The organism is Streptomyces xanthophaeus, assembly GCF_000725805.1.
Taxonomy (GTDB): Bacteria; Actinomycetota; Actinomycetes; order Streptomycetales; family Streptomycetaceae; genus Streptomyces; species Streptomyces xanthophaeus.
This window is the reverse complement of record NZ_KL647134.1, coordinates 226,924-282,140: the sequence shown is the minus strand read 5'-3', so window position 1 is coordinate 282,140 and position 55,217 is coordinate 226,924. Positions and strand designations below refer to the sequence as shown.

Annotated in this window: 57 protein-coding genes, 1 tRNA gene, 1 pseudogene and 1 riboswitch (2 of these 60 only partly in view); of the genes and pseudogenes, 42 read left to right on the top strand and 17 right to left on the bottom strand. The window is 71.5% G+C overall.

Annotation, left to right across the window (positions count from 1 at the left end; genetic code table 11):
- Both IO30_RS47775 and IO30_RS0135815 read left to right on the top strand, forming a co-directional pair.
- A protein-coding gene (locus tag IO30_RS47775) for an RDD family protein (protein WP_167347308.1) crosses the window boundary here: on the top strand, window positions 1-626 show its 3' end. Its footprint begins 1,081 nt before the window's first position; only the last 626 of its 1,707 coding nucleotides appear in the window; its start codon lies off the left edge, out of view; it ends in the stop codon at window positions 624-626.
- A 120-nt stretch (window positions 627-746) separates the two neighbouring features.
- Window positions 747-1,490 (top strand): RDD family protein, encoded by a 744-nt coding sequence (locus IO30_RS0135815; RefSeq protein ID WP_031150167.1) that lies wholly within the window; start codon window positions 747-749, stop codon window positions 1,488-1,490.
- Between the two features lie 121 nt (window positions 1,491-1,611).
- Here IO30_RS0135815 and IO30_RS0135810 read toward each other — a convergent pair whose 3' ends face one another.
- Window positions 1,612-1,887, bottom strand: coding sequence for a hypothetical protein (locus IO30_RS0135810; RefSeq protein ID WP_037896083.1), 276 nt, complete (start codon window positions 1,885-1,887; stop codon window positions 1,612-1,614).
- A gap of 383 nt (window positions 1,888-2,270) precedes the next feature.
- On the opposite strand from IO30_RS0135810, the gene IO30_RS0135805 reads away from it, so the two are divergent.
- On the top strand, window positions 2,271-4,682 hold the full coding sequence (locus IO30_RS0135805) for an immune inhibitor A domain-containing protein (RefSeq protein WP_031150165.1): 2,412 nt from the start codon (window positions 2,271-2,273) through the stop codon (window positions 4,680-4,682).
- Window positions 4,683-4,794: 112 nt separating this feature from the next.
- Window positions 4,795-5,106, top strand: coding sequence for a hypothetical protein (locus IO30_RS0135800; protein ID WP_031150164.1), 312 nt, complete (start codon window positions 4,795-4,797; stop codon window positions 5,104-5,106).
- A 79-nt stretch (window positions 5,107-5,185) separates the two neighbouring features.
- Here the strand turns inward: IO30_RS0135800 and IO30_RS0135795 are convergent, their stop codons facing one another.
- Window positions 5,186-5,779 carry an isochorismatase family protein gene (locus tag IO30_RS0135795; RefSeq protein ID WP_031150162.1) on the bottom strand — a complete coding sequence of 198 codons (594 nt, stop codon included), beginning with the start codon at window positions 5,777-5,779 and terminating at the stop codon, window positions 5,186-5,188.
- 118 nt (window positions 5,780-5,897) lie between these two features.
- On the bottom strand, window positions 5,898-7,226 hold the full coding sequence (locus IO30_RS0135790) for a nicotinate phosphoribosyltransferase (protein WP_031150160.1): 1,329 nt from the start codon (window positions 7,224-7,226) through the stop codon (window positions 5,898-5,900).
- 80 nt (window positions 7,227-7,306) lie between these two features.
- Between IO30_RS0135790 and clpS the strand changes: the two genes are divergently transcribed.
- The 7 genes from clpS to IO30_RS0135755 all read left to right on the top strand — a co-directional run bounded on the left by clpS (window position 7,307) and on the right by IO30_RS0135755 (window position 12,117).
- Window positions 7,307-7,621, top strand: a complete 315-nt coding sequence (gene clpS / locus IO30_RS0135785) for an ATP-dependent Clp protease adapter ClpS (RefSeq protein ID WP_031150158.1) — start codon at window positions 7,307-7,309, stop codon at window positions 7,619-7,621.
- Window positions 7,621-8,223: a DUF2017 domain-containing protein gene (locus IO30_RS0135780; RefSeq protein WP_031150156.1), complete on the top strand. Its 603-nt coding sequence runs from the start codon at window positions 7,621-7,623 to the stop codon at window positions 8,221-8,223. Before clpS ends, IO30_RS0135780 begins: the two co-directional genes overlap by 1 nt.
- 368 nt (window positions 8,224-8,591) lie before the next feature.
- A complete protein-coding gene (locus tag IO30_RS0135775) occupies window positions 8,592-10,025 on the top strand; it encodes an amino acid permease (RefSeq protein ID WP_031150154.1) in 1,434 nt (477 codons plus the stop codon).
- A gap of 145 nt (window positions 10,026-10,170) precedes the next feature.
- A complete protein-coding gene (locus IO30_RS0135770; protein WP_031150152.1) occupies window positions 10,171-10,593 on the top strand; it encodes a M67 family metallopeptidase in 423 nt (140 codons plus the stop codon).
- A 77-nt stretch (window positions 10,594-10,670) separates the two neighbouring features.
- Window positions 10,671-10,778 (top strand): putative leader peptide, encoded by a 108-nt coding sequence (locus IO30_RS47960; protein ID WP_324603773.1) that lies wholly within the window; start codon window positions 10,671-10,673, stop codon window positions 10,776-10,778.
- A 101-nt stretch (window positions 10,779-10,879) separates the two neighbouring features.
- Window positions 10,880-11,167, top strand: coding sequence for a MoaD/ThiS family protein (locus IO30_RS0135760; RefSeq protein ID WP_031150150.1), 288 nt, complete (start codon window positions 10,880-10,882; stop codon window positions 11,165-11,167).
- Window positions 11,167-12,117: a PLP-dependent cysteine synthase family protein gene (locus IO30_RS0135755; protein WP_031150148.1), complete on the top strand. Its 951-nt coding sequence runs from the start codon at window positions 11,167-11,169 to the stop codon at window positions 12,115-12,117. The genes IO30_RS0135760 and IO30_RS0135755 overlap by 1 nt, the downstream gene beginning before the upstream one ends.
- 383 nt (window positions 12,118-12,500) lie before the next feature.
- Here the strand turns inward: IO30_RS0135755 and IO30_RS0135750 are convergent, their stop codons facing one another.
- Entirely contained in the window at window positions 12,501-12,857 is a 357-nt protein-coding gene (locus IO30_RS0135750) for a DUF488 domain-containing protein (RefSeq protein ID WP_031150147.1), read from the bottom strand.
- A 5-nt stretch (window positions 12,858-12,862) separates the two neighbouring features.
- Window positions 12,863-13,285 (bottom strand): hypothetical protein, encoded by a 423-nt coding sequence (locus IO30_RS45740; protein WP_031150145.1) that lies wholly within the window; start codon window positions 13,283-13,285, stop codon window positions 12,863-12,865.
- 195 nt (window positions 13,286-13,480) lie between these two features.
- Here IO30_RS45740 and IO30_RS0135740 point away from each other — a divergent pair, with 195 nt between their 5' ends.
- Window positions 13,481-14,233, top strand: coding sequence for an MBL fold metallo-hydrolase (locus IO30_RS0135740; protein ID WP_031150143.1), 753 nt, complete (start codon window positions 13,481-13,483; stop codon window positions 14,231-14,233).
- A 56-nt stretch (window positions 14,234-14,289) separates the two neighbouring features.
- Window positions 14,290-14,796, top strand: a complete 507-nt coding sequence (locus IO30_RS0135735; protein ID WP_031150141.1) for an isochorismatase family protein — start codon at window positions 14,290-14,292, stop codon at window positions 14,794-14,796.
- Here the strand turns inward: IO30_RS0135735 and IO30_RS0135730 are convergent.
- The 3 genes from IO30_RS0135730 to IO30_RS0135720 all read right to left on the bottom strand — a co-directional run bounded on the left by IO30_RS0135730 (window position 14,769) and on the right by IO30_RS0135720 (window position 18,670).
- The gene (locus tag IO30_RS0135730; RefSeq protein ID WP_051902800.1) at window positions 14,769-15,698 is read right to left on the bottom strand and encodes a DUF7916 family protein; all 930 of its coding nucleotides are present in this window, start codon (window positions 15,696-15,698) and stop codon (window positions 14,769-14,771) included. The genes IO30_RS0135735 and IO30_RS0135730 overlap by 28 nt on opposite strands.
- Before the next feature lie 93 nt (window positions 15,699-15,791).
- Complete coding sequence (locus tag IO30_RS0135725; protein ID WP_031150137.1) at window positions 15,792-17,072, bottom strand: PTS transporter subunit EIIC; 1,281 nt, start codon at window positions 17,070-17,072, stop codon at window positions 15,792-15,794.
- Between the two features lie 296 nt (window positions 17,073-17,368).
- A complete protein-coding gene (locus IO30_RS0135720) occupies window positions 17,369-18,670 on the bottom strand; it encodes a PTS transporter subunit EIIC (protein WP_031150136.1) in 1,302 nt (433 codons plus the stop codon).
- Between the two features lie 224 nt (window positions 18,671-18,894).
- Between IO30_RS0135720 and IO30_RS0135715 the strand changes: the two are divergent.
- The 4 genes and pseudogenes from IO30_RS0135715 to rdgB all read left to right on the top strand — a co-directional run.
- A pseudogene (locus tag IO30_RS0135715) lies at window positions 18,895-19,134 on the top strand (PTS sugar transporter subunit IIB); the annotation flags it as partial.
- A gap of 96 nt (window positions 19,135-19,230) precedes the next feature.
- Window positions 19,231-19,956, top strand: coding sequence for a ribonuclease PH (gene rph, locus IO30_RS0135710; RefSeq protein ID WP_031150135.1), 726 nt, complete (start codon window positions 19,231-19,233; stop codon window positions 19,954-19,956).
- A 103-nt stretch (window positions 19,957-20,059) separates the two neighbouring features.
- Window positions 20,060-20,455 carry a hypothetical protein gene (locus IO30_RS0135705; protein WP_031150134.1) on the top strand — a complete coding sequence of 132 codons (396 nt, stop codon included), beginning with the start codon at window positions 20,060-20,062 and terminating at the stop codon, window positions 20,453-20,455.
- 51 nt (window positions 20,456-20,506) lie between these two features.
- Window positions 20,507-21,121, top strand: coding sequence for an RdgB/HAM1 family non-canonical purine NTP pyrophosphatase (gene rdgB, locus IO30_RS0135700; RefSeq protein ID WP_031150133.1), 615 nt, complete (start codon window positions 20,507-20,509; stop codon window positions 21,119-21,121).
- Between the two features lie 62 nt (window positions 21,122-21,183).
- Here rdgB and IO30_RS0135695 read toward each other — a convergent pair.
- The 3 genes from IO30_RS0135695 to bcp all read right to left on the bottom strand — a co-directional run bounded on the left by IO30_RS0135695 (window position 21,184) and on the right by bcp (window position 22,939).
- A tRNA-Leu gene (locus IO30_RS0135695) sits at window positions 21,184-21,267 on the bottom strand.
- Between the two features lie 43 nt (window positions 21,268-21,310).
- Entirely contained in the window at window positions 21,311-22,321 is a 1,011-nt protein-coding gene (locus tag IO30_RS0135690) for an HNH endonuclease signature motif containing protein (protein WP_031150132.1), read from the bottom strand.
- 150 nt (window positions 22,322-22,471) lie between these two features.
- Window positions 22,472-22,939 carry a thioredoxin-dependent thiol peroxidase gene (gene bcp / locus IO30_RS0135685; protein WP_031150131.1) on the bottom strand — a complete coding sequence of 156 codons (468 nt, stop codon included), beginning with the start codon at window positions 22,937-22,939 and terminating at the stop codon, window positions 22,472-22,474.
- Between the two features lie 103 nt (window positions 22,940-23,042).
- Between bcp and IO30_RS0135680 the strand changes: the two genes are divergently transcribed.
- The 3 genes from IO30_RS0135680 (at window position 23,043) to IO30_RS0135670 (ending at window position 24,256) form a co-directional block, all read left to right on the top strand.
- On the top strand, window positions 23,043-23,360 hold the full coding sequence (locus tag IO30_RS0135680; RefSeq protein WP_031150130.1) for a DUF3618 domain-containing protein: 318 nt from the start codon (window positions 23,043-23,045) through the stop codon (window positions 23,358-23,360).
- A gap of 46 nt (window positions 23,361-23,406) precedes the next feature.
- A complete protein-coding gene (locus IO30_RS0135675) occupies window positions 23,407-23,748 on the top strand; it encodes a GroES family chaperonin (RefSeq protein WP_031150129.1) in 342 nt (113 codons plus the stop codon).
- A 96-nt stretch (window positions 23,749-23,844) separates the two neighbouring features.
- A riboswitch (guanidine-III (ykkC-III) riboswitch) is annotated at window positions 23,845-23,905 on the top strand.
- A gap of 30 nt (window positions 23,906-23,935) precedes the next feature.
- Window positions 23,936-24,256, top strand: coding sequence for a DMT family transporter (locus tag IO30_RS0135670; protein WP_030158619.1), 321 nt, complete (start codon window positions 23,936-23,938; stop codon window positions 24,254-24,256).
- Between the two features lie 23 nt (window positions 24,257-24,279).
- On the opposite strand, the gene IO30_RS0135665 is transcribed toward IO30_RS0135670, so the two are convergent.
- Window positions 24,280-26,673: a transglycosylase domain-containing protein gene (locus IO30_RS0135665; protein ID WP_037896078.1), complete on the bottom strand. Its 2,394-nt coding sequence runs from the start codon at window positions 26,671-26,673 to the stop codon at window positions 24,280-24,282.
- Window positions 26,674-26,941: 268 nt separating this feature from the next.
- Here IO30_RS0135665 and IO30_RS0135660 point away from each other — a divergent pair, with 268 nt between their 5' ends.
- From IO30_RS0135660 to IO30_RS0135640, 5 genes are all read left to right on the top strand, one after another.
- Window positions 26,942-27,733 (top strand): ABC transporter permease, encoded by a 792-nt coding sequence (locus IO30_RS0135660; protein WP_031150127.1) that lies wholly within the window; start codon window positions 26,942-26,944, stop codon window positions 27,731-27,733.
- Complete coding sequence (locus IO30_RS0135655; RefSeq protein WP_051859802.1) at window positions 27,726-28,625, top strand: ABC transporter permease; 900 nt, start codon at window positions 27,726-27,728, stop codon at window positions 28,623-28,625. Before IO30_RS0135660 ends, IO30_RS0135655 begins: the two co-directional genes overlap by 8 nt.
- A gap of 6 nt (window positions 28,626-28,631) precedes the next feature.
- Window positions 28,632-29,600, top strand: coding sequence for an ABC transporter ATP-binding protein (locus tag IO30_RS0135650; protein ID WP_031150125.1), 969 nt, complete (start codon window positions 28,632-28,634; stop codon window positions 29,598-29,600).
- A gap of 99 nt (window positions 29,601-29,699) precedes the next feature.
- Window positions 29,700-30,356, top strand: a complete 657-nt coding sequence (locus IO30_RS0135645) for a DUF1707 SHOCT-like domain-containing protein (protein WP_031150124.1) — start codon at window positions 29,700-29,702, stop codon at window positions 30,354-30,356.
- A 513-nt stretch (window positions 30,357-30,869) separates the two neighbouring features.
- A complete protein-coding gene (locus IO30_RS0135640) occupies window positions 30,870-32,186 on the top strand; it encodes a DUF445 domain-containing protein (RefSeq protein WP_107065221.1) in 1,317 nt (438 codons plus the stop codon).
- Between the two features lie 34 nt (window positions 32,187-32,220).
- Here IO30_RS0135640 and IO30_RS0135635 read toward each other — a convergent pair whose 3' ends face one another.
- A complete protein-coding gene (locus IO30_RS0135635; RefSeq protein ID WP_031150121.1) occupies window positions 32,221-32,520 on the bottom strand; it encodes a hypothetical protein in 300 nt (99 codons plus the stop codon).
- Window positions 32,521-32,565: 45 nt separating this feature from the next.
- Window positions 32,566-32,742, bottom strand: coding sequence for a hypothetical protein (locus IO30_RS47405; protein WP_167347303.1), 177 nt, complete (start codon window positions 32,740-32,742; stop codon window positions 32,566-32,568).
- A gap of 168 nt (window positions 32,743-32,910) precedes the next feature.
- On the opposite strand from IO30_RS47405, the gene IO30_RS47400 reads away from it, so the two are divergent.
- Window positions 32,911-33,447, top strand: coding sequence for a GNAT family N-acetyltransferase (locus IO30_RS47400; protein WP_234321918.1), 537 nt, complete (start codon window positions 32,911-32,913; stop codon window positions 33,445-33,447).
- Window positions 33,448-33,510: 63 nt separating this feature from the next.
- Window positions 33,511-34,560: a hypothetical protein gene (locus tag IO30_RS45735; protein WP_051902799.1), complete on the top strand. Its 1,050-nt coding sequence runs from the start codon at window positions 33,511-33,513 to the stop codon at window positions 34,558-34,560.
- Window positions 34,561-34,582: 22 nt separating this feature from the next.
- Here IO30_RS45735 and IO30_RS0135615 read toward each other — a convergent pair whose 3' ends face one another.
- Window positions 34,583-37,738: a DEAD/DEAH box helicase gene (locus tag IO30_RS0135615; protein WP_031150116.1), complete on the bottom strand. Its 3,156-nt coding sequence runs from the start codon at window positions 37,736-37,738 to the stop codon at window positions 34,583-34,585.
- Window positions 37,739-37,863: 125 nt separating this feature from the next.
- Window positions 37,864-38,865 carry an SEC-C metal-binding domain-containing protein gene (locus IO30_RS0135610; protein WP_031150114.1) on the bottom strand — a complete coding sequence of 334 codons (1,002 nt, stop codon included), beginning with the start codon at window positions 38,863-38,865 and terminating at the stop codon, window positions 37,864-37,866.
- A 47-nt stretch (window positions 38,866-38,912) separates the two neighbouring features.
- On the opposite strand from IO30_RS0135610, the gene IO30_RS0135605 reads away from it, so the two are divergent.
- The 4 genes from IO30_RS0135605 to IO30_RS0135590 all read left to right on the top strand — a co-directional run bounded on the left by IO30_RS0135605 (window position 38,913) and on the right by IO30_RS0135590 (window position 42,021).
- Complete coding sequence (locus IO30_RS0135605) at window positions 38,913-39,737, top strand: class E sortase (protein ID WP_031150113.1); 825 nt, start codon at window positions 38,913-38,915, stop codon at window positions 39,735-39,737.
- 66 nt (window positions 39,738-39,803) lie between these two features.
- A complete protein-coding gene (locus tag IO30_RS0135600; protein ID WP_107065220.1) occupies window positions 39,804-40,142 on the top strand; it encodes a DUF6412 domain-containing protein in 339 nt (112 codons plus the stop codon).
- A gap of 145 nt (window positions 40,143-40,287) precedes the next feature.
- The gene (locus tag IO30_RS0135595; RefSeq protein WP_031150109.1) at window positions 40,288-41,040 is read left to right on the top strand and encodes a YidC/Oxa1 family membrane protein insertase; all 753 of its coding nucleotides are present in this window, start codon (window positions 40,288-40,290) and stop codon (window positions 41,038-41,040) included.
- Window positions 41,041-41,163: 123 nt separating this feature from the next.
- Entirely contained in the window at window positions 41,164-42,021 is an 858-nt protein-coding gene (locus IO30_RS0135590; RefSeq protein WP_031150107.1) for a fumarylacetoacetate hydrolase family protein, read from the top strand.
- Window positions 42,022-42,124: 103 nt separating this feature from the next.
- Here the strand turns inward: IO30_RS0135590 and IO30_RS0135585 are convergent, their stop codons facing one another.
- Window positions 42,125-43,225, bottom strand: a complete 1,101-nt coding sequence (locus IO30_RS0135585) for a Gfo/Idh/MocA family protein (protein ID WP_031150105.1) — start codon at window positions 43,223-43,225, stop codon at window positions 42,125-42,127.
- Window positions 43,226-43,281: 56 nt separating this feature from the next.
- Between IO30_RS0135585 and IO30_RS0135580 the strand changes: the two genes are divergently transcribed.
- From IO30_RS0135580 to IO30_RS0135530, 11 genes are all read left to right on the top strand, one after another.
- The gene (locus IO30_RS0135580) at window positions 43,282-44,487 is read left to right on the top strand and encodes an ROK family transcriptional regulator (protein WP_037896076.1); all 1,206 of its coding nucleotides are present in this window, start codon (window positions 43,282-43,284) and stop codon (window positions 44,485-44,487) included.
- Window positions 44,488-44,737: 250 nt separating this feature from the next.
- Window positions 44,738-45,484: a hypothetical protein gene (locus IO30_RS0135575; protein WP_051902797.1), complete on the top strand. Its 747-nt coding sequence runs from the start codon at window positions 44,738-44,740 to the stop codon at window positions 45,482-45,484.
- A gap of 216 nt (window positions 45,485-45,700) precedes the next feature.
- Window positions 45,701-46,465, top strand: coding sequence for a GntR family transcriptional regulator (locus IO30_RS0135570; RefSeq protein ID WP_031150099.1), 765 nt, complete (start codon window positions 45,701-45,703; stop codon window positions 46,463-46,465).
- A gap of 157 nt (window positions 46,466-46,622) precedes the next feature.
- Entirely contained in the window at window positions 46,623-47,750 is a 1,128-nt protein-coding gene (locus tag IO30_RS0135565) for a TIGR03364 family FAD-dependent oxidoreductase (RefSeq protein ID WP_031150097.1), read from the top strand.
- Between the two features lie 5 nt (window positions 47,751-47,755).
- A complete protein-coding gene (locus IO30_RS0135560) occupies window positions 47,756-48,508 on the top strand; it encodes a phosphonatase-like hydrolase (protein WP_031150096.1) in 753 nt (250 codons plus the stop codon).
- Entirely contained in the window at window positions 48,505-49,554 is a 1,050-nt protein-coding gene (locus IO30_RS0135555) for an ABC transporter ATP-binding protein (RefSeq protein ID WP_031150093.1), read from the top strand. The genes IO30_RS0135560 and IO30_RS0135555 overlap by 4 nt, the downstream gene beginning before the upstream one ends.
- A 505-nt stretch (window positions 49,555-50,059) precedes the next feature.
- A complete protein-coding gene (locus IO30_RS0135550) occupies window positions 50,060-50,902 on the top strand; it encodes a 2-aminoethylphosphonate ABC transporter permease subunit (RefSeq protein WP_031150091.1) in 843 nt (280 codons plus the stop codon).
- On the top strand, window positions 50,889-51,686 hold the full coding sequence (locus tag IO30_RS0135545) for an ABC transporter permease (RefSeq protein ID WP_031150089.1): 798 nt from the start codon (window positions 50,889-50,891) through the stop codon (window positions 51,684-51,686). Before IO30_RS0135550 ends, IO30_RS0135545 begins: the two co-directional genes overlap by 14 nt.
- A 49-nt stretch (window positions 51,687-51,735) precedes the next feature.
- Window positions 51,736-52,809: a 2-aminoethylphosphonate ABC transporter substrate-binding protein gene (locus IO30_RS0135540; protein WP_031150087.1), complete on the top strand. Its 1,074-nt coding sequence runs from the start codon at window positions 51,736-51,738 to the stop codon at window positions 52,807-52,809.
- A 249-nt stretch (window positions 52,810-53,058) separates the two neighbouring features.
- On the top strand, window positions 53,059-54,576 hold the full coding sequence (locus IO30_RS0135535) for an alkaline phosphatase family protein (RefSeq protein ID WP_031150085.1): 1,518 nt from the start codon (window positions 53,059-53,061) through the stop codon (window positions 54,574-54,576).
- 123 nt (window positions 54,577-54,699) lie between these two features.
- Window positions 54,700-55,217, top strand: partial view of an HAD-IIA family hydrolase gene (locus IO30_RS0135530; protein WP_031150083.1) — the 5' portion only. It continues 262 nt past the right edge of the window; only the first 518 of its 780 coding nucleotides appear in the window; its start codon is at window positions 54,700-54,702; its stop codon lies off the right edge, out of view.

Sequence of the window (55,217 nt, the reverse complement as noted above, 5' to 3'; positions counted from 1 at the left end):
CAGCGCCGCGGGCGGAGGTGTGGGCGCCCCGGCCCGCCGGAGTCCGCCCGTCCGTCCCGGCGGCGGCCGCCGCCCCGGCCGCAGAGGCTGCCGAGGCCGCTCCGGCCGCCCGTCCGCAGTCCACCGCCCGCGCCGTGTTCGAGCGGATGGCCGAGCGCGCCGTACGCCCCGCGGGGCTGGTGCGCCGGGGCGTGGCCCGCCTCCTGGACTCCCTGGTGCTGGGCGCGGTCGCGGCGGGGGCCGCCTTGCCCCTCGTGCCCGTCACCACCGCCCACGTCCAGGCCAAGGTGGACGCCGCTCGCGGCAGCGGCCGCGCCACCACCGTCTGGCTGGTGGACGCCACCGTCGCCGGCCACCTCGGCCTGGTCCTCGGCGCGGTCCTGCTCTTCGGGGTCTTCTACGAGGTCCTGCCGACCGCCCGTTGGGGCCGCACCCCGGGCAAGAAGCTGCTCGGCGTCCGGGTGCTGGCCACCGCCACCCTGCGCCCGCCGGCCTTCGGCGCCGCCCTGCGCCGCTGGCTCGTGTACGCCTTCCTGGGCCTCCCGGGCAGCCTGTGGTGCCTCGTGGACCGCCCGCGCCGGCAGGCCTGGCACGACAAGGCGGCGAAGACGTACGTGGCCCGCTGAGCCCCTTCCCGGGGCCCGTTGCCCCCACCCGGGGCCCGCTGCCCCCGCCCGGACCAGCCCGGCCCCCCGAACGGACGCGTTCCCGTTGCGGGGGTCCCGGAGCCGGGTTCGACTCGGGCCATGAGTACCGACCAGCCGCCGCCGGGCCAGCCGCCCGAGGACGACCCGTTCCTCAAGAAGCCCCAGGGACCGACTCCGCCGTCGGGTGGTTCGCCGTACGGCTCACCGCCGCCCGGCGGTGACGGCTACCCGCCCCCGCCTCCCCCCGGCGGGGCGGGCGGCGCGGGCGGCGGCGGGGGATATCCGCCCCCGCCTCCCCCCTACGGCGGCGGCGGGGACCCGTACGGCGGCAGCGGCGGCTACGGCATGCCCGATCCGCTCGCGGGGATGCCCCCGCTCGCCGACTTCGGCAAGCGCCTCGCCGCGCGGATCATCGACGTGCTGATCATCGCCGTGCCCCTGTTCCTCATCCAGCTGGCCTTCGGCACGAAGCGCTACATGGTCGAGACGAACGAGGGCGAGGACATCAGCGAGGTCGTCACCCGGTCCTACAGCGGCAGCGGCCTGATCATGACCCTGATCTCGATCGTCGCCTACGTCGGGTACGACTGGTGGTTCACCAAGAAGAACGGCCAGACCGTCGGCAAGAAGGCGATGGGCCTGCGCGTCGCGATGCTCAACGACGGCAGCGTCCCGCAGTCCAACGCGGCCCTGAGCCGAGCCGCCGTGCTCTGGCTGCCGACGCTGATCTGCTGCTTCTGCCTGTGGCCGATCGCCCTGGTCATCTCGATCCTCGTCGACAAGCCCTACAAGCAGGGTCTGCACGACAAGGTGGCCAAGACCGTGGTGGTCCGGTCGAACTAGGCCACGGCACCAGGCATCCTCCGCGCGGCCCACGCGCGACACGTCACGGCGCGAGATCGGGCAACTCCGGCTGCTTTCGGCCGATTTCGCAGGGTGAGCGCCGAGCGGAGTGACGAACGCCTCAGTGGTGCACCGGGTGTTCGCTGTCCGCCTTCCGGGGTTCGGGCACCCGGGCGTCCGCCGGGGCCGCGGCGGGCCGGGTGCGGACCGCGTGGCGGCCGCGGTGCCGGGGGACCGGCACGGTGACGGCGACGAGCAGACCGAGGGCCAGGGCGGCCGCGGAGATGACCGCGACACCGAGTCCGGTGCTCGTCCGGGACAGCAGCAGCATGGCGATCGTCGAGACGACGACGGTGGCGGACCCGTAGAAGAGCTGTGCGGCAGTCGGACGCGGCATGGCGATATCCGTCCTCAAGGCGGGAGGGGGAGTCGGCTCAACTAGGTCGCGCGTCAAGTGACTCTACGACCAGGGATGCCCGAGCGGAACTACCGGTAAGCGTGACCTAACCCACGGTGCCGGAGCACAGGGGGCGCACGGGGTCATCCCAGAGCACCGTGACGGGGGCCGGGAAGCGCCCTTCGCCCCGTATGGCAGGGGAACGTCCGGATACCGGAACTCGCTGACCGCATAGTGCAGTTGTAAGGACCAAGTCAAGGTCTGTCTTTTCTCGGTTCTCTCCGGTCAAATGTCGTCACTTGAGACGCGCGCCGCGCGGAACCCCCCGCTCCTATGGAGACGTTCCGACCTACGTTGCGGCCGCGGGAGGGGAACGACATCAAGTGACCAGCAACTCCGCCAGAAGGCGCACCCTGCGCGTTGCCGCGATCGGGGTCACCCTGGCCGCGACCGCGGCTTCCGGGGCCTTCTACACCGCTGCCCAGGCCGACGACCAGCGGGGCGCACCCGCCGTAGACCGGCAGGACCCCACGGCTCCGTCGAAGGAGCACGTCAAGCACGACCTCGAAGGTCCGTTCAGCAAGCAGCAGGCGCAGCAGCGCGAGGCCGCCCTTGACCAGGTGCTCTCGGGCAAGAAGGACGTCGAGCAGCGCGGCGCCTCCAAGGTCGTCAAGCTGGACGAGAAGAAGTACGTCGAGCTCGGCCGCGAGAAGACCGACAAGATCTTCACGATCCTCGTCGAGTTCGGCGACCAGGTCGACAACACGACCATGTTCGACCCGGACGGCGCGGAGGGCCCCAAGCCCCCCGTCCCGAAGTACGGCGGCACCCCCGGTCCGCTGCACAACACGATCGCGCAGCCGGACCGTGCCCAGGACAACAGCACCGCCTGGCGCAAGGACTTCAGCCGCGACTACTTCCAGGACCTGTACTTCGCCACGGGCGAGGGCAAGCACTCGCTGAAGACCTACTACGAGAAGACCTCCTCGGGCCGTTACTCGGTCGAGGGCGAGGTCTCCGACTGGGTCAAGGTCCCGTACAACGAGGGTCGTTACGGCTCCAACTACTGCGGCCAGACCAACTGCTCCAACGTGTGGGACACCGTCAAGGACGGCGTCCTCGCGTGGACGGAGGCCCAGAAGAAGGCCGGCAAGACCGACGCCCAGATCAAGGCGCAGCTGGCCCAGTACGACCAGTGGGACCGCTACGACTTCGACGGCGACGGCAACTTCAACGAGCCCGACGGCTACATCGACCACTTCCAGATCGTCCACGCGGGCGAGGACGAGTCGGCCGGCGGCGGCGTGCAGGGCACCACCGCGCTGTGGGCCCACCGCTGGTACGCCTACGGCACCCAGGCGGGCAAGACCGGCCCGGAGAACAACAAGGCCGGCGGTACCCAGATCGGTGACACCGGCATCTGGGTCGGCGACTACACGATGCAGCCCGAGAACGGCGGCCTCGGCGTCTTCGCGCACGAGTACGGCCACGACCTCGGCCTGCCGGACCTCTACGACACCTCCGGTGGCGGCGAGAACGGCGTCGGCTTCTGGTCCCTGATGTCGGCGGGCTCCTGGCTCGGCACCGGCCAGGACTCCATAGGCGACCTCCCGGGCGACATGACCGCCTGGGACAAGCTCCAGCTGGGCTGGCTGAACTACGACCAGGCCAAGGCCGCGACGAAGTCCACCCACAAGCTGGGCGTCTCGGAGTACAACACCAAGGACAAGCAGGCCCTGGTCGTCGACCTGCCGAAGAAGAAGGTCCAGACGGACGTCGTCGCTCCCGCCGAGGGTTCCTCGCAGTGGTGGAGCAACATGGGTGACGACCTCAAGAACACCCTGACCCGCTCGGTGGACCTGACCGGCAAGACCTCCGCCGCCCTGTCGCTCAAGGGCTGGTGGGACATCGAGGCCGAGTACGACTACCTCTACACCGAGGCCTCCACCGACGGCGGCGCCACCTGGACGCCCCTCGCCGGTACCGCCGACGGCGCGGCCCTCCCGGTCGACGCCTCCGGCAGCCCGTCGCTGACCGGTGTCTCGGGTGCCTGGAAGTCGCTGAACTTCCCGCTCGACGCCTACGCGGGCAAGAAGGTCGACCTCCGCTTCCGCTACCAGACGGACGGCGGCGCGGGCGGCAAGGGCTTCACGGCCGATGCCGTCAACATCACCGCGGACGGCGCCACCCTGTTCGCCGACGGCGCCGAGAACGGCGACAACGGCTGGACCGGCAAGGGCTTCTCGCGCATCGGCGCCGGCTTCACCAAGGAGTACGCGCAGTACTACATCGCCGAGAACCGCCGTTACGTCTCGTACGACTCCACCCTCAAGGTGGGCCCGTACAACTTCGGCTTCGGCAACACCCGTCCGGACTGGGTCGAGCACTACCCGTACCAGGACGGTCTGCTGATCTGGCAGTGGGACACCTCCCAGAAGGACAACAACACCAGCCAGCACCCGGGCCAGGGTCTGATCCTTCCGATCGACGCCAACGCCAAGCCCATGAAGTGGGCGGACGGCACGCTGCTGCGCAACAAGATCCAGCCGTACGACGCGACCTTCAGCGCCTACTCGACGGACGCGTTCACGCTGCACAAGAACGGCGAGTCGCTCTTCCTCAAGCCGAAGCCCACGAACCTGGTCTTCGACGACCGCACCCCGGGCAAGTACTACTCCGACGAGAACCCGACCGGATCGGTGAAGGTCACTGACACCAACACCAAGATCAAGATCCTGAAGGAGACCTACGACGGTGAGGTCATGACCGTCGAGGTTGGCCCCTCGAAGAAGTAATTCGGTAAAACCGCAGGTCAAAGCATGATCGGCCGTCGCCCTCTAGCGGGCGGCGGCCGTTCGCGTTTAGATGCGTGGTGCGAGTTTCTTATTGACGGGGGAGATGACAGACATGCCAGGTGGAGGTTTCGTCAGACTGCCGGGCGGCAGTGTGGTGGTCGCGCTCACACTGCCGAGGCCGCTCGCGGACGGCGGCGACAGCGCCAGTGTCCGCGTGCTCGTGCACGCCGCGAACCGGGCCCGCGCCCTGACCAGGCTGCGGAACCTCGGGATGCGGGCGGTGTACCTGCGCGGCAACGCGCAGCCGCCGACGCCGGACGAGGTCACGGCCGTCCTGCACCATCCGGACGGCCTGCTGTGGCGCTGCGCGCCCGATCGCGCGCAGGAGCTCTGGCACCCGATCCGGGCCCTGCTGGGCACCTAGCGCAGCCCGCGGAGCCCCGGGGCTCCCCAGGATGCCCCGGGGCGCCCCGGGGCTCCCGTGCGGCTCCCCGGGTCCCGTTCTAGGCGGCCCGGTCGCCCACGAGGACCACTCCGGCCGCCCGCAGCTCGTCCAGGGCGCGGGCGGTGGTGTGCGGGGCGACGGCGGCCGTCAGGTCCAGCAGCACGCGGGTGGTGAAGCCCTCCCGGGCGGAGTCCAGGGCGGTGGCCCGTACGCAGTGGTCGGTGGCGATCCCGACCACGTCCACCTCGGTGACGTGCCGGTCGCGCAGCCACTGGGCCAGGGTCGCGCCGTTCTCGTCGGTCCCCTCGAAGCCGCTGTACGCGGCCTCGTAGGCACCCTTGTCGAAGACGGCGGCCACGGCCCCCGACGCCACGGCGGGAGCGAAGTTCGGGTGGAAGCCCACGCCCTCCGTCCCGGCGACGCAGTGCACGGGCCAGGAGGTCTCGTAGTCCGGCTCGGCCGGGGGCCGGGCGAAGTGCGCGCCGGGATCGACGTGGTGGTCCCGGGTGGCGACGACGTGCCGGTAGCCGGCCGTGGCCTGGCCGATGAGCTCGGTGACGGCGGCGGCGACATCGGCCCCGCCGGTGACCGCGAGGCTGCCGCCCTCGCAGAAGTCGTTCTGGACGTCGACGACGATCAGTGCGCGGTGCATTTCGCGTGCCCTTCGGTTCGATGGTGTGCGGCGGGCCCTGCGGGGGCTCATCCCCCGCCCCGCCCCTTCCCGAAACCGGCGGCCCTGCCCCCGGTCCCGGGACCGGGGGGCGTCCCGGTCACACGTATTCGGTGGGGATCACGGCCTCGCCCCGTGAGAGCTGCGTCGCGGACAGCGGCAGCCCCGCGAGGGCCGTGCGGTGGCGCTCGCGCACCGCCTCCAGCGGCTCGCGGGCGACGACCTCGCCGCCCTTCACCAGCTCGACCAGCAGCTGCGAGCCCGCCAGGGCCGCCGGGACCGGGCCCGTGCCGATCACCTCCGCCTCGGCCACCCCGTCGGCGTCCGTGCGGCGGGCCGCCCACTTGCGGCCGCCGATCGAGGTCTTGCCGCCGGAGGACTTCTTCGCCACCGGGGCCAGCGCCGCCTTCGGGTCCGCCGAGGTCGCGCGCGCCACCAGCTTGTAGACCATCGAGCACGTCGGGTGCCCGCTGCCCGTCACCAGCTGCGTGCCCACGCCGTACGCGTCCACGGGGGCCGCGGCCAGCGAGGCGATCGCGTACTCGTCGAGGTCCGAGGTGACCACGATCCGCGTCGAGGTGGCGCCGAGCTCGTCCAGCTGCTGGCGCACCCGGTGGGCGACCAGCAGCAGGTCACCGGAGTCGATCCGCACCGCGCCGAGGCCGGTGCCGGCGACCTCCACGGCCGTCTTCACGGCCTCGGCGACGTCGTAGGTGTCCACCAGCAGCGTCGTCCCGCTGCCCAGCGAGGCCACCTGCGCGGTGAACGCGTCCCGCTCGTCGTCGTGGACCAGGGTGAAGGCGTGGGCGCTGGTGCCGACCGTCGGGATCCCGTACCGGAAACCGGCCGCCAGGTCCGAGGTCGAGGCGAAGCCGCCGACGTAGGCGGCGCGCGCCGAGGCCACCGCCGCCAGTTCGTGGGTGCGCCGCGCGCCCATCTCGATCAGCGGCCGGCCGCCCGCCGCCGAGGACATCCGGGAGGCCGCCGCGGCGATCGCAGAATCGTGGTTGAGGATGGAGAGGATCACCGTCTCCAGCAGGACGCACTCGGCGAAGCTGCCCTCGACCCGCAGGAGCGGCGAGCCGGGGAAGTAGACCTCCCCCTCCGGGTAGCCCCAGATGTCGCCGGAGAAGCGGTACGAGGCCAGCCAGTCCAGGGTGCGCATGTCGACGACGGCCCGCTCGCGCAGGAAGTCCAGCACCGCGCCGTCGAAGCGGAAGTTCTCGACCGCGTCGAGCACCCGGCCGGTTCCGGCCACCACGCCGTAGCGCCGCCCCTCGGGCAGCCGGCGGGTGAAGACCTCGAAGACCGAGCGGCGGTCGGCGGTGCCGTTCGCCAGGGCGGCCTGCAGCATCGTGAGCTCGTAATGGTCCGTGAAGAGCGCTGTCGACGGCACGTCCACCGGCAGGCCCAGGTCCGCAGGGTTCATGTCACGGATGCTAGCGCACATTTCGTCAGAGTGACGAGATGTAGGGCCCGTTTGTGCGACGGGCCCGTCACAGTGGCAGCATGGGACGAGTGAGTGTTGCTCCTATTGAGATCGAACGCACCGAATCGGCCGAAGAGACCTTCGCGGTCCCCGAACCCGACGTCCCCTGGGTGACCCTGGTGCACAACGACCCGGTCAACCTCATGAGCTACGTGGCGTACGTGTTCCAGGCGTACTTCGGCTACCCCAAGGACAAGGCGCACAGACTGATGCTCGACGTCCACCACAAGGGGCGCGCCGTCGTCTCCAGTGGCACCCGCGAGGAAATGGAACGCGACGTGCAGGCCATGCACGGCTACGGCCTGTGGGCGACCCTCTCCCAGGACCGCAACTGATGGGCGGCACGTTCCAGTCCCTCGCGGGCGGCGGAGCCGCCATCGCGCTCGACGAGATCGAGGTCTCCATCCTGCGCTCCCTGGCGGTCCAGCTGCTGGAGCTGATCGGTCCCGGCGCCCCGGAACCGGCCGAGGACGCTGACCCGCTGGCCGCACTGTTCGCCGAGGGCCCCTCCGAACCCCCGTCCGACCCCGCCCTCGCCCGTCTCTTCCCCGACGCCTACGGAGCCCCGGACGGCGCCGGGGACGCGGGTGTGGACCCGGCCGAGCTGACGGCCCGGTCGGCCGAGTTCCGCCGCTTCACCGAGAACGACCTGCGCTCCCGCAAGCGCGAGGACGCGCTGGCCGTCGTACGCAGCCTGGACGGGCTCACCCCGGACGGCGACGGGACTGCCGTGCTGGAGCTGACCGGCGAGGAGCCGCTGCGCTGGCTCGGCGCCCTCAACGACCTGCGCCTGACCATCGCGGCCCGGCTCGACATCACCGAGGACGACGAGAGCGCGGTGCTGTTCCGGCTGCCGGACGACGACCCGCGCAAGCCCATGGTGATGGCGTACCTCTGGCTCGGAGGCCTCCAGGAGACGCTCATCGAGACGCTCTGAGGCCCCGGGGTCATGGAGGACCCTCCGGCGACTCCCGGGTAACCCTCAGATGATCCTCAGAGGTGGACACCGTTCGCTCAGCGGACGCTCAAATCCGGATAACGATCAGATCACCGCCATGCGGTGGTCTGATCTGTTTCAGGAGCTATGTCCCGGATTTCCTGTGCTCCACGCCACATTTCGACCCCTCGGTCACCCATAAGCACGTGATAAATCTTCACGACCGCCGAAGGGACGCCACCCATGTCCCGCGGCCGCTTGAACCGGCTGACCGCCGGCGTGCAACTCCATCCGTATCCGGGGGGATCGAGGACCGGGCAGTCGCCAGATCGAAGGCGCTGCCCGGCGTGGAGAAAGGCTCACCAGACATGACCTCTGTGCAGGTCGAGCAGCACGACAGGACGCCCGAGGGCGGCCAGGGCGAGGGCGAGGGTTACCACCGCGCCCTCGGCGCCCGCCAGATCCAGATGATCGCCATCGGCGGAGCCATCGGCACCGGCCTCTTCCTGGGCGCGGGCAAGGCGATCTCCAAGGCCGGCCCGAGCCTGATCCTGGCTTACGCCATCGCGGGCCTGGTCATCTTCTTCATCATGCGGGCCCTGGGCGAGCTGCTCATGTACCGCCCCGTCTCCGGTTCCTTCTCGGACTACGCCCGCGAGTTCCTCGGGCCGTTCTGGGGCTATGTGACCGGCTGGACGTACTGGCTGTTCTGGGTGGTCACCGGCATCACCGAGGTCACCGCGGCCGCGCAGTACATGGCGTACTGGACCCACGACAGCTTCCCGCAATGGGCGTACGCGCTGATCTTCACGGTCATCCTCTACGGCGCCAACCTGATCTCCGTGAAGCTCTTCGGTGAGCTGGAGTTCTGGTTCTCCATGGTCAAGGTCACCGCCATCGTCGGCATGATCCTGATCTGCGCCGGCATCCTCACCATCGGCTTCTCCGACGCGGCCGACACCGCCACCGTCAGCAACCTGTGGAACGACGGCGGCTTCTTCCCCAAGGGCATCGGCGGCACGCTGATGACCCTCCAGATCGTCATGTTCGCCTTCCTCGCGGTCGAGCTGGTCGGCGTCACCGCCGGCGAGTCCAAGGACCCCGAGAAGACCCTGCCCAAGGCCATCAACACCGTGCCGTGGCGCATCGCCGTCTTCTACGTCGGCGCGCTGATCATGATCCTGTCGGTCGTCCCGTGGACGCACTTCCAGCCGGGCGTCTCGCCCTTCGTGGCCGCCTTCGAGCGCATGGGCCTCGGCGTCGGCGCCGCCATCGTCAACTTCGTGGTGCTGACGGCCGCCCTGTCCTCCTGCAACTCGGGCATGTACTCCACCGGCCGCATGCTGCGCGACCTCGCCCTCAACGGCCAGGGCCCGGGCTTCTTCACCAAGCTGACGAAGAACGGCACCCCGCTGATCGGCACCACCTTCTCCGCCGCACTGATGCTGGTGGGCGTCTGGATCAACTACGTCGCCCCGGGCAAGGCCTTCGACTACGTCGTCTCCTTCGCCACCATCTCCGGCATGTGGGCCTGGATCATGATCCTGGTCTGCCAGATCCGCTACCGCGCCAAGGCCGACCGCGGCGAGCTGCCGCAGTCCTCCTTCCGCGCCCCCGGCGCCCCGTGGACCAGCTGGTTCGCCCTGCTGTTCATCGGCATGGTCATCGTGATGATGGGCATCGACAAGGACGCCCGCGTCTCGCTGTACTGCGCCCCGCTGTGGGGTCTGGTCCTGGGCCTGTCCTACCTGGTCCTGAAGTCCCGCAACCCCCGCGGCGCCGCCTTCAACAAGGCCGCCTAGCCGCCACCCGACGCGGGTCCCGGCCGCCTGTCACGGCCGGGAACCGCACCCGCCGGACCAGGTGTCCGGGCCGGGCTGTCCAGCATCCGGGCCCCTGCGTACCACTCCTCGGTACGCAGGGGCCCGTCTGTCTATCCTGTCGCTCATGCTGACCCTCACCCAGGCCCTGTACGACCAGATCGTCGAGCACGCCCGCCAGGACCACCCCGACGAGGCGTGCGGTGTCGTGGCGGGCCCGGCGGGCACCGACCGCCCCGAACGCTTCGTCCCGATGCTCAACGCGGCCCGCTCGCCCACGTTCTACGAGTTCGACTCGAAGGATCTGCTCAAGCTCTACCGCGAACTGGACGACCGGGACGAGGAGCCGGTGATCGTCTACCACTCGCACACCGCGACCGAGGCGTACCCCTCGCGCACGGACGTCACCTACGCGAACGAGCCCGGCGCGCACTACGTGCTGGTCTCCACGGCGGACAAGGACGGCCTCGGGGAGTTCCAGTTCCGCTCCTACCGCATCGTCGACGGCGTGATCACGGAAGAAGAAGTGCAGGTCGTAGAGGCCTACTGACCAGTATGTGAGCCGCTTCCGTCCACGATGCGGGATCACACTCCAAACGGGGGACCGGGAATCGTTAACATGACCGCATGGTTCCCCACGACGTGAGCATCGAGACGCCCGGCAGGCTGCTGCTCGTGGCGCGGCTGCACGTCGACCTGTGCCGCCTCGCCAGCTCCATCTGTCCCGCTGCCTGAGCCCCACAGAGCACCACGCACCACAGCCCCTCTCGCGCGGGGGCGCACAAGAACCGCGCGGTTCACGTTCTCCACGCCCCTTCACGACACTGGAGCCATCCATGGCCATCGAGGTCCGCATCCCGACCATCCTCCGCACCTACACCGACGGCGAGAAGGCCGTGACGGGCGAGGGCGCCACCCTGGACGCGCTCTTCTCGGACCTGGAGACCCGCCACAAGGGCATCCGCGAGCGCATCGTCGACGAGTCCAAGGGCGGCGAGCTGCGCCGCTTCGTGAACGTCTACCTCAACGACGAGGACGTCCGCTTCCTGGAGGGCATCTCCACCGGCCTCAAGGACGGCGACAGCGTCACCATCCTCCCGGCCGTGGCCGGCGGCGCTGTCTGATGCGTTACGACTCCCCACTGGCCGCGGTCGGCAACACGCCGCTGGTCCGGCTGCCCCGGCTGTCGCCCTCGGACGACGTGCGGATCTGGGCCAAGCTGGAGGACCGCAACCCCACCGGCTCGATCAAGGACCGCCCCGCGCTCCACATGGTCGAGCAGGCGGAGAAGGACGGCCGGCTGTACCCGGGCTGCACGATCCTGGAGCCCACCTCGGGCAACACCGGCATCTCGCTGGCGATGGCGGCCAAGCTCAAGGGCTACCGCATCGTGTGTGTGATGCCGGAGAACACCAGCCAGGAACGGCGCGACCTGCTGGCCATGTGGGGAGCCGAGATCATCCCGTCGCCGGCGGCCGGCGGCTCGAACACCGCCGTCCGGGTGGCCAAGGAACTCGCGGCGGAGCACCCGGACTGGGTGATGCTCTACCAGTACGGGAACCCGGACAACGCGGGCGCCCACTACGCGACGACCGGCCCGGAGATCCTCGCCGACCTCCCCTCGGTCACCCACTTCGTCGCGGGCCTGGGCACGACCGGAACCCTGATGGGCGTGGGCCGCTACCTGCGCGAACACGTCGAGGGCATCAAGATCGTCGCGGCCGAGCCGCGCTACGACGACCTGGTCTACGGCCTGCGCAACCTGGACGAGGGCTTCGTCCCGGAGCTGTACGACGCCTCCGTCCTCACGACCCGGTTCTCGGTGGGCTCGGCGGACGCCGTCACCCGCACCCGCGAGCTCCTCCAGCTGGAGGGCATCTTCGCGGGCGTCTCCACCGGAGCCGCCCTGCACGCGGCGATCGGCGTCGGCCGCAAGGCGGTGGCCGCGGGCGAGTCCGCCGACATCGTCTTCGTGGTGGCCGACGGCGGCTGGAAGTACCTCTCGACGGGCGTCTACACGGCGGCCACGACCGAGGAAGCCATCGAGGTCCTCCAGGGCCAGCTCTGGGCATAGGCGCTGCGCGGCCGCCCCGGGCCGACCGGGCGCGACTCCACCGCCGGAGTCGCCGCCCCGCGCGACTCCGCCGCCGGGGTGCTGCCCCGGGCCCCGGGCGGGGCTGAATCCGGCCCCGCCCGGAGGAGCATGCCGCGCGGGGACCGGGCCGGAGCCCCAGGCCCCGACGCCGCCCGGGCCCAGCCCAGGCCCCGCCCAGGCCCCGCCCAGGCTCAGGCCCCGGCTCAGGCTCCGCCCCGGCTCAGGCAGGCTCCGCCCGGCCCAGACTCCGGCCCGGGCTCAGGCTCCGGCCCAGGCTCAGACTCCGGCCCAGGCCCCGCCCGGGTTCAGGCCCGGCCCAGGCCCCGCCCGGGTTCAGGCGGCGGACCGGGCCCCGCCCGGGTTCAGGTTCCGCCCAGCAGCTCTGCCAGGATCGCGGCGTGGCTCGCCCCCGGGTCCTTGACGGCGGTCAGCAGGGTGACGGGGCCCGCGGCCATCAGGCTCCGCAGCCGGTCCAGCTCCGCCACCGCCTCCGGAGCGGCCAGCTCCGCCTCGTAGCGGCGCCGGAACTCGTCGGCCGGACCGCCCGCGTGGAACCACTTGCGCAGCTCCGTCGAGGGAGTGAGCGCCCGCGGCCACCGGTCCACGCGGGCCGCCTCCTTCGCCAGCCCGCGCGGCCAGAGCCGGTCCACCAGGACCCGTACCCCGTCCCCGCCGGCCCCCGGCTCCACCGGGTCGTACACCCGCCGCAGCCGCACCACCGGCTTCACCGCTCACCACCTCCGAGCCCCTTGACCTCGTCCCACACCGCCGGATCCAGCGTGCCCAGCCGCGTCCGGAACTCCCACAGCGACACCTCCGCGGGCCGGTCCGCCTCCAGGAAACCGGCCCGCCCCTGCGCCCCCACCGTCCCCGGGGGCAGCGGGATCACCCCGGCCCGCCGGTCGTCGTACTTCCCGGTGATCCACGCGACCCGCGCCCGGTGGCTCCGCGCCGGCCCCACCGCCAGCACCAGGCACGTCCGGCCGTCCGCCAGACACCACAGCTCACCGGGCCCCGGCCGGGGCGCGGGACCGGTCCCGCGCGCAGCCGGGGACCGCCGGGGCAGACCCAGCCGGCCCCCCGCGACCAGCATCGCCAGCGCCACGGCCACGACCGCGGCCACCGCGGGCCACCAGGACGTGTCCATGTTCCGACCGTAACCGCGCGGGAACGCCCCGGCATGGCAACGCCCGTGCGCACTGTCGCTCCCCCGGGTGACAGCGCAGGTGATTCCCCCCACAACGGCCCGCCGCGGAGGAGCGACCGGACGTTTCGCGCCTTACGCTCGACCCACGCACGGCCCGCATTCCGTCCACGGACCGTCCACGGAGGTTCACGCTCCATGAAGCTCACCGTCGTCGGCTGCTCGGGGTCGTTCCCGTCCGCGGAATCGGCCTGTTCGAGCTACCTCGTCGAGGCCGACGGCTTCCGGCTGCTCCTCGACATGGGCAACGGCGCCCTCGGAGACCTCCAGCGGTACTGCGGTCTCTACGACCTCGACGCGATCTTCCTCAGCCATCTGCACGCCGACCACTGCATCGACATGTGCGGATACTTCGTCGCCCGCTACTACCGCCACGAAGGCGGCCGCTGCGGCACGATCCCCGTCTACGGCCCCGAAGGCACCGAGAAGCGCCTGACCGCGGCCTACGAGGACGTCCCCGACGAGCGGTCCATGAGCGAGGTCTTCGACTTCCGCACCCTGAAGTCCGGCAGCTTCGAGATCGGCCCCTTCCAGGTCCGCACCGAGCGGGTCTGCCACCCGGTCGAGGCGTACGGCATCCGCATCGAGCACGGCGGCCGCGCCCTCACCTACTCCGGGGACACCGGGGTCTGCCCCGAGCTGGGACTGCTCGCCGAGGGCACCGACCTCTTCCTGTGCGAGGCCTCCTTCACGCACGGCAAGGAAGACATCCCCGACCTCCACCTCAACGGCCGCGAAGCGGGCGAGTACGCGAGCAGCGGCAAGGTCGGCCGTCTCGTCCTCACCCACATCCCGCCGTGGACGGACGCCGCCCAGAACATCGCCGACGCCCGCGCGGTCTACGACGGCCCGGTCGACCTGGCCCGCTCGGGCGCCGTCTACGAGCTCTGAGGACGGCCGCCGCGGCCGGGCCCGCAGGCCCCGGCAGGCCTGGCTACCATCCCGGCATGACCTCCGCGCTGATCCTCGTCGACCTGATGCCGCGCATCATCGCCCTGCCCGTCGCACCGCACTCCGGCGAGGAGGTGCTGGAGCGCTGCCGCACGCTGGCCGAGGCCTTCCGGGCCGACGGCCGCCCCGTGGTGCTGGTGCGGGTGGAGCGGCCGGGCGTGGCCGAGCAGCCACCGGGCAGCGGCTTCGCCGAGGACCTGGTCCGCCCCGGCGACGTGCTCCTCGTCAAGCAGACCGTCGGGGCCTTCCACGGCACCGGCCTGGACGAGCGGCTGCGCGCCCTCGGCGTGGACACGCTGGTGCACGCCGGGCTGGTCACGACCATGGGCGTGGAGTCGACCGCGCGGGCCGCCAGTGACCACGGTTACGAGGTGGAGTTCGTCGCCGACGCCATGTCCGGGTTCGACGCGCAGGAGCACGCGTTCGCGGTGGAGCGGATCTTCCCGCGCTTCGGCGCGGTCCGCCGCACCGCGGACTACACCGCGGACGGCACGGAGGCCTGAGCGCTCCGGGCCCGGCGGCCGCCGAGGGCCATCCGGTTCCAGGTGTGCCGCCGGCCCCGGATCGCCACCGAGTACGCGTACATCACCTCCGGGTCGCACATCCCCGGGATGTAGGAGTCCCCGAAGTGGTGGGCGTCGAAGCCCGCCTCCTTGGCGTTCAGCGCGAGCTGGGGCACCACGTTCGCGTGGCTGCCCTCCTGGCTGGTGCCGATGGCGCCCAACACGATCGCGCCCGCGTCCTGCACGGCCGCCACCGCGGCGGCGGCCAGCTCCCGCGTCACCCCCGGCAGGGTGCCGGGCAGCGGCATGACCACCCCGTCCGCGCCCGCGTCGACGAGCGCGGTCAGCCGCGCAGTGGTGACCCGCTCGGGGTGCCCGGCGTGGTGCATCTTCCCCGACCACAGGGCCGCGTCGTCGCCGAGCCCCCGGCGCAGTTCCTCGGTGACCCGCGCCATGGCCTCGTACGAGCCGCCCGTGCCGGGGTTCGCGGTGATGCAGAGCATGGCCGCGCCCATGTCCACCAGCCGCTTGGCGTACTCCGGCTTCGCGCGGCGGATCTCCGGTACGTCGCCGGGCTCCAGGTTCACGGCGACCGGCCGCCCGATCACCCGGGCCAGCTCGGTGAAGGAGGTGAACTCGCCCAGCCCGGGCAGCCGCAGCCGTTCGCCGTCCCAGGCGCGTTCGATCAGGTTCAGTACGACGAGGTCCGCGCCGAAGGAGGCGACGAGCTCGGCGTTGTGCACGCCGCGGCCGTCCGGGTGGGGTGACATCGCGGCACGTTCGGCGAAGACCTCGGCGACCATGGTCCGCCCCTCGGCGGCGGCGACGGCCCGGGTCAGCGCCCGGCCGCGCAGGGCGGCGAGCTGGTCACGGTCGAGGTCGAGGATGCGCGGTTCCGTCATATCTCCACGCTAAGGAACGGGCAAAGGCCGAAGCCCCTGCCTTTCGTAGGGAAAGGCAGGGGCTTCGGTCCTGATGTGAGCGGGTGCTGAGACCTACTTGGCCTCGGCCTTCGCCATCTCGGCGAGCTCCTCGTCGGACTCGCGGCCCGGCGTCGGGAGGTTGAACTTGGTGATCGCGAAGCGGAAGACGAAGTAGTAGACCACCGCGAAGCAGAGGCCGACTCCGGCCAGGCCCCACGGGTTGTTGGCGATGCCCAGGTTCAGCAGGAAGTCGACCGCACCGGCGGAGAAGCCGAATCCGTCGCGCATCCCCAGGGCCCAGGTCAGGGCCAGCGAGACACCGGTCAGCACCGCGTGGATCGCGTAGAGCACCGGGGCGATGAACATGAAGGTGAACTCGATCGGCTCGGTCACACCGGTGACGAACGCGGTGAGCGCGAGGGAGAACATCATGCCGCCGACGACCTTGCGGCGCTCGGGGCGGGCGCAGTGGACGATCGCGAGGCAGGCCGCCGGGAGGGCGAACATCATGATCGGGAAGAAGCCGGTCATGAACTGTCCGGCGGTCGGGTCATGGGCCAGGAAGCGGGCGATGTCACCGTGGACGGCGCCGGTCGGGGTGTCGAAGGAGCCGGCCTGGAACCACGGGAAGGAGTTCAGCAGGTGGTGCATGCCGATCGGGATCAGCGCACGGTTGGCGACACCGAAGATGCCCGCGCCGACCGAGCCGGAACCGACGAGCCACTCACCGAAGTTGTGCAGACCGGTGCCGAGGACCGGCCAGATCAGACCGAAGACGATACCGGTGAGCAGACCCGCGAAGGCGGAGAGGATCGGGACGAGACGACGGCCGCCGAAGAAGCCCGCCCAGTCCGGCAGCTTGGTCCGGTAGAACTTCTGGTAGAGCAGGGCCGTGATGACACCCATCACGACACCGCCGAGGACACCTGCGTTGACCGCGGCGTCCACCATGACGATCTTGTCGCCGACGACCGTGGCCTTCTGCGGCAGGTTGCTGTCGGTGAAGGTGGCGAGCACCTTCTGGAAGACCAGGTAACCCGTGACGGCGGCCAGGGCGGTGGAACCGTCCGACTTCTTCGCGAAGCCGATCGCGATGCCGACGGCGAACAGCAGCGCCATGTTGTCGAGGATGGCGCCACCACCGGCGGCCATGTAGCCGGCGATCTTGAGGACGAAGGTCGGGAAGACGTCCTTGTCACCGAGCATGTCGTCCGCACCCAGGCGGAGCAGGAGCGCACCGGCGGGCAGCACGGCAACGGGGAGCATGAGGCTCCGGCCGATGCGCTGCATGACCGCCATCACGCCTGCGCCCTTCTTCTTCTCGGCTGCCGGGGCAGCGCTAGCCGTCGTCACAACTTCCTCCAGTGGGCAAGGCGCCGCCGGGGCAAGCCGGGGGACGGCGGCGTCTCAGAAATGGGGGTACGGGGGCGCAGACAGGCCCGCGTGGTCTACACCAATATCTGGTGTAGACCAGTTGTAACACGGTGAGGGTTAGATAAGGAACCTTCGATTTCATGTGGTCTACACCACACGCAGCCCCGAGCCGCACAACCCCCGGCCGGCCGGACCTCCGGACATGACCAAAGCCCCCGGATCCGAAGATCCGAGGGCCCGGGAAAGGGGTCCAACGGCCGGGCGCGGCCGCCGCGCTACGCCCTGGTGTTGTCCTTCTGCATCTCCTCGATCTCCTCGTCCGACTCGCGGCCGGGCGTGGGGATGTCGAACTTCGTGATGGCGAAGCGGAACACCGCGTAGTACACGACGGCGAAGGCCAGGCCGATCGGAATGATCATCCAGGGCTTGGTCGCCAGGCTCCAGTTGATGACGTAGTCGATCAGACCCGCCGAGAAGCTGAACCCGTCGTGCACGCCCAGGGCCCACGTCACCGCCATCGACACACCCGTCAGCACCGCGTGCACCACGTACAGCGCCGGCGCCACGAAGAGGAACGAGTACTCCAGCGGCTCCGTGATGCCCGTGACGAACGAGGTCAGGCCGACCGACAGCATCAGACCGCCCACCTCCTTGCGGCGCAGCGGCTTCGCGCAGTGCGTGATGGCCAGGGCCGCCGCCGGAAGCGCGAACATCATGATCGGGAAGAAGCCGGAGAGGAACTGCCCCGCGTTCGGGTCGCCCGCCAGGAACATCGGGATGTCACCGTGCACGACCTGCCCGTCCGCATTGGTGAAGCTCCCGAACTGGAACCACACCGGCACGTTCAGGAACTGGTGAAGACCGATCACCAGCAGCGCCCGGTTCGCGACGCCGAAGATGCCGGCACCCCACGAACCCAGACCCACCAGCCAGTCGGAGAAGCTCTCCAGCGCATCACCGATCGGCGGCCAGATCCACAGGCAGAGCACCGCGAACGCGATCGCCACGAAGGTCATGATGATCGGCACCAGGCGCCGGCCGTTGAAGAAGCCCAGCCAGTCGACCAGCTTCACCCGGTGGTAGCGCTGCCAGAACCACGCGGCCAGCAGGCCCATCACGATGCCGCCGAACACCCCCGGATTCTGGAACGTGTACTCGGCGAAGGTGTTGTCGGGCCCCAGGCAGCCGCCCCCGATGTCCGTGGTCCCCTCGGGGCACGCCGTCGGGAACGCCCGCAGCACGCTCCGGTAGACCAGGAAGCCGACCACCGCCGCCAGTGCCGTCGACCCGTCCGCCTTCTTCGCCATGCCGATCGCGACGCCGACGCAGAACAGGAGCGGCAGACCGAGATCGGCGTTCAGCAGGGCCCCGCCCGCGGACGCCATCACCTTGGCGACGTCCGTCCAGCCCAGACCGTCCTTGCCGAACACATCGGCCTGGCCCAGCCGGTTCAGGATGCCCGCCGCGGGAAGGACGGCGATGGGCAGCTGGAGACTGCGCCCCATCTTCTGCAGCCCTTGGAACAAACCGTTCCACCACTTCGGCTGTGGCGCTGCTGCGGCGCTGCTCGCGCTCATCGGCGTCCTCCCTGACCGGCCCGTTTTTGGCAGTGGCAACGCGTGCGGCACACTGGTGTAGACCAGTTGTGGGCAGGTTGCTGCTGATCGTCATCATTCGGTAGATACCGGTCACGCGCTCGCGTAGCTGGGCCAACCGTGCGTTACCGTGACAACGCGGACCGCGTACGACAACACCCCGCACGCACCGGCCGCCGAGACTCGTTCTTCGTAACACCAGGGAGAAACACATGGCCACCAAGGCTGAGAAGATCGTCGCCGGGCTCGGCGGTATCGAGAACATCGAAGAGGTCGAAGGCTGCATCACCCGCCTGCGCACCGAGGTCATCAACCCCGACCTCGTGGACGAAGCCGCCCTCAAGGCCGCCGGCGCCCACGGCGTCGTCAAGATGGGCACCGCGATCCAGGTCGTCATCGGCACCGACGCCGACCCGATCGCCGCCGACATCGAAGACATGATGTGATCCAGGCTCCCTAGCCGGACCCGCACCACCCCAGACCCCGTCCCGGACCACCCGGACGGGGTCTGCGCGTACCCCGCACCGACTAGGCTCACCACCATGTCTCGCATCGACGGCCGTACGCCCGAACAGCTCCGCCCGGTCACCATCGAACGCGGATGGAGCAAGCACGCCGAGGGCTCCGTCCTCATCTCCTTCGGCGACACCAAGGTCTTCTGCACCGCCTCCTTCACCGAAGGCGTCCCGCGCTGGCGCAAGGGCAGCGGCGAAGGCTGGGTCACCTCCGAGTACTCGATGCTGCCCCGCTCCACCAACACCCGCGGCGACCGCGAATCCGTCCGCGGCAAGATCGGCGGCCGCACCCACGAGATCTCCCGCCTCATCGGCCGCTCGCTGCGCGCCGTCATCGACTACAAGGCCCTCGGCGAGAACACCATCGTCCTGGACTGCGACGTCCTCCAGGCCGACGGCGGCACCCGCACCGCCGCCATCACCGGCGCCTACGTCGCCCTCGCCGACGCCGTCGCCTGGGGCCAGCAGAAGAAGCTCATCAAGGCCGGCCGCAAGCCCCTCACCGGCACCGTCGCCGCCGTCAGCGTCGGCATCGTCGACGGCGAGCCCCTCCTCGACCTCTGCTACGAGGAAGACGTGCGCGCCGAGACCGACATGAACGTCGTCTGCACCGGCGACGGCCGCTTCGTCGAGGTCCAGGGCACCGCCGAAGGCGAGCCCTTCGACCGCAAGGAACTGAACGCCCTCCTCGACCTCGCCGCCGGCGGCTGCGCGGACCTGGAAGCGATCCAGCTCGGAGCGCTCGAACTCTAGAACGGCAACCGCGACGCGCGGATACGCGTCCTTCCGGGTACGGGCGCACGGTGTCAAAGCCGTGCGCCCGTCCACGCATCCGAGTTCTGTGGGGGATTCCGACATGAAGTCCGTCAAGCCGAAGCACCGCATCGCCGCCGTCGCCCTCGCCGCAGCCCTGGCCATACCGGCCCTCACCTCCTGCGACGCCATCTCCACGGCCATGGACTGCGCCAACACCGCCGTGGCCATCACGGACGGCGCGAACGACCTCCAGCAGGCCGTCTCCCAGGCAGGCAACAGCCCGCAGGACGCCCAGAACGCGCTCAACCAGATCGAGGCGAACCTCAAGAAGATCGGCGACCAGACGGACAACACCGACCTGGGCAAGGCCATCGACTCGATGAACACCGCCGTCCAGAACGTCCGCACCTCCATCGAGAAGGGCGACGCCACCCCGGACATCCAGCCCGTCGCCGACGCGGCGAGCGAGATCTCCAAGGTCTGCACCCCGGGCTGACCCGCTGGCCCGCTCGCGGGGCCGGGCCCGCCGGCCGGAAATAATGGAGCCATGACCTCCACGCCCAGCCGCCTGATCCTGGCCACCCGCAACGCGGGCAAGGTCGCCGAACTCCACGCCATCCTGTCCGACGCCGGCCTGCCCCACGAGCTGGTCGGCGCGGACGCGTACCCGGAGATCCCCGACGTCAAGGAAACCGGCGTCACCTTCGCCGAGAACGCCCTCCTCAAGGCCCACGCCCTGGCCCAGGCCACCGGCCTGCCCGCCGTCGCCGACGACTCCGGCCTGTGCGTGGACGTCCTCGGCGGCGCCCCCGGCATCTTCTCGGCCCGCTGGGCGGGCGCCCACGGCGACGACGAGGCCAACCTGCGCCTCCTGCTGGCCCAGCTGGGGGACATCGCCCCCGGGCACCGCGGCGCCCACTTCTTCTGCGCCGCCGCCCTGGCCCTGCCCGACGGCACCGAGCGCGTGGTCGAGGGCCGCCTCCTGGGCACCCTGCGCCCCGCCCCCGCGGGCACGGGCGGCTTCGGCTACGACCCGATCCTCGAACCCCTCGGGGAGACGCGCACCTGCGCGGAACTCACCCCGGCGGAAAAGAACGCCATCTCCCACCGCGGCCAGGCCTTCCGAGCCCTGGTCCCGGTGGTCCGCGAACTCCTGGGCTGAGCCGGGCACGGGACGCCGAAGGCCCCGTACGCGTGGTGCGTACGGGGCCTTCGGCGTGGATGTGCGGTTGGGGGGACTCGAACCCCCACGGGTTTTACCCCACTTGGACCTAAACCAAGCGTGACTGCCAATTCCACCACAACCGCGATATATTAACCAATTCGGACATCTAGTCCGTCTGGGCTGCACTCAGTCTACGGGCAGGGCCCCGGCCTTGGCGCGACGGTTTCGGCACCACGTGTCGGTCAGTGAGTGGCAGTTGGGGCACAGGTATCGGAGGTTCTCGCGGTTGTTGTCGCGCCAGTCCCCGTTGATGTGATCGATCTGGAGGGTGATCGGCCGCCCGAGCCACTCGCCGGTGTTGCCGCAGCCCTCGCAGGCGTAGGGAACGCCGATCACCTGTAGTGCCCGGTGCAGGCGGGGGCGATGGACGCGTGACGCCCCCTCGGGAAGCATGGTCAGGACGGTGTCCGCAAGGTCCTTTCGCGGGGGTGTCGCCTGTTTGGTTGCCCAAGGCCGCCGCCTGAAGTGACTGACGTCGAGTCCGAGTCGGGCGACCATGCGTCGAACGCGCCGGTGGTTCACGTCGTTGACGTCCAGGCCGAGGGCGCGCATGAGGTCCGCGTAGCTCAGCGCCGCCGGAACTGCCGCGCGCAGCGCGTCCTCGGGGATGCTGATCCGTGCGTTGCGGAAATGGGTGGTGTCTATGCCGTGCGTCTTGAGCATTCTCCCGAGGGCGGCACGGGAGCGACTGTCGTCCGGCACCCCGAGGGCGCGAGCTGTGCCGCGCACGCTGTCCGCGGACGATGCTGCTCCCGCAAGCTCCTCCCTGGTGAACGGGAGCTCGATGGCAACCCGCTGCATGCCGTGGAAATGGCTGATGTCCACACCGGCGGCGGCTATGCGGCGGACGATGTGCGACAGGGTGCCCGTGGCGGGGGGTGCGCCGAGCTTCACCGCAACCTCGCGCAGGGTGGTGGACGTCGCCGCCGCGGCGGCAATGGCCGCATCGGGGTACTTGCGCCACGGGCTGCGTTTCGCGAAGTGGCTGGTGTCGATTCCGTAGGCGGTGACCTTCTCCTGCAGCATGCGGCGTCGCCCTCCGCTCTCCTTGAAGCCAAGGCGCCGCATCAGGTCGGCCCAGCCCCTCGATGCCGCGACCGCGGCGGTCAGGGTGTCGCGGTCGTGCGGTTCTCCCACGGCGTGCCCTCTCCGTGCTCTGTCCGGCCGCGCGTGCGGCCCTCGTACGGAGTAACGGGCCGATAGTCGGATGGTCACGCCCGGTTCCGTCCGATAAGCGGAGCGGCCCGCACCCGGTGGGGTGCGGGCCGCTCCGGCGGGACGGGTGGGTCAGATGCCCAGGTCCTTGATGATCTTCGCTACGTGGCCGGTCGCCTTGACGTTGTAGAAGGCGTGCTCGACCTTGCCCTCCTCGTCCACGACCACCGTGGAGCGGATGACCCCGGTCACCGTCTTGCCGTAGAGCTTCTTCTCGCCGTACGCGCCGTACGCCGTCAGCGTCTCCTTGTCCGGGTCGCCGACCAGGGTGACCTTGAGGTGCTCCTTCTCGCGGAACTTCGCGAGCTTCTCCGGCTTGTCCGGGGAGATGCCGATGACGTCGTATCCGGCCGTGGCCAGCGCGTCCAGGTTGTCCGTGAAGTCGCAGGCCTGCTTGGTGCAGCCCGGGGTCAGCGCGGCCGGGTAGAAGTAGACGATCACCTTGCGGCCCTTGTGCGCGGCAAGCGAGACCTCGTTGCCGTCCGCGTCGGGCAGGGTGAAGGCGGGGGCCGTGTCGCCCGGCTGAAGTCGCTCGCTCATCTCAACAGTCTCCTCGGGAGGGCATCGTTATCCCACGAGACTAAGCTGACAGCCTGTTCATGGGGCACTACGCCCCACAGACCACGACGACGGAGGCAGCGCGGTGCCGGAAGCCAGGACCCCCGCACAGATCGAGGCGGACATCGTCCGCCGCCGCGAGCAGCTCGCCGAGACGCTCGACGAGATCGGCGTCCGCGTGCACCCGAAGACGATCATCGGGGACGCGAAGGCCAGGGCCGCTTCGACGGTCGACCAGACCGCCGGGCGTGCCGTCGTCGCGGTGAACCGTCTCGTGACGGACGTGCGGGACGGCCTGCAGCACGAGGACGGGGCGCCGCGCTTGGAGCGGATCGTGCCGGTCGTGCTGTTCGCGGCCGGTGTGATCGGTCTGCTGGTGGTGTCGGCGCGCCGCAAGCGGTGACGACCCTGGGGCGTGCGGGGCGGGTGGGTGCGGGTAGGTTCGGGGCGTGAGCGAGAACACCACCCACGACAAACTGCCCATCCGCATGCTGCACGACCGCGTGCTCGTGAAGTCCGATTCGCCGGAGGGCGAGCGGCGCTCGGGCGGCGGCATCCTGATCCCGGCGACGGCTGCGGTGGGCAAGCGGCTGGCCTGGGCGGAGGTGGTCGCGGTCGGGCAGAACGTCCGGTCGGTCGAGCCGGGTGACCGGGTGCTGTACGACCCGGAGGACCGGGCCGAGGTGGAGGTGCGGGGTGCGACGTACGTGCTGATGCGCGAGCGGGACCTGCACGCCGTGGCCGCGGAGCGGCTGGAGGGGTCGAAGGACTCGACCGGGCTGTACCTCTGAGCTCTCTGAGCTTTCTGAGCTTTCTGATGTTTCTGATGTGATGCGGGTGGAAGGGCTGGTGGCCGAGGTCACCGGCCCTTTTCCGTGCCTTTTGCTACGGTGGTGGGGAACCCCCGACGAGACGCGCCGTACCGGGTTGATGACAAGACGACGCAACCGTTCCGCTCTCGTTCCGGAGGTGCCTGTCATGGCCTGGGTTCTGCTGCTCGTCGCCGGTCTGCTCGAAGTCGGCTGGTCGATCGGGATGAAGTTCACCGAGGGATTCACCCGTCTGTGGCCCAGTGTGTTCACGGGTGCCGGGATCGTGGCGAGCATGGTGCTGCTGTCCTACGCGGCGAAGACGCTGCCGATCGGTACGGCGTACGGGGTGTGGGTGGGCATCGGCGCGGCCGGTGCGGCCGTGCTCGGTATGGCGGTGCTGGGTGAGCCCGTCACCGCCGCCCGGATCTTCTTCATCTGTCTGCTGCTGGTCGCCGTGGTGGGGCTGAAGGCGACCTCCGGCCACTGACGGCCCCACCGCCTGCCGTCGGGTTACTCCAGGAACGCGGACGGCGGGCGGAGCCCTTCGGTGGCGCCGCCGTCCGTACCCGGGGTGCCGGTGGTGTTGCCGCCCTGGTTGCCCTGGCTGGCGCCGCCGTTGTCCTGGCCGCCCTGGGTCTGGCCCCCGTTGTTCTGGCCTCCCTGGTTCTGGCCGCCGTTGTCCTGCCCGCCTTGGTTCTGGCCTCCGTTGTCCTGCCCGCCCTGGTTCTGTCCGCCGGTGGGCGGGGTGGGCCGCACGGGCGGGGTAGGGCGTCCGGGCGGGGTCGGCGGGCGTTCTCCCGGGGTCTCGCGCGGGGTTTCGGACTCGCTCGGGGGCGGTGGGGGGAGCTGGGCCGCGCCGGGCTGGAGTTCCAGGTCGAAGTCGAGGGGGTCGTTGCCCTCCAGTGCCGCCTTCGTGTACGCGGCCCAGATGCGGGCCGGGTAGCCGCCGCCTCCGATACGGGACTCGCCCAGGGCCCCGTAGAGGGACTGGAGGGTTCCGGTGTCCGGGTCCTGGCCCATCATGGCGACGACGGTGACCAGGTCGGGGGTGTAGGCGGCGAACCAGGCGGAACGGTCCAGCTCTCCGGTGCCGGTCTTGCCCGCGGCGGGCCGGCCGGCGGCGAGGGCGGCCGTGCCGGTGCCGTTGTCGACGACGCTGACGAGCATGGACGTGGTGGTGTCGGCGGCTTCGCGGCTGATGGCCTGGGTGGGTTCGCGGGCGGGCAGGCCGATCGTGTCGTCGCCCTTGGTGATCTTCTCCAGGAAGGTGTAGGGGGTGCGGCGGCCGTGGTCGGCGAGGGTCGCGTAGGCCTGGGTCATGTCCAGGACGCTGGCCTGCATGGTGCCGAGGGCCATGGCGGGGCCGGCGTCGAAGTTGGGGGTGTCCTCGGGGATGCCGAGGGCGACGGCCGTCTCCTTGACCTTGGCGGTGCCGACGTCGACGGCCATCTGTGCGTACACGGCGTTGACGGAGAGGTCGGTGGCGGTGTTGGCGGTGATGTTCCCGTAGGAGACCTGGCCCTCGTTCTCGGGGCTGTAGCGGATCCGGCCGCCGACGACGGGGCGCTTGTTGTCGCCGTTGTAGAGGGTGTTGGGGGTGATCCGGCGGCCGTCCTGGGTGCGTGACCCGTTCTCGACGGCGGCGGCGAAGACGAACGGTTTGAAGGTGGAGGCGACCTGGTAGTCGTGGCGGGTCGCGTTGTTCACGTACTGCTTGGTGTAGTCGATGCCGCCGTACATGGCGAGGACCTTGCCGGTGGCGGGGTCGATGGAGACCCCGCCGGCCCGCACCAGCCGGTCGGCCTTGCGCGCCTGGGGGTCGAGCTGGGTGAGGAGTTGGGCGTCGACGGCTTCGACGAAGTCGTTCTGGCGGCGCCGGTCGATGGTGGTGGTGATGCGGTAGCCGCCCTCGGCGAGGGTCTTGTCATCGAGGATCTTGTGCCCGGAGATGTAGTCCTTGACGGCTTCGACGAGGTAACCGCGCTGCCCGGAGAGTCCGGCGGCGGGGCGGACCTTGCCGGGTTCGGGGAACCGGGTGGCGGCGCGTTCGGCGGGGGTCAGCCACTGCTTCTTGACCATGCCGTCGAGTACGTAGTTCCAGCGGGCGAGGGCGCGGGGGCGGGCCTGGGGGTGGGAGATCACGTCGAAGGCGCTGGGGGAGTTGAGGAGGGTGGCGAGGTAGGCGCCCTCGGCGGTGGTGAGCTTGCCCACGTCCTTGCCGTAGTAGGCCTGTGCGGCGGCCTGGATGCCGTAGGCGTTGCGGCCGAAGTAGCTGGTGTTCAGGTATCCCTCGAGGATGTAGTCCTTGGACTTCTCGCGGCCGAGTTTGATCGCGATGAAGAACTCCTTGGCCTTGCGTTTGATCGTCTGTTCCTGGCCCAGGTAGTAGTTCTTGACGTACTGCTGGGTGATGGTCGAGCCGGACTGGGTCCCCTTGCCCGTGGCGGTGTTCCAGGCGGCGCGGAGCATCGCCTTGGGGTCGACGGCCCGCTCGGAGTGGAAGTCCCGGTCCTCGGCGGCCAGTACGGCTTCCTGGACGGTCCGCGGGACCTGGGAGAGGGGCACGTTGACGCGGTTGACCTCGCCGTCGCGGGCGAGCGGCGTGCCGTCGGAGTAGAGGTAGACGTTGGACTGGGCCGTGGCTGCGGCGTTGGCGGGCGGGATGTCGACGAGCAGGTAGCCGGCGACGAGGCCGCCGCCGATCAGGACGGCGAGCAGGAGGAGTGCGCCCAGGACCATGCGCCAGGTGGGGAAGATGCGGCGCCAGCCGGTTCGTTTGCGGTTGCGGCGGCCCTTCTTGCCGGGCGGGCCGGCCGGCTGCGGACGCTCCCGTGACGGCGGCTGCCCTTCGGGTGCGTCGGGGTCGCGAGGGGTCCAGCCCGGTGGGGGTGACTGGTCGCTCATCTCCGGGGCTCCTCGACGCCGTGCGAAATATCCACTTCTGTACCTCATGTTGTCTACCCGATGCCCGCTCATTCCGCGCCGGACGGGCGTAAACCGGTCGCGTGGATCGCCCCTCCGCACTAAGCTCGCGCGCTTTGGCCGACTTGGGCACGAGGCCGGTTCGACGTGGGAACGACGTGGGAAACGGAGGGGTGCGGTGCGTCAGGGAACGACTCGCACGACGGGCCGCAGCACGGGCCGCAGTACGGGTGACGGAGCGCTTCTCTACCTGGCCGTCGCCGCCGGGGGCTTCAGGCGCTACGCCACCTACGGAACGGCCACGCTGGCAGGGGTGTTCACCAACACCGTCTTCGGGTTCATCGTGGCCTTCACGTACGTCGCGCTGTGGGACGAGCGGCCCGGACTCGGCGGCTATGACCAGGCGCAGGCCCTGACCTTCGTCTGGGTGAGCCAGTCGCTGCTCGCGGCCGGGGCGTTCATCGGCGGCGGTTTCCAGGAGGAGATGCAGGAACGGATCCGGACCGGGGACATCGCCGTCGACCTGTACCGGCCCGCGGACCTCCAGATGTGGTGGCTCGCCGCCGATCTGGGCCGTGCGGGCTTCCAGTTGCTGGGGCGCGGGGTGATCCCGCTGGTGGCGGGGGCGCTGGCCTTCCAGCTGGCGCTGCCCACGGATCCGGGCCGCTGGCTGCTGTTCCTGGTGTCCGTACTGCTCGGGCTCGTCATCAGCTTCGCCGTGCGCTACCTGCTGGGGCTGGCCGCGTTCTGGCTGATGGACGGGGCCGGGATCAACCTGATGGCCACCGTCGTCTCGATCTTCTTCTCCGGGGTGCTGCTCCCGCTGACCGTGTTCCCGGGCGCCTTCGGTGAGTTCGTCCGGGTCCTGCCGTGGGCGGCGATGCTCCAGGTTCCCATGGACGTGCTGCTGGGCAAGCACGCCGGGGCCGGGGGCGCGGCCGGGGCGCTGGCGTTCCAGGCGGGCTGGGCGTGCGTCCTGCTGGGTGCGGGCCGTCTGATGCAGTCGGCGGCGACGCGGAAGGTCGTGGTCCAGGGTGGCTGAGGCACTGGCGGAACGGGACCCTGCGGTCCCCGGCACCCCGGGCGCGGCGCGTGCGCCGGGTGAGCTGTACCTGCCGCGGCGCAGCAGGGCGCTGGAGGGGCTGCGCGGCTACGGGCTGATCGCGATGATGTGGATCCGCTCGACGATGACGTACCGGACGTCGTTCTTCCTGTCGACCTTCGGGAACGCGGCGATCACCCTCCTCGACTTCGTCGGGATCTACATCATGTTCTCGCACGTGGACGCCCTCGGCGGGTTCACGCTGCCCGAGATCGCCCTGCTGTACGGGTCCTGCTCGGCCTCCCTGGGGCTGGCGGACCTGTTGATGGGCAACACCGACCGGATCGGCCAGCGGATCCGGGACGGTTCGCTCGACACGATGCTGGTGCGCCCGGTCCCGGTGCTCGCACAGGTCGCGGCGGACCGTTTCGCGCTGCGCCGGCTGGGGCGGATCGGGCAGGGGCTGGGGGTACTGGTCTGGGCGCTCGCCTCGCTGGATGTGGACTGGACGGTGGGGCGGGTGCTGCTGGTGCCCGTGATGATCGTGGCCGGTGCGGCGATCTTCGCGGCGGTGCTGGTGGCCGGTGCGGCCTTCCAGTTCGTGGCGGGGGATGCGGCGGAGGTGCAGAACGCCTTCACCTACGGCGGCTGCACGATGCTCCAGTACCCGCCGTCGGTGTTCGGGAAGGACCTGCTGCGCGGGGTGACCTTCGTCCTGCCGCTGGCCTTCGTCAACTGGCTGCCCGCCCTGTACCTCCTGGGGCGGCCCGATCCGCTGGGACTGCCCGGCTGGGTGGCGTACACGAGCCCGCTCGTGGCCTTCCTGGTGTTCCTGCCCGCGTCGCTGGCGTGGCGCGCGGGTGTCCGTTCGTACCGAAGCACGGGGAGCTGATCGCAGGTGGCCGAGACACTGATCTCGCTGGACGGGGTCGAGAAGGTCTTCGACGTACGGCGTCGGGTGGGGCTGATGCGCCGGGAGAAGCGCCAGGTCAGGGCGGTGGACGGGATCAGCTTCGAGGTCGCGCGGGGGGAGATGGTCGGCTACATCGGGCCCAACGGCGCGGGGAAGTCGACCACGATCAAGATGCTGACCGGCATCCTGACGCCGAGCGGCGGCCGGCTGCGGGTCGCGGGCATCGACCCGGCGAGGGAGCGGATGCGCCTCGCGCACCGGATCGGGGTGGTGTTCGGGCAGCGGACCACGCTGTGGTGGGACCTGCCGCTGAAGGACTCGTACGGGCTGATGCGGCGCATGTACCGGATCCCGGCGGAGCGCTTCGCGCGGAACATGGAGCGCTGCGTGGAGCGGCTGGACCTGGCCGAGCTGCTCGACGTGCCGGTGCGTCAGCTGTCGCTCGGCCAGCGGATGCGCGGGGACATCGCGGCGGCGCTGCTGCACGATCCGGACGTGCTGTACCTGGACGAGCCGACGATCGGGCTCGATGTGGTGAGCAAGGCGAAGGTGCGGGGTTTCCTGCGCCAGCTGAACGAGGAACTCGGCACCACGGTGCTGCTGACCACGCACGACCTCCAGGACATCGAGCAGTTGTGCGAGCGGGTGATGGTCATCGACCACGGCCGGCTGATGTACGACGGGCCGCTCGGCGGTCTGCATGCGGCGGGTTCGGCGGGGGAGAGCGAGCGGACGCTGGTGGTGGACCTGGAGCGGGAGCTCGCGCCGATCTCGGTGGCGGGGGCGCGGGTGGTGAAGGTGGAGGGTCCGCGGCAGTGGCTGGCCTTCCCGACGGGGGCCTCGGCGGCGCCGCTGGTGGCGGCGGTGGCGGCGGACTACCCGCTGGTGGACCTGTCGGTGCGGGAGCCGGACATCGAGGACGTGATCGCGCGGATGTACGCGGGACGGGGCTGAGGCGGGGGCGCCGTCTCAGGGGTAAGCCCGGGTTCTTGTCAGGGGCTGATCAGGGCCAAGTCATACAACTCCTCCGGATGACTGCATAGGCTGGTGCGCATGAGTGACGAGCGGCCGGAGAAGCCGTTGCCGGAGCTGAGGGCGTCGGACGCCGACCGGGACCGGGTGGTGGAGCGTCTGCGGGATGCCGTCGCCGAGGGCCGGCTCGACATGGACGAGTTCGAGGAACGGCTGGAGGCGGCGTACAAGTCCCGGACCTACGCGGAACTCGAACCGCTGACCCGGGACCTGCCGGCCGTACCCGGGACGGCGGGGGCCGCGTCCGCGGGGCTGCCGGTGGCTGCCGGGCCGGGGGCGGGCACGTCCTGGCCGGCGCGGATCGGCGGTACGGGGTCCTCGTCGACGGGGATCGCCATCATGTCGGCGTTCCAGCGCAAGGGGCGGTGGACGGTACCGGCCCGCTTCAACGCGGTGGCGTTCTGGGGCGGCGGGGAGATCGACCTGCGCGAGGCGGACTTCGCGCAGCGCGAGGTCGTGATCAGCTGCTTCGCCGTCATGGGCGGCATCCAGATCGTGGTGCCGCCGGGCGTGGAGGTCGAGGTGCGGGGCATCGGCGTGATGGGCGCGTTCGACCAGCGCGACACCCCGGGCCCGGCCGAGCCGGGCGCTCCGCGGGTGGTGGTGACGGGCCTCGCGTTCTGGGGCGGCGTGGAAATCAAGGTCAAACCCCCGAAGGGGACCCGCAAGGAGCTGTGACCCTTCGGGGCTCGGTGGTGTCGTGGTGCGTCTGCGGCGCCGCTGCCGGGGGCCAGCCCCCGGACCCCCGCTCCTCAATCGCCGGAGGGGCTGATTTTTGGCCTCGTTGCAGCGGAGCCTGTTCGGTAGGGGTCGGGGCGTGTGGGGTGGGGGCGCGCAGGAGGGTCCCCGCAGGACGAGCGCGCAACCTGGGCCGCATCTCTCGCAGCCGGGGCTCAGTGCGCGAGCCGAGGAGACACTCCGGAGGGACCCCGCCCCGCACACGACACCAAGGCTAAATCCAGCCCCTCCGGCGTTTGAGGAGCGGGGTCTGGGGCGGAGCCCCAGGAGGGTCGGCGCAGTCAGGGCTCAGCCACACGCACGGGCCCCGGCAGGGGCGGGGATCGCCAAGGCCAAGCCTTGGACCCGTACACCCTCGCGGGAGCGAAATGGCGTGGCGGGAACTCCACGCGCCTCCCGGGAGTCGGATGCTATGCAGACAAAACCGGCGCCCCCGGGGGAAGGCAGGACCACGTGGACAACGGCTCGACGGCCGGAGGTACCGGTACCAGTGCCCGTACCCGAGGATCGTTCGCGTTCAGCGCCGCTGACGAGGAGCGTCGGCGCGGCGTCCGTCAGATGAAGGTCATCGCGACCGGACTGCTGGTCCTGGTCGCCCTGGTCTACGTCCTGGCCAAGTGGGCGCAGCACACCGGCGCAGGCAGCTGGGCCGGTTACGTCGCGGCCGCCGCCGAGGCCGGCATGGTCGGTGCGCTCGCGGACTGGTTCGCCGTCACCGCGCTCTTCCGGCGGCCGCTCGGCCTGCCGATCCCGCACACCGCGATCATCCCGACCAAGAAGGACCAGCTCGGCATCTCCCTCGGCGAGTTCGTCGGCGAGAACTTCCTCTCCTCCGACGTGGTCAAGGCCCGCCTCCACGCCCTCGGCATCGGCGGCCGCCTCGGCGCCTGGCTGGCCGAGCCCGCGCACGCGGACCGGGTCACGGCGGAGCTGGCCACCGCCCTGCGCGGGGCACTGACCGTGCTGCGCGACTCCGACGTGCAGGCGATCGTGGGCGAGGCGGTCACCCGGCGGGCGGAGACGGCCGAGATCGCGCCGGCCATGGGCAAGACCCTGGAGCGGGTCGTCGCCGACGGAGGGCACCACCGGGCCGTGGACCTCGTGTGTGCCAAGGCGCACGACTGGCTGGTCACACATGGCGAGTCGGTGATGGACGCCGTTCAGGGCGGGGCGCCGGGCTGGACCCCGCGGTTCGTGGACCGCAAGATCGGCGACCGCGTGTACAAGGAGCTGCTCCGCTTCGTCACGGAGATGCGGGACATGCCGGAGCATCCGGCGCGCGGTGCGGTGGACCGTTTCCTGACCGACTTCGCGGCCGACCTCCAGTCGGACACGGAGACCCGGGCCCGGGTGGAGCGGCTCAAGTCGGAGCTGTTGGCGCGGGGTGAGGTGCAGGACGTGATCGCGTCCGCCTGGACGGCCATCCGCTCGATGATCATCTCGGCGGCGGAGGACGAGCAGAGCGAGCTGCGCCTGCGGGTGCGGGCCTCGCTCATCTCGCTGGGGGCGCGCCTGGCCACCGACGGCCGTCTCCAGAACAAGGTGGAGGGCTGGATCGAGGGGGCGGTGGTGTACGTGATCACCACGTACCGGGCCGAGGTCATCTCGCTGATCACGGACACGGTGGCGGGCTGGGACGCCGAGCACACGTCCCGGAAGATCGAGGCCCACATCGGTCGGGACCTGCAGTTCATCCGGATCAACGGCACGGTGGTCGGCGCCCTGGCGGGCCTGCTGATCTACACGGTGTCCCGCGCGTTCGGGGCGTAGGGCGGGCGTAGGGCGCGGCCCGTGCGGGATCGCCTCAGCCGCGGTCGGCGACGGCCCAGGTCGTGGCGGCGACGACGCCCGCCGCCCCGATGACGGCCGGCCAGGCGCCGACCTTCTTGGCCAGCGGGTGCGCTCCGGCGAAGCCGGCGAGGTACAGCGTCCCGAGCCCGGCCGCCGCGGGGACCCCGCCCCGGCGGTGCCATTCGCGGCCGGCCGCGATCCCTGCGGCGCCGAGGACGACACCGCCCAGCGGCCGCTTCCCGGTCCACCGGGCGACGGCGTACCCGCCGAGCAGACCGGCTGCCGCCACCACGGAACTGGGTACTCGCGCCATGCTGAACTCCTTGGTTCGTCTTGTCCTATGAGCGGTCCTACGAGGCTAACGCGGACGCCTCGCCACCCGGCGGGCACCCAGGGCCCCCAGGACGAGCACGGCCCCGCCGATCACGGTGTCCGGCACCGCGTCCTGGACGGCCCGCGGCAGCAGTGCCACGACGCCCAGGACGAGCAGGAAGGCGAGCGCGCACCGGCCGGCCGCGCGAAGCAGTCTGTCCACGGGCTGTTCAACGCGGCCGCCGGGATTCCCGACACGGAGGGCGGGGAGGGGATTTGTCGCACACTCTCCGGATCCGTGCGGTGTGCGCCCGTGGAACCCGCGGGGCATAAATTTAATCTCCCCACCCAAAGGGGAAAATCCCCACCCGACTTCAGGAGCCAGGACATCGTGATCTGCTACGGACAGGCCGTCCTCGACCTCGCGGACGAACTGGTCGACGCCTACGCCGACGTCTTCTCCGCCCCGCCGTGGAACGAAGACGAAGAAACCATTCGCCAGTTCGCGGCCCGCCTCCAGACCGACTCCCGGCGCCGAGGGTTCCGTACCGCGCTCGCCCAGTCCACGACCGGCATCGACGGCTTCGCCACGGGCTGGCTCACCCCGGCCGCCTTCCCCAAGGACCGCGCGTACGCCCAGGTCGCGGCGCAGCTCGGACCGGCCCGCGTACGGGAACTCCTGACCGGCGCCCTGGAGATAGACGAACTCGCCGTCCGGCCCCACGCGCGCGGCCGCGGCACCGGCCGGGACCTGCTCACGGAGATCACCGCCGACGCCCCCGACCGGCGGGCCTGGCTGCTGACCTCGCGGCTGGCCACCGACACCGTGGCCACCTACCGGCGGCTGGGCTGGCACGAGGTCCCCGCCCGTCCCGGCACGGAGACCGGCGTGATCGTCTTCCTGTCCCCGGAGCACCCGAACCGCTGAGGGCCGCGCCGGTCAGGCTGCGGACCGGGGTAGGGCGCCTCCGAGGCGGGGCATACCGGCCGCATGATCACCACACGACAGCACCAGGACCGGCACCAGGACCGGCACCAGGACCGGCGCCGGCACCAGCAGCCCAGGACGGCCCGCCGACAGCTCGGCATGGCCACCCGCCACCAGCTCCTGAGCTGCGGCGTACCCGACGGCACGATCACCTCGCGCACCCGCCCGGGCGGCCCCTGGCAACGCCTGCTGCCCCGGGTGTACCTGCTGCAGACCGGGCCCCCGGACCACCGCCAGCGCGCCCTCGCCGCCGTCCTGTACGCCGCCGAGCCCGCGGCCGATCCGCTGTCCGGCGACACGGCGGCCCTCACCGGCGGCGCGGCCCTCGCCCTCCTCGGCGTCCGCGGGGCCCCGGACACCCCGGCCGACGTCCTGGTCCGCGCCCCGCGCCGGCTCACCCGTACCGTGCGGGTCCGCCCGCTGACCACCTCCCGCTGGCCGCGCACCATCACCGTCTGCGGCGTCCCGAGCACCCGCCCGGTCCGCGCGGCGGCCGACTTCGCCGCCCGCGCCGAACACCCCGACCGGATCCGGGCGGTCCTCGCCCACGTGGTCCAGGCCGGCTGGTGCCACCCGCACGACCTGTACGCCGAACTCCGCGCCGCCCGCCTCCTGGGCCGCCCCGCGGTCCGCGCGGCCGCGGCGGAACTGCTCGCGGGCACCCGGTCCCCGGCCGAGGCCCGCGCCCGCGACACCCTGGCGGCGACGGACCTCCCGGCCCCGCTGTGGAACGCCCGCCTCTACACCCCGGACGGCACCTTCCTGGCCAGCCCGGACGCCTACTGGCCCGACGAGGGCGTGGCCCTGGAGATCGACTCGGCGGAGTACCACTACACCCGCGACGCCTGGCAGGCCACGCTCCGGCGCCGCCTGCGCCTGGAGTCCCACGGCATCCTGGTGGTCAGCGCGACCCCGTCGATGATCCGCGACACCCCGTCGGAAGTCCTCGCAGCCCTGCGCACCCTCCTGACCCTCACCACCCCCCGCCCCACCCCACCCACAGCCACGGCCCGAGGCCACCAACAGCTCAGGCTCTTCCCGGGCCCGGGCTGACGCCCGGGGAAACCGGCAGAGCTCAGTTGGCGATGGCGGAGTACGAGGCGACGTCCGCGGGGATTTCGTGGCGCAGTCTCCATTCGATCGCCATCGGCTTGTTGCCCTCGTGGCCGACGTATTCGGCGGGCCCCAACAGCATCCAGGCCTGGGGGCCGCCGATGTCGGTGCTCTTGAACCGCCGCACGAAGAGCAGGACGTGCGACCCCTTCTCCACGTGCGTTTGGTAGCGCACCCCGGTGGGTGATGTCTCAGAGGTGCTGTTCTGCGATTCCCAGTGGAAGTGGAACTCGCCCATGGCGTAGTCCTTGTACTGGGTCTGCGGCGAGAAGTCCTTCACGTCCTTCTCCAAGGTGATCAGGAGGGCGTCCGTCTGTATGGCCTCGCACCACTTCACCCCCTCGCGGAAGTTCCCGGGAAGGGAGCCACCGAGAGCCGCCTGGCCCAGGGCGGGAAGGATTTCCTCGCGGCTGTACGAGGCGTGCACCGTCAGGGGCAGCGCCGCGTGGTCTCCCCTCAGAGGCAGGGGGACGTGTTCGGCCCGGTTCAAGTCGTGGCTGAGGACTTGCCGGAGTTCCTTCCGGAAGGCGTGCTGTGACTGGAGGGAGGCGAGGCCCTCCTGATAGTCGGAGTATTCGCCCCCGAGCGGCCAGAGGGAGAAGAAGAACATACGGGCGTATGCCTGCCCGCGCTCGTCCAATTGGTCATAGGCAGGAGCGTCGTCGTCGATCAGTGCCGTGTACGCGTGCACCCGATCCGGGTCGTCCACGTGGAGGAAGGCCGACACGCGCTTGAGGAGGGCCGCCTCTCCTGCTGGTGCGGGGCTGGTGAGCAACTTCGCTCGCCGCAGCAGACCGGTCCAGGAGTTGCCGTTCCCCCGGTACACCTCGTTGATCTGGCGACCGCTCTCCTTGAGATACGCCGCCAGGTCCGTTTCGCCGTACGCCGCGACCTCGCGGGCGAGCTGGGTGACGTTGACGTTGATCTGGCTTCGGATGTTCTCGAGGATCAGGTCCTTGGCCTTGCTCTCCAAGATGATCTGACAGCCGGAGGGAAGCTGGGGGAAGTCCTTCTCGATGGTGGACAGGAGACGGTTGCGCGTCAGGTTGGTCAGCGCGCGGAACTGCTCCTCGAAACGGAATTCCTTGCGGTGCTGGCCGATGAAGTCAAGGACGGTCAGGACGGACTTGTTCTCGCTGCGACGCAAGCCCCGGCCGAGTTGCTGGAGGAACACGGTGGCGCTGGACGTCGGCCGCAGCAGGAGAAGGGTGTCCACGTCAGGAACGTCGAGGCCCTCGTTGAAGAGGTCCACCGAGAAGATCACATTGAGTTTGCCGAGCTTCAGCGCTTCGAGAGCCCTCTTGCGCTCCTCGCGGGGCGTCTCACCGGACAGGGCCACGGCGTGGAAGCCCGCGCGGTTGAAGAACTCGGCCATGAAGTGCGCGTGCGCCACGGAGACGCAGAAGCCGAGGGCGCGCATCGTCTGTGGAGTGCTGAGCTTCTCCTGGAGGGCGCGGACGACGAGCCGGGCTCGGGCCTCGTTGCCGGTGAACAGGTTGCTGAGGGCGTCGGAGTCGTAGGACCCGCGCTTCCACGCGACCGCACTCATGTCGGTGTTGTCGGTGATCCCGAAGTAGTGGAAGGGGCAGAGCAGGTCGTTCTCCAGAGCCTCCCAAAGACGCATTTCGGCAGCGATGCGGCCCTCGAAGAACTCGTCTTGGACGTTCACGCCGTCCATGCGCTCGGGTGTTGCCGTCAGCCCCAGTAGTTCCCTGGGGGAGAAGTGATCGAGCACGCGGCGGTAGGTGGGGGAGGTTCCGTGGTGGAACTCGTCGATGACGATGACGTCGAAGTGGTCCGGGGGCAGCCGGTCCAAGGTGCGCGAGTTCAAGGACTGGACGCTGGCGAAGACGCTCTCCCATGCCTTCGGCGTCTTGCCGTCGCAGAGCAGTTCACCGAAGTTGGCGTCGACGAGTACGTCCTGGTAGGTGCGCAGCGACTGCTCGAGGATCTCCTTGCGGTGGGCGATGAACAGGAGGCGCAGCTGACGGCCGAGTTTTGCTTGGAGCTGCTTGAAGTCCAGTGCCGCCATGACGGTCTTTCCGGTACCTGTCGCTGCGACCAGCAGGTTTGCGTTTCGGCCGTGCACTGTGCGTTCGACTTCGAGGCGCTCCAGCATGTCGCGCTGGTGCGGGAAGGGGCGCACCTCCAGCCCGGACAGGCTGATCACCCGGGCCGCGTCGCGGTCCTTGCTCGAGCCACCGGCGATCCTGAGGGCGTTGTCGAGGCGTTTGGCGTCGCGGTCCGGGTCGTAGGACTCGAAGGCCCGCTCGCTCCAGTAGGTGTCGAAGGTGGCTTCGAACTTCCTCAGCACGTCCGGGGTGGCGACTGCGGAGAGGCGGACGTTCCACTCCAGTCCGTCGAGGAGTGCGGCCTTGGAGAGGTTCGAGCTGCCGACATAGGCCGTGTCGAAGCGGGAATGGCGGCGGAAGAGCCAGGCCTTGGCGTGCAAACGCGTCGAACGCAGCTCGTAATTGATCTTCACCTCTGCGTTGAACTCGCGTACGAGGCGGTCCAGTGCCTGACGTTCGGTTGCACCTATGTAGGTCGTGGTGATGACCCGGATCGGGACGCCACGGGCGGCGGCCGCCTTGAGGGGCTTCTCCAGTACGCGCAGACCCGTCCACTTGACGAAGGCGCAGAGCAGGTCGATGCGGTCGGCGGTGGCCAGCTCGGCCCGGAGTTCGGAGCCGAGGCTCGGGTCATCGGGAGAGTTGGTGATGAGCGCCGTCTCCGAGAGGGGGGTCGAAGGCCGGATGGAATACGTCTCGGAGGTGGCGCTACCGGCGACGGCGAGCAACTGGCGCGGTCCCGCGACGAGGGGCTCCGACCAGTCCTCGGAGTCCTTCGTCCCTTCGAAGGAGCTCAATGAACGGAGGATCCCGTTCGCAGCGCGCACTTGGTCCTCGGGCGCGAGTCCCTTCAGGACCTCACCCACCGCGCGAGCCACGTGTCGGGTCAGCACGTGCTGGGAGGATTCGACGCTGACCTGGTCGGCTATGACGACGCTTCCTGCGGCGATCAGTGCCTTCAGCTGCTCCTCGAGGGTGCTGGTGATCAGCGTTTCGTGCAGTCCGGTGACAGGCTTCGAGCTGTTCGGGCGGGGGCCAGACGTCACGGAATCTCCTCAAGTGTTGATCATCGCTGCCTCCTTTTATCAAGGCCGACCGACAACAGCCGCCGGAATATGGCGCAGCAACCCTTGAGGAGAGTCCGTCTCGGTCACAGGATGACCGGATCTGATCAGTCGGTGGTCCCGTGGCATTCCGAGTAGGGCTTGCCCGAGGTGCACCAGCAGGGGGACGTCGGGGTCGGGGGCCAGGTGGTGGCCTTGCCGCGGGCGGCCAGGGTCGTGGCGTACTCGGCCAGGAGCGACGGGGAGGCCGGGGAGGTCTTCTCCGAGGCGGCGAAGGCCTCGTAGGAGGGGACGCTCGCGGTGACGATGCCCAGGTTCGTCGTGCCCGAGGCGGCCAGGGCGCGCAGCGAGGCCTCGATCTGCGTCAGGTGGGCCGGGTGCGAGGGGTACTCCGCCGCGAGGGTCGGGTACGAGGTGACGAGCTCGGCCAGCTCGCGCGCGGGCCAGTGCAGGATCGCCACCGGGAAGGGCCGGGACAGGGCCGCGCGGCGGTCGCCCAGTTCGGCGCGCAGGCGGGCGATCTCGGCGCGGAGTTCGGCCGGGTCGTCGGAGCCGAGGGCCCAGATGCGCTTCGGGTCGTGGAGTTCGTCGAGGGGGATCGGGCCGATGTGGCGGGTGTCCGCGACCATGTCCCAGTCGTCGTGCGGGCGCCCGAGGAGGCGGCGGACCCGGTGGCGGCCCGTGAGGAGGGCCGTGGTGGCGGGGGTGAGCGGGTCGTCCTCCGTGATCAGGAGGGACGCCGCCTCGGTGAAGCACTCGAGCGAGGCCTCCAGCTCGTCGTGGGCCTCCAGGGCCTCCGCGATGACCTCCCAGGGCGCCGGGTCCTTCGGGGCCGCGGCGCGCAGGCCCGAGATCAGGGCGCGGGCCTCGGCCTCGTGGCCGTACTCCCAGAGGTTCGCCGCCTGCAGGGCCTTGATCAGGTGCGGGTCGGCGGGGGAGGCGGAGAGGAGCTGGTCGTACAGGGCGCTCGCCCGATCGCGTGCGTCGGCCAACTCGAGGTGGGCCGCGGCCTGGAGGAGCAAGGGCTCCTGGTCCTCGGGGTAGCGGGTCGCCGTGCGGATGAGGCGCTCGGCTTCGGCGATGTGCTCGGCAGGCGTGTCGGGGCGCATGGTTCACACCGTACTGCTGCTGGTCAGTTGGCGGGGGAGGACTTAAGGTGCGGGCCGTGCGAGATCGCCTACCCGTGGTGGTGCAGGGGAGCGGCCGACGGGTGCGCCGGGCCGGTCTCGCGGGTCTGCTGTGGGTGTGCGCCGAAGTGCTCACCACGGTGGGCGTGGTGGTGGCGCTGCTCGTCGTCCACCAGGTGTGGTGGACCAACCGCCAGGCCCACGCCGCCGCGCAGGAACAGGTCCAGGCGCTCGAACGGCAATGGCGTGCCGACCCCGGCCCCGATCCCGCCCCCGACTCCGCTGAACCGCCCGTCCCGTCCCCGCCGCCTGTCCCGCCCGACCCGTCCGCTTCCGCCGGTCGGCCCGACGAGTCCCCGCCGGGCCGCACCGCCACAGCGCCCGCGCCCCGGCCGCAGGGGAAGGCCGACGACAAGGCGTACGCCGTGCTGCGCATCCCGCGGCTCGGGCTCGCCGTTCCCGTCGCGCAGGGCATCGACAAGCGGACCGTCCTCGACAAGGGGTACGCCGGCCAGTACCCCGGCACGGCGCAGCCCGGGGCGCAGGGGAACTTCGCGCTGGCCGGGCACCGCAACACCCACGGCGAACCCTTCCGGTACATCAACCGCCTGCGCGCCGGGGACGAGCTGATCGTCGACGTGCGCGGGCGCCGGTACGTCTACGTGGTGGGGCGGATCCTGAGCGAGACCACCGAGCGGGACACCGGGGTGATCGCGCCCGTGCCGCGGAGCCTGGTGAAGCCCGACCAGGGGTACGCCGAGCCCGGCGCGTACATCACCCTCACCACGTGCACGCCCGAATACACCTCCAAGTACCGGCTGGTGGTCTGGGGGACGCTCAGGTCCCCGGGTTAGGATTGCGGCCAGCAGCCGCGGACCCGTACGGAGGTCCGCGCGCGGGAGCGGGAAGGGGAGGTCCGGATGATGGCTCGGCTGTCCTCCTTGCTGCCCGCCCGGTCCGCGCGGGCTCTGGCCCTCCTGCTCCCGCTGGTCCTGGTGCTGCTCGGGGGAGTCCTCGGGCTGTTCGCCGGGGAGAGCGGGCTGGGCGCCGTCGTGGTCGCCCTCGCGGCCACCGTCGCCGTGGGCGCCGAGGCCCTGGCCGCCGCAGCGCGGCTCGTACGGCCCGTGCCGCCGCACCGCATCCGCACCGCGATCCGTGACCGCGAGCAGCGCACGGCCTTCCTGCCGCAGCGCGATCCCGACGCCTCGGGCCGGTCGCGGCCCAGGGCACCCGGCCGTCCCGCCCTGACGGCCGCGTAGGGGCGCGCAGTACTTCTCCAGCTGTCCAGCTGGACTTGTTTGACCCTTCCTCACCTCTTCGCCTTCTGTTGCCGCCCCTCGCGGGTCGTCACGCCGAAAACGCATCTCCTTTTCGACGTTCGACGAGACCCTCCGGAGGGCCCGCGTGTCCGTTTTCACCCACCTTGTTGTTGAGTTGGGCCGGCTTCTGGAGCCGGTACTGGCCCAGTCCGCGACCGCTGCCGCGATCGTGCTGTTCACCGTGCTCGTACGGCTCGCCCTGCACCCGCTGAGCCGCGCGGCTTTCCGCGGGGCGACCCCGGCGGCGGGCTGCCTGCCGATGCTGCTGCAGCTGCCGGTGTTCTTCGTGATGTACCAGGCGTTCTCCTCGGCGAAGGTCGGCGGGGAGGCCAACGAACTCCTCGGGCACCAGCTGTTCGCCGCCCCGCTGGGGTCCCGCTGGACCGATGCGCTGGGCGACGGGGGCTTCCTCGGCGCGCCGGGGCTGGTGTTCCTCGGGCTGTTCGCGGCCATCGCGGCGGTGGCCGCGTGGAGCGCCGTACGGGGGCGGCGGGCGGCTGCGGCGGCTCCGGTTCCGGTGACGGCCACCAAGGCCACCAAGGCCACCAGGGCCACCAAGGCCACCAAGGCCACCAGGGCCACCAAGGCCACCAAGGCCGGGACCGCGGCCGGGGCGGCTGCGCTCAGCGCCGAGCAGCAGGAGGTCATGCGCAAGCTGGGCGGCGTCCTGCCCCTGCTGTCCTTCGGGACGCTGATCACCGCCGCCGTGGTCCCGCTGGCGGCCGGGCTGTACCTGCTCACGACCACCGCGTGGTCGGTGGCGGAGCGGGTCTGGCTCCAGCACCGCAAGGACCGCGCGGAGCGTTCGGCGGACGGAGGTGTGCGTTCCAGCCTGTGAACAGGGTCTTGCGGATTGGGTGGACATCTTGGAGGATCGACCAATCCTCCGATGGCCGCAACCCATCGGCCGGCCCCTGGGCACGCCCACGGGCCGACCACCCACGACCACGGGAGAATGCCCATGAAGCTGCTGCGTGTCGGACCCGTCGGGTCGGAACGCCCCGCGCTGCTCGACCAGGACGGGACCCTGCGGGACCTGTCCGGCCTGATCACGGATGTGGACGGCGCCCTGCTCGCCGACGACTCCGTGCTGACCCGGGTACGGGAAGCGGCGGCCTCCGGCGAGCTCCCCGCCCTGGACACGGAAGGGCTGCGCGTCGGCGCGCCCGTCGGCCGGATCGGCAAGATCGTGGGCATCGGCCTGAACTACTTCGGGCACGCGAAGGAGATCGGCGCCGAGCCGCCGGCCGAGCCGATCCTCTTCCTGAAGGCCGCGGACACCGTGGTCGGCCCGGACGACACCGTGCTGATCCCGCGCGGCAGCGTGAAGACCGACTGGGAGGCCGAGCTCGGCGTCGTCATCGGCGCCACCGCCCGCTACCTGGCCTCCGCCGAGGAGGGCCTCGCGCACGTCGGCGGGTACGTGCTGGTCAACGACGTCTCGGAGCGCGAGTTCCAGATCGAGCGCGGCGGCACCTGGGACAAGGGCAAGAACTGCGAGACCTTCACCCCGGTCGGCCCCTGGCTGCTGACCGCCGACGAGGTCGCGGACCCGCAGGTCCTGGACGTGAAGCTGTGGGTCAACGGCGAGCTCAAGCAGGACGGCAACACCTCGGACCAGATCTTCCCGGTCGGCGAGGTCGTGCGGTACCTGAGCCAGTTCATGACCCTGTACCCGGGCGACGTCATCGTCACCGGTACGCCGGGCGGCGTGGCCATGGGCCAGCCGGAGCCGAAGCCGTACCTGCGGGCCGGTGACGTCGTGGAGCTGGAGATCGAGGGCCTCGGCCGTCAGCGCCAGGAGTTCAAGGGCGCGTAGCCGCGCGTAGCCGGGCGTGGTCGCGCCAGTCGTTCGTAGCGGGGAAGGGGCGGGGCCGTCATCGACGGCCCCGCCCCTTCCTGTTCCGGCTGCCGTTGCGGGGCTACGCGCCGATCTCCACGGTCACCCCGTCGCGCGAGGACCGGCGGGCCGCCTCCAGGACGTCGAGGCAGTGCGCGGCCTCCAGCGCCGTGACGGGCGCGGGCCCGCCCTCGCGCAGGGCGGCGGCGACCGCCGCGTAGTACGCCGGGTAGTCGCCGTGCTCGGTCGGCACCGGGGTCCCGCCGCCGGTCAGCGGGGACTCGCCGGAGCCCACCCGGCCCCACAGGTGCGGCGGCTCCTCGCCCCACAGCACGTCCGAGCCCGGCCGCAGCCCCTCGCGCAGGGCGCCCTCCTGCGGGTCGAGCCCGTACTTGACGTACCCGGCCCGGGAGCCGAGGACGCGCATCCGCGGCCCCAGCTGGGCGGTGGTCGCGCTGACGTAGAGGTGGGAGCGGACCCCGTTGGCGTGGGTGAGGGCGATGAAGGTGTCGTCGTCCGTCTCGGCGCCGGGGCGGCGGGTGTCGGCCTCCGCGTAGACCCGTACGGCGGGGCCGAACAGGACGAGCGCCTGGTCCACGACGTGGCTGCCGAGGTCGTACAGCAGGCCGCCGATCTCCTCCGGGGCGCCCGACTCGCGCCAGCCGCCCTTGAGCTGCGGGCGCCAGCGTTCGAAGCGGGACTCGAAGCGCTGGATCTCGCCGAGCTCACCGTCCGCGAGGAGGCGGCGCAGGGTGAGGAAGTCGTTGTCCCAGCGGCGGTTCTGGAAGACGGACAGGAAGGTGCCGGTCCGCTCGGCGAGGGCGGCGAGCTCGCGCGCCTCGGCGGCGGTCGCGGCGATCGGCTTGTCCACGACGACGGGGACGCCCGCGGTGAGGGCGGCGGTGGCCAGCGGGACGTGGGTCTTGTTGGGGGAGGCGATCACGACGAGGTCGACGGGGCCCCCGTCCCCGCTGCGCTCCCACAGTTCGGCCGGGGACGCGGCGAAGCGCACGTCGGGGAACTCGGCACGCGCCTGCGCCTGCCGGTCGGGGTCGGTGGTGACGACCGTGTCGAGGACGAGCCCCTCGGTGGCGGTCACGAGAGGGGCGTGGAAGACGGAACCGGCGAGTCCGTAGCCGACGAGGCCGACGCGGAGCGGGGAGGCGGGGGCGGTGGCGTTCATGACGACCACTTTGGCAACACTGTTGTCAAAGTGCAAGGAAGGTGGACAATGGGCAGGTGAACAGGGGCAGCGGCAGTGGCAGTGGGGAGAGGCGCGGCGGGGCGAACCTGCCGACGCTGCGCGGGTACAACGATGCGCTGCTGCTGGACCTGCTGCGCGGCGCCGGACCGGCCGGGCTCGGCCGCGCCGAGCTCGCGGTCCGTACGGGGCTCACCCCGCAGGCCGTCAGCAAGATCGTGGTGCGGCTGGCCGCCGAGGGCCTGGTCGCCGAGGCGGGCCGGGCCGCGTCCACCGGAGGCAAGCCGCGCACCCTGCTGCGCCTCGTCCCGCAGGCCCGCCACGCGGTCGGCGTGCACCTGGACCGCGACGAGCTCCGGGCGGTACGGGTGGACCTCGCGGGCGGCGTCGTCGCCGAGAGCCGGGGCCCGCTGGACTTCGGCGCGGGTCAGGACGCGGTGGTGGAGGCCGTCGTACGGAGGGTGGGGCGGGTCACCGATCCGGCCGGGCCGCCGCTGCTGGGCGCCGGGGTGGCCGCGCCGGGCCCGCTGGACCACAGGACCGGGGTGCTGGGCCGGGTGACGGGCTTCCCGGAGTGGGAGGGGTTCCCGCTGCGGGAGGTGCTGGAGGGGCGGCTGGGGCTGCCGGTGCTGCTGGACAAGGACACCAACGCGGGCGCGGCCGGAACCGTGACCGCGGTGAGCGTGGCCGGGGCGAACGTGCCCGCGGTGAAAGTGCCCGCGGTGAACGTGCCCGCGGCGAACGTGGCCGCGGCGAACGTGGCCCCGATGAGCGTGCCCGCGCCCGCGGCGGCGGCCCGGTCCGGTGCCTCCGTCTACCTGCACGTCGGGACCGGGCTCGGTGCGGGCCTGTGCCTCGACGGCGAGGTCTACCGGGGCGCCCGCTCGGCCGCGGGCGAGTTCGGCCACCAGGTGCTGCACCTGGACGGCCCGCCCTGCCGCTGCGGGGCGCGGGGCTGCGCGGAGGTGCTCTGCCTGGCGGCGGTGGGCCGTGGCGACCTGCCGGAGGCCGCGCGGATCCTCGGCGAGGGCGCGGCCAACCTGGTCGCGCTGCTGGACGTGGAGCGGGTGTTCCTGGGCGGCCGCGTCGTCGCCGCGGCCCCGGAGGTCTTCGTGGCCGGGGTACGCGCCGTCCTGGCGGCCCGTGCCCTGGCGCAGCCCCCGCCGACGGTCGCCCTGGCCGGCGCCGGGGTGGCGGAGGGCGCGGCGGAACTGGTCCTGGCACCCTTCTTCGGCCGAGCCTGAACCACCGCACCCCAGCCCCCGCCTGGACCCACCGGACCCGAGCCGGCCGCGGCCCCGCCCACCCGCGCCCCCGGTCGCACCACCCGTCCCACCAGCCACTTGACCTCGCCGCCATCCGGGCGTAAACCAGAACGACCCAGGCGCGGCGCGCGACGAGGCTTCGCGCGGGCGTGGAAGGGTGCGGGCAGGGCCGGGCTGATTGTCACCTGGTCCGACCATCGTCCCGTCCGGCGAGCAGCGAAGGTCTTCCATGCGACTGCGCAAAGCCCTTGCCCTCTCCGCCGTCCTCTCCGCCACCCTGTTCGCCACCACCGTGCCCACCGCCGGAGCGGACGTCGGCACCGGCGGAGGCGCCCGGCCCGCCCCGGCGCTGCCCTCCCGCGCACAGGCCACCTGCGGGGACGGGAAGAGCACCGCCTTCCCCATCGGCGCGCGGATCCGCGGAGGTCCGGCCGTCTACCGCACGGGCGGCGAGCCGCAGACCTGGTTCCTGGACCTGACCAACACCACGAACTCCGAGTGCACGGCCATCCACCCCGTCGTCGTCCTCACCGACAAGGCCCGTCTGCTGCGCCCCGCCCACCTGCGGATGGAGTTCGAGGCTCCGGGCGGCACCCTGCCCGTCAGCCTGGAGGGGACCGACCGCGACGAGATCATCGCCGTCTTCGACGGGGGTGACGCCTTCGCCGGGTACACCGTCGCCGCCGGGGGAGCCCTGACCGTGAAGGTCGGCCTCTCCTTCGCACCGGACGCCCCCACCGGCGAGGTGGTCGCGGACGCGGCCCTCGTCCAGCGCAAGGGCGACGACGGCGACTGGGTCGGCGAGAGCGGCGGCTACCGGTTCTCCGTCGAGGGCCCGCAGGACCCCGCCGAGGCCGGGTCGCTGGCGCACACCGGCCCCCGCGAGTGGGCGTACGGGGCGGGCGCCGTGGCCGCGCTCACCACAGGCGGCGGCCTCCTGCTGGGCGCCCGGCGACTGCGCGCCCGGGCACGCTGATCCACGTACGGCGCCCGCACGCGGACCGGTACGGCGAACCGTACGCAGACCCCGTACGGGACCGGTACGGCGACCCGCACGCGCACCCGCACGCGCACCCGTACGCAGACCCCGTACGCAGACCCCGTACGCAGAGCCGCACCCCGCACCCCACCCCCCGGACCCGTACGCAGAGCCCTCCGCAGCCCCGCCCGCCGCCCCGCATAGAGTCCCTCCGTGGACGAACAGACCCCGCAGCACCGCCCCGGCTCGCCCGTCCGTTCCGGGATCCCCGAGCACGGCCGCATCCCCAAGTACTACGCGGTCAAGGCGCTGGTCGCCGACCTCCTCGACGAGCTCGGCGAGGGCGGCACCCTCCCCACCGAGCGCGATCTCGCCGAGCGCTACGAGGTGTCCCGCGAGACCGTCCGCCAGGCCCTGCGCGAGCTGCTGCTGGAAGGCCGGCTGCGCCGCTCCGGCCGCGGGACCGTCGTCGCCGGGCCGAAGCTCGAACAGCCGCTCTCCCTCGCCAGCTACACCGAGGGCGTCCGCCGCCAGGGCCGCCGCCCGGGCCGGCACCTGATCGGCCTGGAGCAGTTCCCCTGCCCGCCCGACCTCGCCCCCGGCATCGGCGCCGAGGCCGGCGAGCCCGTCTGGCACCTGGAGCGGGTCCTGCTCGCCGACGACGAGCGGGTCGGCCTGGAGAGCACGTACGTCCGCGTGGCCCGGGCGCCCCGCCTGGACCTCGACTTCCAGCCGGACTCCTCCTTCTACGGATACCTCCGCGACCGCCTCTCCATCGCCTTCGGCGACGCCGACGAGAAGCTGGAGACGGTCCTCGCCACCCCGCGCGAGGCACTGCTGATCGGCACGCCGCCCGCCCTGCCCATGCTGCTCCTTCACCGCTTCTCCCGGGACCAGGAGGGGCGCCCGCTGGAGCGGGTACGTTCGCTCTACCGTGGTGACCGGTTCAGTTTCACGACCAGGCTGCGGCCCGAATAGGCCGCGGTGGCCCACGCCGGCCCACCCGTATCCACCAGAAAGGGACGTAATGACATCACAGAAAGGTAACGGGTCTAGTCCAAGCGTCGAGGGCTGTTCACCATCGCGTTGCCGGACCGCTCCCAGCGGGTCACGGGCCGCGACCACCGTGGACGCCGTGAGAGTCATAGTCGTCGGAGGCGGCGTGGTCGGCACCATGCACGCCTGGCAAGCAGTCGAACGCGGCCACGAGGTCGTCCAGATCGAGCGCGAGGCCGAGGCCCGCGGCGCATCACTGCGCAATTTCGGCCAGGTCTGGGTCAGCGGACGGGCCGGGGGAGAGGAGCTCGACACCGCCCTGCGGGCCCGCGAGCTCTGGGAGCGCATCGGCGCGGAGGTGCCCGGCCTGGGCTTCCGCGCCAACGGCTCCCTCACCCCCGTCCGCACCCCGCGCGAACGCGCGGTCGCCGAGGCGGCCCTGACCCGCCCCGACGCCGCCGCCCGCGGCTACGCGCTGGTCACCGCCGCCGAGGCGCGCCGGATCAACCCGGCCCTGCGCGGCGACTTCGAGGCCGCCCTGTGGTGCGAGCGGGACGCGGCCGTGGAACCGCGCACCGCCCAGCTGCGCCTGCGCGAGGCCCTGCGCGCCAAGGCGGACGGCCGCTACACCTTCCTGCCCGGCCGTGAGGTCCGCGAGGTGGTCGGCCCCGGCGCGGTCCGCGACGACCACGGCGACGTGCACCGCGGCGACGCCGTCGTCCTGGCCACCGGCGCCTGGCTGTCCGGCCTGGTCCGCGAGCTGGTCCCGGAGCTGCCCGTGCGCCGCGTCCGCCTGCAGATGATGCAGACGGCCCCGCTCGGCGAGCGGCTCACCACCTCCGTCGCCGACGCCGACAGCTTCCGGTACTACCCGGCGTACGCGTCGCCCGCGCTCGACGAGCTGAACGCCGCTCAGGAGCAGGCGCCGACCGCCGCCGCGCACAAGATGCAGCTGCTGATGGTCCAGCGCGAGGACGGCGGACTGACCATCGGCGACACCCACGAATACGAGCACCCCTTCGCCTTCGACACCCTCGAAGACCCCTACGAGCACGTCGCCGCCGTGGCCGAGTCCTTCCTGGGCCGACCGCTGCCGCAGATCCGCCGCCGCTGGGCGGGCGTGTACGCGCAGTGCACCGACACCAGCCGCGTCGTCCACCGCCAGCAGGTGGCCGACGGGGTCTGGCTGGTGACCGGACCCGGCGGGCGGGGCATGACCTGCTCTCCCGCGATAGCCGAGACCACCGCGAACGAACTGGGCTGGTAAGTCAGATGACCGACACGAACACCGCAGGCACCCCGCGCACCGCAGGCACCCCGCGCACCGCGCCCACCGCGTACAAGCTGGTCGTCCTCGACATGGCCGGCACCACCGTCGCCGACGGCGGCCTCGTCGAGCGCGCCTTCGAACGGGCCGCCGCAAGCCTCGGCGTCGAGCCGGGCACCCCCGGCCACGCCGAGAAGCTCCAGTACGTCCGCGACACCATGGGCGAGTCGAAGATATCCGTCTTCCGCCACCTCTTCGGCAGCGAGGAGCTCGCCCGGCGCGCCAACTCCGCCTTCGAGGAGGCGTACGCGGGCCTCGTCGACGGCGGTCTCGTCGCCCCGCTCCCCGGCGCCCGCGAGGCCGTCGAACAGCTCCGCGGCGAGGGTCGCACCGTCGTCCTGACCACCGGCTTCGCCCGCGTCACCCAGGACGCGATCCTCGATGCCCTCGGCTGGCAGGACCTGGCGGACCTCACCCTGTGCCCCGCCGACGCGGGCGGCCGCGGCCGACCGTACCCGGACATGGTGCTGGCCGCGTTCCTGCGCACCGGCGCGGTGGCCGACGTACGGGAGATCGCCGTCGCGGGCGACACGGCCTACGACATGCTCAGCGGCCGCCGTTCCGGGGCGGGCCTGGTGGCCGGCGTCCTCACCGGCGCCCACGGCCGCGCGGCGCTCGCGGAGCACGGCGCGACCCATGTGCTGGGCTCCGTCGCCGAACTCCCCGCCGTCCTGGACGCGCTGGCGGCCCCGGAGTGAGCGGCATCCGCTTCGAGTCGGTCTCCGTCGCCTACGGCGGCAACACCGTCCTGGACTCCCTCGACCTGACCGTCGCCCCCGGCGAGGTGATGGCGCTGCTCGGCCCGTCGGGCTCGGGCAAGACCACGGCGCTGCGCGTGGTCGCCGGTTTCGTGCGGCCCGTCGCGGGGCGGGTGCTGATCGGCGGCCGGGACGTCACCGCGCTCCCGCCGCACAAGCGCGGCATCGGCATGGTGGTCCAGCAGTACGCGCTGTTCCCGCACATGCGGGTCGAGGACAACGTGGCCTTCGGCCTCAAGGCGCAGAAGGCGCCCCGGGCGGAGGTCCCCGGCCGGGTCGCCGAAGCTCTGGAACTGACCGGCATGGCCGCCTATGCCAAGCGCTACCCCCGCGAACTCTCCGGCGGCCAGCAGCAGCGCGTGGCCATCGCCCGCGCCCTGGCGATCCGCCCCGGGGTGCTCCTGCTCGACGAGCCGCTGTCCGCGCTCGACGCGCAGCTGCGCTCCGGGATGCTGGCGGAACTGGCCCGGCTGCACCGCGAACTGCCCGACGTCTCCATCCTGTACGTCACCCACGACCAGGTCGAGGCGCTCACCCTGGCCGACCGGATCGCGGTCATGGACCGGGCCCGGCTCCAGGACTGCGGTACCCCGCAACAGCTGTACCGGGCGCCGGGCACCGAGTTCACCGCCTCCTTCGTCGGCAACGCGAACCTGCTGCCGGTGACGGTCGCCGAGTCGGGAGCGGTGTTCGCGGGGCGGCCGCTGACGCTGGACCGCGGCCGCGCGGTCCCCGGCGCGAGCGCCACCTTGTGCGTACGGCCGCACATGCTCGGCCTGGGGGCCGGGCCCAACGCGCTGACCGGCACGATCGCCGAGGTCCAGTGGCGCGGCTCCACGCACCGGCTGTACGTCGACGTCGACGGCCACCGGGTGAAGGCGGACCTGCCCGAGCTCCGCGAGACCCCCGCCCTCGGCGAAAGCGTCACCCTCCACTTCGCCCCCCGGGACGCGGTCCTCCTGTCGGCCGGAGTCTCGAATGCCTGACTCCCCGACCCCCCCGGCCCCGGCGAGCTCCGCCCAGGGCGCCCCGCCCCCGGCCCCGCACCCCGCAGCCCTGGCGGCCCCGAACCTCGCGGGCCCGGTCGCCCCGGCCCCGGCGGCCCCGGCCCGGACGGCTCCGGCCCCGATCCCTTCCGGCGGAGCCTCCCGCGCGGGTGATCCCGTACCTGCCGGGGCCGACCGGCCGGGGGACGGCGGTCCGGCGCCCGCACCGGCCGTACGGCCCCCAGCCCCGGGCGGCTCCGCGGCGGAGGCTTCCGCCCCCGCCGGGCCCCCGGGCCGCTCTGGCGGAGCCTCCCGCCAGAGTGATCCCGTACCCGCCGGGGCTGCCCGGCGGGGGGACGGCGGTCCGGCGCCTGCACCGGCCGTACGGCCCCCTGCCCCGGGCGGCTCTGCGGCGGAGGCCTCCGCCCCCGCCGGCCTTGGCGCGTCCGGCGAGTCCGCGGCATCCGCCCGCCCCGCCGGGCCCCGGCCCCGCGCAACGGTCCGGCTGCCGCGCCGGGGGTCCCCCCGGACGAAGTCTGGGGGCATATGGGCGGTGCCGCCCGTCCTCCTCCTCGCGGTCGTCTTCCTCTATCCCCTCGCCCTCGTCGTCCAGCAGTCCTTCACCCCGGAGAACGGCGGCGGAGCACTCGACGCCTACTCCTCCGTCTTCGCCTCCACCGCCTTCCGCGAGGCCCTCTGGACCACCGTCTGGCTCGCCTTCGGCGCCACCGCCGGCGCTCTCGTCCTCGGCTTCGCGCTCGCCCTGGTGATCGCCTTCGTCCCGTTCCCCGGGGCCCGTTCCGTCGCGAAGTTCATCGATGTCTTCCTCTCCTTCCCCTCCTTCCTCATCACCCTCGCCCTCCTCTTCATCTACGGCACCGTCGGCATGGCCAACGGGGTGTGGACCGGCGTCACGGGCGCCGCGGACGGCCCCTTCCACTTCCTCACCACGCCCTGGGGCGTACTCCTCGCGGAGATCACGTACTTCACCCCCTTCGTGATGCGCCCCCTGCTCGCCGCCTTCTCCCAACTGGACACCGCCCAGCTGGAGGTCGCGGCGGGCCTCGGTGCCCGCCCCGCCCGGATCGTGCGGCAGGTGATCCTGCCCGAGGCCCGGCCGGCCCTCGCCGCGGGCGGCAGCCTGGTCCTGGTCATGTGCCTGAACGAGTTCGGGATCGTCCTGTTCACCGGGGCCAAGGACGTCACGACCCTCCCGATGCTGATCTACGGGAAGGCCATCCTCGAATCCGACTACGCGGCCGCCTGCGTGGTCGCCGTCGTCAACATCGCTATCTCCGTCGGCCTGTTCGGCCTCTACCGGGTGGTGACCAAGCGTGCTGGTGCATAGCCGGGCCGGCCGCTGGGCCGCCTGGGGCCTCTTCGGCCTCCTCTTCCTTCCCCTCTTCGCCCTGCCCCTGCTCGTGGTCTTCGCGGCCTCCCTCGCCACCCACTGGTCCGGAGCCTTCCCCTCCGGCCCGACCACCGCGAACTACGCCTCCGCCGTGCAGGGCGAATCCCTCCAGGCGCTGACCACCAGCCTGGTCACCGCCCTGGTCGCCAGCCTGCTCGCGCTCACCGTCGGCACCTGGGCCGCACTCGCCGCCGCCGGCCTGCGCAGGCGCGGCAAGCAGGCCCTGGACGCGCTGTTCATGCTGCCCGTCGCCGTGCCCTCGGTGGTCGTCGGCCTCGCCGTGCTCGTGGCGTTCAGCAGGCCGCCGTTCCTGCTCAACGGCACCGGCTCGATTGTCGTCCTCGCGCACACCGTCCTCGTCACGGCCTTCGCCTACCAGTCGGTCTCCGCCGCGCTCGCCCGTCTCGATCCCGCGTACGAGCAGGCCGCCGCCTCCCTGGGCGCCCGGCCCGCGTACGTGCTGTGGCGGGTCAAGCTCCCCCTGCTGCTGCCCTCGCTCACGGCGGCCGCCGGACTCTGCTTCGCCCTGTCCATGGGCGAGCTGAGCGCCACGATGATGCTCTACCCGCCGGACTGGATGCCCCTGCCCGTCCGCATCTTCACCGCCACCGACCGCGGTTCGCTCTTCAGCGGCTCCGCCGTCGCCGTGGTCCTGATGGCCACCACCGTGCTCGTCCTCCTGGCCGTCTCCCGGATCCGCACCAAGGCCTCCTACCGCTGATCCACCCCTCCCCACCCCCGCTGACTCCCTTTCCCCGTAAGGAAGTTCCATGCCCAGAACCCGCCTGCTCCGTACCGCCACCGCCCTCACCGGCAGCCTCGCCCTCGCCGTCGGCGCCACCGCCTGCGGCGCCTCCTCCTCCGCCGGAGCCGCGGGCGGCGAGAAGGTCGTCACCGTCTACAGCGCCGACGGACTCAAGAGCGACAAGGGCGACGGCTGGTACGACAAGGTCTTCGCCGACTTCACCAAGAAGACCGGCATCGAGGTCAAGTACGTCGAGGGCGGCTCCGGCGAGATGGTGCAGCGCGCCGTCCGCGAGAAGACCAACACCCAGGCCGACGTACTGATCACCCTGCCGCCCTTCATCCAGCAGGCCGACGGCAAGGGCCTCCTCCAGGCCTACAAGCCGCAGGGCTCCGAGCAGGTCAACGGCGCGGACAAGGCCGCCGACGGCAAGTGGACCTCGGTCGTCAACAACTACTTCGGGTTCGTCTACAACAAGAAGGAGCTCCCCGAGGCCCCCAAGACCTGGGAGGAACTGCTGGACGCCAAGTACAAGGGCAGACTCCAGTACTCCACCCCGGGTGTCGCGGGCGACGGCACCGCCGTCCTCATCAAGTCGATGCACGACTTCGGCGGCAAGGAGCCGGCGATGGAGTACCTGAAGAAGCTCCAGGCCAACAACGTCGGCCCGTCCTCCTCCACCAGCAAGCTCGCGCCCAAGACCGACAAGGGCGAGCTGCTCGTCGCCAACGGCGACGTCCAGATGAACTTCGCGCAGTCCCGGTCCATGCCCAACCTGGGCATCTGGTTCCCCGCGAAGGAGGGCGGCCGCCCCACCAGCTTCGCGCTGCCCTACGCGGCCGGCCTCGTGGACAAGGCCCCGCACACCGAGAACGGCAAGAAGCTCCTCGACCACCTCCTCAGCGCGGAAGCCCAGAAGCTGGTCAGCGAGGTCGGCGGCGGCTTCCCCGCCCGCGCCGACGTCAAGCCCACCGACGCCAACGCCGTCGAGCTCACCAAGATCATGACCGGTGTCGAGATATTCGAGCCGGACTGGGCCGACATCGACGAGAACCTCACGGGATACGTCGACGCGTGGAAGTCGGCGACCGGAAGCTGACCGGTTACGTCCTGGCCACCCACGGCCGGGACAGTGACGCTTGCGCAACAGTCCCGGACCGGGCGCCCGCCCCCTTGCTCCGGACCTGCTCCCGCCCCTTCGCTCCGGAACCGCTCCCGGACCCGGACCGCTCCCGCACCGCCCCGGATTGCTCCCGCACCGCACCGCCCCGGACCGCTCCCGCACCGCCCCCGCACCTGCACCCCGCTCCCGCACCCTTCCCCGCTCACCTGCTCCTTGGAGGAGTACGTGTCCCCTGCCCTGCCCGGACGCACCCTCGCCGTGGCCGCCACCGCGGCGGCCCTGCTCGCCACCGCCCTCGGCACGCACACCGCCACCGCCGCGCCTTCGGCCTCCACCGACAAGGTCCTCGTCATCGGCCTCGACGGTGCGGTCCTCGACCGCGTCAAGGCCGCCAACGCCCCTCACCTGAAGGGCCTGATGGCCCAGGGGCTGACCGCCCGCAGCACCCTGTACGCGAACCCGATGGGCGCGACCTCCTCCGGCCCCGGCTGGTCGACCATCGCCACCGGAGTCTGGCCCGACAAGCACGGGGTGAAGGACAACTCCTTCACCGGCAAGAACTACACGGCCTACCCGGACTTCCTGACCCGCATCGAGAACGCCAAGCCGGCGCTCAACACGTACGCGGCCGCCGACTGGGAGCCCATCACCTCCACCGACCAGAACGGCCCGATCTTCTCCCCCAAGGTCGACAAGCGCCTCTCCCTCAAGGGCGACCGCGACGGCTACCGCACCGAGGACCCGAAGATCGCCGCGGCCGCCGCCGCCGAACTGCGCAACCAGAACCCGGACGCCGCCTTCGTCTACCTCGGCGAGATCGACGCGGCCGGTCACTCCTACGGCGCGGCCAGCCAGCAGTACCTCGACACCGTCGCCCGCGTCGACACCCTGGTCGGCCAGCTCCTCACCGCCGTCCAGGGCCGCCCGTCCTACGCCCAGGAGAACTGGAAGATCCTGGTCACCACCGACCACGGGCACGTCGACTCCGGTGGCCACGGCGGCTCCACCATCCAGGAGCGCGGCACCTTCGTCATCGCCAGGGGCGCGGGCATCCCCGCCGGTTCGGTGCGCGACGACGTGAAGCTGGCCGACGTGGCCGCGACCGCGCTCGCGCAGGTCGGCGTCAGCGCCCCCGGCCTCGACGGGGTCCCGCTGAACGCCCCCGACAGCGATCCGTTCGACACCCTGCGCCCGAACCTCCAGGCCCGGGTCGACGAGACGGGCATCCCGGCCGGCGTGAAGGGCTTCACCCGGACCCCGCCCGCAGGCTGGGCCGTGGACAACTCCAAGATGGGCACGGGCGGCGTCACCGAGTGGGCCGGCTGGTCCTTCGCGACCGACGAGTTCTGGACCCAGTCCCAGCGCGACCAGTGGCGCGAGCTGAACGTCCGCTCCCGGGACGTCTTCGCCGTCGCCGACTCCGACGAGTGGGACGACAAGACCCACACCGGCAGCTTCGACTCCACCCTGATCACCCCCAAGTGGAAGGTCACGGGCGGCACCACCCGCACCCTCGCCTTCCAGTCCCACTACCGCCACGAGGCCGGCCAGACCGCGCAGGTCCTCGTGTCCTACAACGGCGCCACCCCCGCCGTCGTGAAGACCTACACCGCCGACGCCCTCGCCAAGGCCGAGTCGATCGCCCTCCAGGTCCCGGCCGGCGCCACCGACGTCCAGGTCCGCTTCCGCTACAGCGGGAACAACAACTGGTTCTGGACCGTCGACGACGTCGCCGTGCGCTGACCCGCCGTACGGGTGCCCTGTCCGGGCCGTGGACGCCCTCCGCACCCACGGCCCGGCACGGCTAGGGTGGTACAGACCAGAGGCCCCCGAGGGCAGCGGCCCCGCAGAGCGGAGAACAGTCCAGTGGCAGAGCGCAAGCCGATCGAATCCTGGCTCACCGACATGGACGGGGTCCTCATCCACGAGGGCACGCCGATCCCGGGGGCCGATGCCTTCATCAAGCGGCTGCGCGAGTCCGGCAAGCCCTTCCTGGTGCTGACCAACAACTCCATCTACACGCCCCGCGACCTCCAGGCCCGCCTCAGCCGCATGGGCCTGGACGTCCCCGTCGAGAACATCTGGACCTCCGCGCTGGCCACCGCGAAGTTCCTCGACGACCAGCGCCCCGGCGGCACGGCCTACGTCATCGGCGAGGCCGGTCTGACCACCGCCCTGCACGACATCGGCTACATCCTGACCGACCACGAGCCCGACTACGTGGTCCTGGGCGAGACCCGGACGTACAGCTTCGAGGCGATGACCAAGGCCGTCCGCCTGATCAACGCCGGTGCCCGCTTCATCTGCACCAACCCCGACGAGACCGGCCCCTCCACCGAGGGCCCGCTCCCGGCCACCGGGGCCGTCGCCGCACTGATCACCAA

What these genes read in the sequence shown, in the direction of transcription:
- IO30_RS45740 (WP_031150145.1), bottom strand. Translation starts at nt 13,285, where the DNA reads ATGGACACGTCCTGGTGGCCCGCGGTGGCCGCGGTCGTGGCCGTGGCG.
- IO30_RS0135740 (WP_031150143.1), top strand. Translation starts at nt 13,481, where the DNA reads ATGAAGCTCACCGTCGTCGGCTGCTCGGGGTCGTTCCCGTCCGCGGAA.
- IO30_RS0135775 (WP_031150154.1), top strand. Translation starts at nt 8,592, where the DNA reads ATGACCTCTGTGCAGGTCGAGCAGCACGACAGGACGCCCGAGGGCGGC.
- rdgB (WP_031150133.1), top strand. Translation starts at nt 20,507, where the DNA reads ATGACCTCCACGCCCAGCCGCCTGATCCTGGCCACCCGCAACGCGGGC.
- IO30_RS0135575 (WP_051902797.1), top strand. Translation starts at nt 44,738, where the DNA reads ATGCGACTGCGCAAAGCCCTTGCCCTCTCCGCCGTCCTCTCCGCCACC.
- IO30_RS0135790 (WP_031150160.1), bottom strand. Translation starts at nt 7,226, where the DNA reads ATGAACCCTGCGGACCTGGGCCTGCCGGTGGACGTGCCGTCGACAGCG.
- IO30_RS0135720 (WP_031150136.1), bottom strand. Translation starts at nt 18,670, where the DNA reads ATGAGCGCGAGCAGCGCCGCAGCAGCGCCACAGCCGAAGTGGTGGAAC.
- IO30_RS0135770 (WP_031150152.1), top strand. Translation starts at nt 10,171, where the DNA reads ATGCTGACCCTCACCCAGGCCCTGTACGACCAGATCGTCGAGCACGCC.
- IO30_RS0135610 (WP_031150114.1), bottom strand. Translation starts at nt 38,865, where the DNA reads ATGCGCCCCGACACGCCTGCCGAGCACATCGCCGAAGCCGAGCGCCTC.
- IO30_RS0135670 (WP_030158619.1), top strand. Translation starts at nt 23,936, where the DNA reads ATGGCCTGGGTTCTGCTGCTCGTCGCCGGTCTGCTCGAAGTCGGCTGG.
- IO30_RS0135560 (WP_031150096.1), top strand. Translation starts at nt 47,756, where the DNA reads ATGACCGACACGAACACCGCAGGCACCCCGCGCACCGCAGGCACCCCG.
- IO30_RS0135780 (WP_031150156.1), top strand. Translation starts at nt 7,621, where the DNA reads ATGGGCGGCACGTTCCAGTCCCTCGCGGGCGGCGGAGCCGCCATCGCG.
- rph (WP_031150135.1), top strand. Translation starts at nt 19,231, where the DNA reads ATGTCTCGCATCGACGGCCGTACGCCCGAACAGCTCCGCCCGGTCACC.
- IO30_RS0135800 (WP_031150164.1), top strand. Translation starts at nt 4,795, where the DNA reads ATGCCAGGTGGAGGTTTCGTCAGACTGCCGGGCGGCAGTGTGGTGGTC.
- IO30_RS0135600 (WP_107065220.1), top strand. Translation starts at nt 39,804, where the DNA reads ATGATGGCTCGGCTGTCCTCCTTGCTGCCCGCCCGGTCCGCGCGGGCT.
- bcp (WP_031150131.1), bottom strand. Translation starts at nt 22,939, where the DNA reads ATGAGCGAGCGACTTCAGCCGGGCGACACGGCCCCCGCCTTCACCCTG.
- IO30_RS0135585 (WP_031150105.1), bottom strand. Translation starts at nt 43,225, where the DNA reads ATGAACGCCACCGCCCCCGCCTCCCCGCTCCGCGTCGGCCTCGTCGGC.
- IO30_RS45735 (WP_051902799.1), top strand. Translation starts at nt 33,511, where the DNA reads ATGATCACCACACGACAGCACCAGGACCGGCACCAGGACCGGCACCAG.
- IO30_RS47960 (WP_324603773.1), top strand. Translation starts at nt 10,671, where the DNA reads ATGGTTCCCCACGACGTGAGCATCGAGACGCCCGGCAGGCTGCTGCTC.
- IO30_RS0135645 (WP_031150124.1), top strand. Translation starts at nt 29,700, where the DNA reads ATGAGTGACGAGCGGCCGGAGAAGCCGTTGCCGGAGCTGAGGGCGTCG.
- IO30_RS0135635 (WP_031150121.1), bottom strand. Translation starts at nt 32,520, where the DNA reads ATGGCGCGAGTACCCAGTTCCGTGGTGGCGGCAGCCGGTCTGCTCGGC.
- IO30_RS0135815 (WP_031150167.1), top strand. Translation starts at nt 747, where the DNA reads ATGAGTACCGACCAGCCGCCGCCGGGCCAGCCGCCCGAGGACGACCCG.
- IO30_RS0135795 (WP_031150162.1), bottom strand. Translation starts at nt 5,779, where the DNA reads ATGCACCGCGCACTGATCGTCGTCGACGTCCAGAACGACTTCTGCGAG.
- clpS (WP_031150158.1), top strand. Translation starts at nt 7,307, where the DNA reads ATGGGACGAGTGAGTGTTGCTCCTATTGAGATCGAACGCACCGAATCG.
- IO30_RS0135810 (WP_037896083.1), bottom strand. Translation starts at nt 1,887, where the DNA reads ATGCCGCGTCCGACTGCCGCACAGCTCTTCTACGGGTCCGCCACCGTC.
- IO30_RS0135760 (WP_031150150.1), top strand. Translation starts at nt 10,880, where the DNA reads ATGGCCATCGAGGTCCGCATCCCGACCATCCTCCGCACCTACACCGAC.
- IO30_RS0135705 (WP_031150134.1), top strand. Translation starts at nt 20,060, where the DNA reads ATGAAGTCCGTCAAGCCGAAGCACCGCATCGCCGCCGTCGCCCTCGCC.
- IO30_RS0135755 (WP_031150148.1), top strand. Translation starts at nt 11,167, where the DNA reads ATGCGTTACGACTCCCCACTGGCCGCGGTCGGCAACACGCCGCTGGTC.
- IO30_RS0135665 (WP_037896078.1), bottom strand. Translation starts at nt 26,673, where the DNA reads ATGAGCGACCAGTCACCCCCACCGGGCTGGACCCCTCGCGACCCCGAC.
- IO30_RS0135590 (WP_031150107.1), top strand. Translation starts at nt 41,164, where the DNA reads ATGAAGCTGCTGCGTGTCGGACCCGTCGGGTCGGAACGCCCCGCGCTG.
- IO30_RS0135730 (WP_051902800.1), bottom strand. Translation starts at nt 15,698, where the DNA reads ATGACGGAACCGCGCATCCTCGACCTCGACCGTGACCAGCTCGCCGCC.
- IO30_RS0135735 (WP_031150141.1), top strand. Translation starts at nt 14,290, where the DNA reads ATGACCTCCGCGCTGATCCTCGTCGACCTGATGCCGCGCATCATCGCC.
- IO30_RS0135540 (WP_031150087.1), top strand. Translation starts at nt 51,736, where the DNA reads ATGCCCAGAACCCGCCTGCTCCGTACCGCCACCGCCCTCACCGGCAGC.